Annotated in this window: 49 protein-coding genes (1 of these 49 cut by a window edge); 19 read left to right on the forward strand and 30 right to left on the reverse strand. The window is 68.1% G+C overall.

Features of this window, described 5'->3' with window-relative positions:
• The 3 genes from TSH64_RS16765 to TSH64_RS16775 all read right to left on the reverse strand — a co-directional run.
• Positions 1–402 (reverse strand): aldehyde dehydrogenase family protein (locus TSH64_RS16765; protein WP_146208124.1); only part of this gene is annotated, 402 nt, incomplete at its 3' end.
• Positions 403–443: 41 nt separating this feature from the next.
• Positions 444–1,370 (reverse strand): dihydrodipicolinate synthase family protein, encoded by a 927-nt coding sequence (locus tag TSH64_RS16770; protein WP_109446567.1) that lies wholly within the window; start codon positions 1,368–1,370, stop codon positions 444–446.
• Positions 1,371–1,426: 56 nt separating this feature from the next.
• Positions 1,427–2,311, reverse strand: a complete 885-nt coding sequence (locus tag TSH64_RS16775; protein WP_109446568.1) for an SMP-30/gluconolactonase/LRE family protein — start codon at positions 2,309–2,311, stop codon at positions 1,427–1,429.
• A 212-nt stretch (positions 2,312–2,523) separates the two neighbouring features.
• On the opposite strand from TSH64_RS16775, the gene TSH64_RS16780 reads away from it, so the two are divergent.
• From TSH64_RS16780 to TSH64_RS16810, 7 genes are all read left to right on the forward strand, one after another.
• Complete coding sequence (locus TSH64_RS16780) at positions 2,524–3,516, forward strand: LysR family transcriptional regulator (RefSeq protein WP_109446569.1); 993 nt, start codon at positions 2,524–2,526, stop codon at positions 3,514–3,516.
• Positions 3,517–3,681: 165 nt separating this feature from the next.
• A complete protein-coding gene (chvE, locus tag TSH64_RS16785; protein WP_109446570.1) occupies positions 3,682–4,773 on the forward strand; it encodes a multiple monosaccharide ABC transporter substrate-binding protein in 1,092 nt (363 codons plus the stop codon).
• Positions 4,774–4,856: 83 nt separating this feature from the next.
• The gene (gene mmsA / locus TSH64_RS16790; RefSeq protein ID WP_109446571.1) at positions 4,857–6,437 is read left to right on the forward strand and encodes a multiple monosaccharide ABC transporter ATP-binding protein; all 1,581 of its coding nucleotides are present in this window, start codon (positions 4,857–4,859) and stop codon (positions 6,435–6,437) included.
• The gene (mmsB, locus tag TSH64_RS16795) at positions 6,434–7,633 is read left to right on the forward strand and encodes a multiple monosaccharide ABC transporter permease (RefSeq protein WP_109048183.1); all 1,200 of its coding nucleotides are present in this window, start codon (positions 6,434–6,436) and stop codon (positions 7,631–7,633) included. The genes mmsA and mmsB overlap by 4 nt, the downstream gene beginning before the upstream one ends.
• 47 nt (positions 7,634–7,680) lie before the next feature.
• Complete coding sequence (locus tag TSH64_RS16800; RefSeq protein ID WP_109446572.1) at positions 7,681–8,619, forward strand: Gfo/Idh/MocA family oxidoreductase; 939 nt, start codon at positions 7,681–7,683, stop codon at positions 8,617–8,619.
• Positions 8,620–8,675: 56 nt separating this feature from the next.
• Positions 8,676–10,688 (forward strand): methyl-accepting chemotaxis protein, encoded by a 2,013-nt coding sequence (locus tag TSH64_RS16805; RefSeq protein ID WP_109446573.1) that lies wholly within the window; start codon positions 8,676–8,678, stop codon positions 10,686–10,688.
• 93 nt (positions 10,689–10,781) lie between these two features.
• Positions 10,782–12,620 carry an IlvD/Edd family dehydratase gene (locus TSH64_RS16810; RefSeq protein WP_109446575.1) on the forward strand — a complete coding sequence of 613 codons (1,839 nt, stop codon included), beginning with the start codon at positions 10,782–10,784 and terminating at the stop codon, positions 12,618–12,620.
• A 65-nt stretch (positions 12,621–12,685) separates the two neighbouring features.
• Here the strand turns inward: TSH64_RS16810 and TSH64_RS16815 are convergent, their stop codons facing one another.
• The gene (locus TSH64_RS16815; protein WP_282188150.1) at positions 12,686–13,030 is read right to left on the reverse strand and encodes a helix-turn-helix domain-containing protein; all 345 of its coding nucleotides are present in this window, start codon (positions 13,028–13,030) and stop codon (positions 12,686–12,688) included.
• A 199-nt stretch (positions 13,031–13,229) separates the two neighbouring features.
• Here TSH64_RS16815 and TSH64_RS16820 point away from each other — a divergent pair, with 199 nt between their 5' ends.
• From TSH64_RS16820 to TSH64_RS16830, 3 genes are all read left to right on the forward strand, one after another.
• On the forward strand, positions 13,230–14,153 hold the full coding sequence (locus TSH64_RS16820; protein WP_199237582.1) for an NmrA/HSCARG family protein: 924 nt from the start codon (positions 13,230–13,232) through the stop codon (positions 14,151–14,153).
• 90 nt (positions 14,154–14,243) lie between these two features.
• Positions 14,244–14,630, forward strand: coding sequence for an ester cyclase (locus TSH64_RS16825; protein ID WP_109446579.1), 387 nt, complete (start codon positions 14,244–14,246; stop codon positions 14,628–14,630).
• Between the two features lie 283 nt (positions 14,631–14,913).
• Positions 14,914–16,434 (forward strand): ribonuclease J, encoded by a 1,521-nt coding sequence (locus TSH64_RS16830; RefSeq protein WP_247872988.1) that lies wholly within the window; start codon positions 14,914–14,916, stop codon positions 16,432–16,434.
• Between the two features lie 89 nt (positions 16,435–16,523).
• Here the strand turns inward: TSH64_RS16830 and TSH64_RS16835 are convergent, their stop codons facing one another.
• The 3 genes from TSH64_RS16835 to TSH64_RS16845 all read right to left on the reverse strand — a co-directional run bounded on the left by TSH64_RS16835 (position 16,524) and on the right by TSH64_RS16845 (position 20,477).
• The gene (locus tag TSH64_RS16835) at positions 16,524–18,329 is read right to left on the reverse strand and encodes a carbon starvation protein A (protein ID WP_109446583.1); all 1,806 of its coding nucleotides are present in this window, start codon (positions 18,327–18,329) and stop codon (positions 16,524–16,526) included.
• Positions 18,330–18,487: 158 nt separating this feature from the next.
• A complete protein-coding gene (locus TSH64_RS16840; protein ID WP_109446585.1) occupies positions 18,488–19,249 on the reverse strand; it encodes an SDR family oxidoreductase in 762 nt (253 codons plus the stop codon).
• 31 nt (positions 19,250–19,280) lie between these two features.
• Positions 19,281–20,477, reverse strand: a complete 1,197-nt coding sequence (locus tag TSH64_RS16845) for an MFS transporter (RefSeq protein WP_199237583.1) — start codon at positions 20,475–20,477, stop codon at positions 19,281–19,283.
• Positions 20,478–20,625: 148 nt separating this feature from the next.
• Between TSH64_RS16845 and TSH64_RS16850 the strand changes: the two genes are divergently transcribed.
• Together TSH64_RS16850 and TSH64_RS16855 are read left to right on the forward strand one after the other, a co-directional pair.
• A complete protein-coding gene (locus TSH64_RS16850; protein ID WP_109446589.1) occupies positions 20,626–21,522 on the forward strand; it encodes a LysR substrate-binding domain-containing protein in 897 nt (298 codons plus the stop codon).
• 159 nt (positions 21,523–21,681) lie between these two features.
• Positions 21,682–21,876, forward strand: coding sequence for a hypothetical protein (locus TSH64_RS16855; RefSeq protein ID WP_109446591.1), 195 nt, complete (start codon positions 21,682–21,684; stop codon positions 21,874–21,876).
• Here TSH64_RS16855 and TSH64_RS16860 read toward each other — a convergent pair.
• The 9 genes from TSH64_RS16860 to TSH64_RS16895 form a co-directional block, all read right to left on the reverse strand.
• On the reverse strand, positions 21,824–22,783 hold the full coding sequence (locus TSH64_RS16860) for a YihY/virulence factor BrkB family protein (protein ID WP_109446593.1): 960 nt from the start codon (positions 22,781–22,783) through the stop codon (positions 21,824–21,826). The two genes, TSH64_RS16855 and TSH64_RS16860, sit on opposite strands and share 53 nt — an antisense overlap.
• Positions 22,784–23,030: 247 nt before the next feature.
• Positions 23,031–23,687 carry a hypothetical protein gene (locus tag TSH64_RS16865; protein WP_146208035.1) on the reverse strand — a complete coding sequence of 219 codons (657 nt, stop codon included), beginning with the start codon at positions 23,685–23,687 and terminating at the stop codon, positions 23,031–23,033.
• A gap of 199 nt (positions 23,688–23,886) precedes the next feature.
• Complete coding sequence (gene btsR / locus TSH64_RS16870; protein ID WP_247872989.1) at positions 23,887–24,630, reverse strand: two-component system response regulator BtsR; 744 nt, start codon at positions 24,628–24,630, stop codon at positions 23,887–23,889.
• Positions 24,627–26,333: a sensor histidine kinase gene (locus TSH64_RS16875; protein ID WP_109446597.1), complete on the reverse strand. Its 1,707-nt coding sequence runs from the start codon at positions 26,331–26,333 to the stop codon at positions 24,627–24,629. The genes btsR and TSH64_RS16875 overlap by 4 nt, the downstream gene beginning before the upstream one ends.
• A 121-nt stretch (positions 26,334–26,454) precedes the next feature.
• On the reverse strand, positions 26,455–27,180 hold the full coding sequence (locus tag TSH64_RS16880; protein WP_109446599.1) for an MlaA family lipoprotein: 726 nt from the start codon (positions 27,178–27,180) through the stop codon (positions 26,455–26,457).
• A gap of 110 nt (positions 27,181–27,290) precedes the next feature.
• A complete protein-coding gene (locus TSH64_RS16885; protein ID WP_109452748.1) occupies positions 27,291–28,094 on the reverse strand; it encodes a polysaccharide deacetylase family protein in 804 nt (267 codons plus the stop codon).
• Between the two features lie 191 nt (positions 28,095–28,285).
• On the reverse strand, positions 28,286–30,511 hold the full coding sequence (locus TSH64_RS16890) for a TonB-dependent siderophore receptor (RefSeq protein ID WP_146208036.1): 2,226 nt from the start codon (positions 30,509–30,511) through the stop codon (positions 28,286–28,288).
• Positions 30,512–30,582: 71 nt separating this feature from the next.
• The gene (locus tag TSH64_RS35655) at positions 30,583–30,732 is read right to left on the reverse strand and encodes a hypothetical protein (protein WP_158285379.1); all 150 of its coding nucleotides are present in this window, start codon (positions 30,730–30,732) and stop codon (positions 30,583–30,585) included.
• Positions 30,733–31,246: 514 nt separating this feature from the next.
• Positions 31,247–32,146 carry a LysR family transcriptional regulator gene (locus TSH64_RS16895; RefSeq protein ID WP_109446603.1) on the reverse strand — a complete coding sequence of 300 codons (900 nt, stop codon included), beginning with the start codon at positions 32,144–32,146 and terminating at the stop codon, positions 31,247–31,249.
• Between the two features lie 106 nt (positions 32,147–32,252).
• Between TSH64_RS16895 and TSH64_RS16900 the strand changes: the two genes are divergently transcribed.
• Positions 32,253–33,686, forward strand: coding sequence for an aldehyde dehydrogenase family protein (locus TSH64_RS16900; RefSeq protein WP_109446605.1), 1,434 nt, complete (start codon positions 32,253–32,255; stop codon positions 33,684–33,686).
• Here TSH64_RS16900 and TSH64_RS16905 read toward each other — a convergent pair.
• The 4 genes from TSH64_RS16905 to TSH64_RS16920 all read right to left on the reverse strand — a co-directional run bounded on the left by TSH64_RS16905 (position 33,683) and on the right by TSH64_RS16920 (position 38,393).
• A complete protein-coding gene (locus TSH64_RS16905) occupies positions 33,683–34,600 on the reverse strand; it encodes a ParB/RepB/Spo0J family partition protein (protein WP_109446607.1) in 918 nt (305 codons plus the stop codon). The genes TSH64_RS16900 and TSH64_RS16905 overlap by 4 nt on opposite strands.
• Positions 34,590–35,618 carry an AAA family ATPase gene (locus TSH64_RS16910; protein WP_109446609.1) on the reverse strand — a complete coding sequence of 343 codons (1,029 nt, stop codon included), beginning with the start codon at positions 35,616–35,618 and terminating at the stop codon, positions 34,590–34,592. Before TSH64_RS16910 ends, TSH64_RS16905 begins: the two co-directional genes overlap by 11 nt.
• Before the next feature lie 129 nt (positions 35,619–35,747).
• Complete coding sequence (locus TSH64_RS16915) at positions 35,748–37,058, reverse strand: hemolysin family protein (protein WP_109446611.1); 1,311 nt, start codon at positions 37,056–37,058, stop codon at positions 35,748–35,750.
• Positions 37,059–37,409: 351 nt separating this feature from the next.
• Positions 37,410–38,393: a cation diffusion facilitator family transporter gene (locus TSH64_RS16920; protein WP_109446613.1), complete on the reverse strand. Its 984-nt coding sequence runs from the start codon at positions 38,391–38,393 to the stop codon at positions 37,410–37,412.
• Positions 38,394–39,257: 864 nt separating this feature from the next.
• Between TSH64_RS16920 and TSH64_RS16925 the strand changes: the two genes are divergently transcribed.
• Positions 39,258–40,187 carry a replication protein RepA gene (locus TSH64_RS16925; RefSeq protein ID WP_098735578.1) on the forward strand — a complete coding sequence of 310 codons (930 nt, stop codon included), beginning with the start codon at positions 39,258–39,260 and terminating at the stop codon, positions 40,185–40,187.
• Between the two features lie 143 nt (positions 40,188–40,330).
• On the opposite strand, the gene TSH64_RS16930 is transcribed toward TSH64_RS16925, so the two are convergent.
• On the reverse strand, positions 40,331–41,521 hold the full coding sequence (locus TSH64_RS16930; RefSeq protein ID WP_109446616.1) for an HPP family protein: 1,191 nt from the start codon (positions 41,519–41,521) through the stop codon (positions 40,331–40,333).
• Positions 41,522–41,684: 163 nt separating this feature from the next.
• Here TSH64_RS16930 and soxR point away from each other — a divergent pair, with 163 nt between their 5' ends.
• Both soxR and TSH64_RS16940 read left to right on the forward strand, forming a co-directional pair.
• The gene (soxR, locus tag TSH64_RS16935; RefSeq protein WP_109446618.1) at positions 41,685–42,140 is read left to right on the forward strand and encodes a redox-sensitive transcriptional activator SoxR; all 456 of its coding nucleotides are present in this window, start codon (positions 41,685–41,687) and stop codon (positions 42,138–42,140) included.
• A gap of 151 nt (positions 42,141–42,291) precedes the next feature.
• Entirely contained in the window at positions 42,292–43,446 is a 1,155-nt protein-coding gene (locus TSH64_RS16940; protein WP_158285380.1) for a D-alanyl-D-alanine carboxypeptidase family protein, read from the forward strand.
• 43 nt (positions 43,447–43,489) lie between these two features.
• Here the strand turns inward: TSH64_RS16940 and TSH64_RS16945 are convergent, their stop codons facing one another.
• The 7 genes from TSH64_RS16945 to TSH64_RS16975 are packed head-to-tail and all read right to left on the reverse strand — an operon-like array spanning position 43,490 to position 49,307.
• The gene (locus TSH64_RS16945) at positions 43,490–44,227 is read right to left on the reverse strand and encodes a fumarylacetoacetate hydrolase family protein (protein WP_109446622.1); all 738 of its coding nucleotides are present in this window, start codon (positions 44,225–44,227) and stop codon (positions 43,490–43,492) included.
• Positions 44,224–45,297, reverse strand: coding sequence for a LacI family DNA-binding transcriptional regulator (locus TSH64_RS16950; protein WP_109446624.1), 1,074 nt, complete (start codon positions 45,295–45,297; stop codon positions 44,224–44,226). Before TSH64_RS16950 ends, TSH64_RS16945 begins: the two co-directional genes overlap by 4 nt.
• Before the next feature lie 12 nt (positions 45,298–45,309).
• A complete protein-coding gene (locus tag TSH64_RS16955; protein ID WP_109446626.1) occupies positions 45,310–46,248 on the reverse strand; it encodes a 2-hydroxyacid dehydrogenase in 939 nt (312 codons plus the stop codon).
• Positions 46,249–46,278: 30 nt separating this feature from the next.
• Positions 46,279–47,067 carry an amino acid ABC transporter ATP-binding protein gene (locus tag TSH64_RS16960; RefSeq protein ID WP_282188109.1) on the reverse strand — a complete coding sequence of 263 codons (789 nt, stop codon included), beginning with the start codon at positions 47,065–47,067 and terminating at the stop codon, positions 46,279–46,281.
• Between the two features lie 53 nt (positions 47,068–47,120).
• A complete protein-coding gene (locus TSH64_RS16965) occupies positions 47,121–47,930 on the reverse strand; it encodes a transporter substrate-binding domain-containing protein (protein ID WP_109446628.1) in 810 nt (269 codons plus the stop codon).
• 35 nt (positions 47,931–47,965) lie between these two features.
• Entirely contained in the window at positions 47,966–48,619 is a 654-nt protein-coding gene (locus TSH64_RS16970) for an amino acid ABC transporter permease (protein ID WP_109048219.1), read from the reverse strand.
• A gap of 13 nt (positions 48,620–48,632) precedes the next feature.
• Positions 48,633–49,307: an amino acid ABC transporter permease gene (locus TSH64_RS16975; RefSeq protein WP_109446630.1), complete on the reverse strand. Its 675-nt coding sequence runs from the start codon at positions 49,305–49,307 to the stop codon at positions 48,633–48,635.
• Positions 49,308–49,639: 332 nt separating this feature from the next.
• Between TSH64_RS16975 and TSH64_RS16980 the strand changes: the two genes are divergently transcribed.
• Entirely contained in the window at positions 49,640–51,112 is a 1,473-nt protein-coding gene (locus tag TSH64_RS16980; RefSeq protein WP_109446632.1) for an MFS transporter, read from the forward strand.
• A 28-nt stretch (positions 51,113–51,140) separates the two neighbouring features.
• Here the strand turns inward: TSH64_RS16980 and TSH64_RS16985 are convergent, their stop codons facing one another.
• The gene (locus tag TSH64_RS16985; RefSeq protein WP_247872990.1) at positions 51,141–51,857 is read right to left on the reverse strand and encodes a TetR/AcrR family transcriptional regulator; all 717 of its coding nucleotides are present in this window, start codon (positions 51,855–51,857) and stop codon (positions 51,141–51,143) included.
• Between the two features lie 303 nt (positions 51,858–52,160).
• On the opposite strand from TSH64_RS16985, the gene TSH64_RS16990 reads away from it, so the two are divergent.
• Together TSH64_RS16990 and TSH64_RS16995 are read left to right on the forward strand one after the other, a co-directional pair.
• On the forward strand, positions 52,161–53,366 hold the full coding sequence (locus TSH64_RS16990) for an efflux RND transporter periplasmic adaptor subunit (protein ID WP_109446634.1): 1,206 nt from the start codon (positions 52,161–52,163) through the stop codon (positions 53,364–53,366).
• A 17-nt stretch (positions 53,367–53,383) separates the two neighbouring features.
• Positions 53,384–56,536, forward strand: a complete 3,153-nt coding sequence (locus TSH64_RS16995; protein WP_109446636.1) for an efflux RND transporter permease subunit — start codon at positions 53,384–53,386, stop codon at positions 56,534–56,536.
• A 5-nt stretch (positions 56,537–56,541) separates the two neighbouring features.
• Here TSH64_RS16995 and TSH64_RS17000 read toward each other — a convergent pair whose 3' ends face one another.
• A protein-coding gene (locus tag TSH64_RS17000; protein WP_109446638.1) for a PAS domain-containing protein crosses the window boundary here: on the reverse strand, positions 56,542–57,267 show its 3' end. The gene runs 2,061 nt beyond the window's last position; only the last 726 of its 2,787 coding nucleotides appear in the window; its start codon lies off the right edge, out of view; it ends in the stop codon at positions 56,542–56,544.

Genomic DNA, 57,267 nt, shown 5'->3' on the forward strand with positions numbered 1-57,267 from the left:
GCGCGCCGGCATGGCGGGATCGATCCGGGCCTCGAGCCAGCTTCCTTCGCGCACGACCTGGGCGAACAGGCGGAGCTGGCCGACGGTGCGGCCGCGCTCGCCCTCCAGCCGGGCGCGCGGCAGGCCGGTCTCGGCCATGGCGCGGGTGATGAGGTCGTCGCCGATGTCGAGGATGTTCTGGGCAACCGCCTCGATGAAGGCGGCGCGCTGCTCCAGGCCGGTCTCGCGGAAGGCGTCGAAGGCGGCCCAGGCCAGCGCGCAGGCGCGCTCCACCTCGGCCGCACCGCCGCCGCTGAAGACGGGGTCCAGCGCCTCGCCGGTGGCGGGGTCGACGGCGCGGAACCCGCCCTGGCCGCCGCGGTGCGCCGTGGCGCCGATCAGCATCTCGCCGGTGATGGTCATCTTGGGGTCTCCTTGCCCGAAACTGCTTGCCCGGATGCCGCTCAGCGCGCCCAGCGCAGAACGAGCGGATCGAGACGCTTCGCGGCGTCCAGCAGGCCGTCGCGGCTCATCGGGTGCGGGTTGGCCGTCGGGTGGCGCATGGCGTCGGACGCGATGATGCCGCCCTCCTTCATCAGGATCTTGGCGGTGGCGATGCCGCACTGGCGGTTCTCGTGGTTGATCAGCGGCAGCCAGCGCCCATAGGCCGCCACCGCCGCCTCGCGGTCGCCCGCCAGATAGGGATCGACGATCTGGCGGATGCCGTCGGGATAGGCGCCGCCGGTCATCGCGCCGGTCGCCCCGGCGTCGAGGTCGGCCAGCAGGGTGATCGCCTCCTCGCCGTCCCACGGCCCTTCGATGGCGTCGCCGCCCAGCTCGATCAGGGTGCGCAGCTTGGCCGCCGCCTGCGGCACCTCGATCTTGAAGTAGGAGACGTTGGCAATCTCCCGCGCCATCCGCGCCAGCAGCGGGGCGGACAGCGGGGTGCCACTGACCGGCGCATCCTGGATCATGATCGGGATGTCGATGGCGTCCGACACGCGGCTGAAGAACTCGACGATGCCGGCTTCCGGCACGCGGATGGTGGCGCCGTGGTAGGGCGGCATCACCATCACCATCGCAGCCCCCAGATCCTGGGCGCGGCGGCTGCGCTCAGCGCAGGCGCGGGTGCTGAAATGGGTGGTGGTGACGATCACCGGAACCCGGCCGGCGACATGGGCGAGGATGGTCTCCATCAGCAGCGTGCGCTCGTCGTCGGTCAGCACGAACTGTTCGGAGAAGTTGGCGAGGATGCACAGGCCGGTGGAGCCGGCGTCGATCATGAAATCGACGCAGCGCTTCTGGCCGTCGAGGTCCAGTTCCCCCGCTTCGGTGAAGATGGTGGGGACGACGGGGAAGACGCCGCGATAGGGGCGGGCGCTGGACGGCATGGCGGGAAAATCCTTCCTCGAAATCGAATCGGCAGACAGCACTCGGCGGTCGGGACTCAGGGCGACGGAGGCCCGAACCGTCCGGGCGGCAGGCCGCGGACGCCGGGGTCGCACTCGAACAGCGCACCGGCCAGCGGCTCGTCCGGCCGGCCGTGCGCCGCGGTGGTGATGAACAGCCGGTCCAGATCCGGACCGGCGAAGACGCAGGAGGTGACGCGGGAGACCGGCAGGGCGATGGCGCGGTCGAGCGTGCCGTCGGGACGGAAGCGGCTGACGCGCCCGCCGTCCCAATGGCAGACCCACAGCCCGCCCTCGGCGTCGCAGGTCATGCCGTCGGGATAGCCGTCGGCCTCGGTGAAGCGGATGTGGACGCGCTTGCCCGACAGGCTGCCGTCGGCGCCGATGTCGAAAGCGTAGACCGTCCGCGCCGCGCTGTCGGTGTGGTAGATTGTCCGCCCGTCCGGCGCCAGCGCCGGCCCGTTGGCGACGGTGTAGCCCTCGTCGACCGGCGTGACCGCGCCATCGGGGTCGATGCGGTAGAAGCTGCCGGCCGGCGCCTCCTCCGCATCGTCCATGCTGCCGACCCAGAGCCGGCCGTCGCGGTCGGCCTTGCCGTCATTCAGGCGGTTGCCCGGCTTGTCCGGCTCGATCCGCGCGATCTCCTCGCCGACGACCGCCGCCTCGCCCGGCTCCAACCGCAGCCGGACCACCCGGCGCGAGCGCAAGCCCGCGACGAAGCCGTCGCCGTCGGCGCTCTCCACCAGCCAGCAGGCGGCGTCATCCAGATCCCATCCTGCCTGCGAGCCGTCCGACAGGCCGTGGCGCAGGATGCGGGATCCGCGGATATCGACGAAATAGACGGCATCCTGCCGCGGGGACCAGAGCGGACCTTCCCCAAGCACAGCCCGGGCCTGCCAGACGCAACGCGCTTCCTGCGCCATCCCGCTTAACTCCCCCTCGCTTCGCTCTTTCGCCCCGGAGTTGGCCCCCGGCAAATCGCCGTCACCGGTGAATTCTTAAATTTGTTGACGGCGCAAACGATAAGAGGCCTCTTGATAATCGTCCAATACGAAGATCGGCGCTTGCGATACCAAATGTCGTATCCCGACGTCTGCTATCAAGTCGCCGCCGCCCCATCGGAGGCCGCACCCCCGTGACCCCGCAACGTTTTCCGCCGAACTGGTTCCAGAAGGCGCGGCTGAAGCTGCGCCATCTCCAGCTGTTCGCGGCGCTCGACGAACACCGCAACCTGCACCGCGCCGCCGCCAGCCTGAACATGTCGCAGCCCGCCGCCTCCAAGCTGCTGGGCGACCTGGAGGAGACGCTGGGCATCGAGCTGTTCGACCGCCATGGCCGCGGGATCGAGCCGAACTGGTACGGCAGCCTCATGATCCGCCACGCCCGGATGATCCTCAGCGAGTTGCAGGAGACGGGCGAGGAGCTGAACGCCCTTCTCGCCGGCCACAGCGGCCGGGTGTCCATCGGCACCGTCATGGCCCCGGCGGTGGAACTGGTGGTGCCGGTCATCAGCAGCCTGACCCGCGACCATCCCAACCTGAAGGTCGCCGTGGCGGTGGAGACCAGCGACGTGCTGGCCGACCGGGTCCACCAGGGGGTGATGGATTTCGCCATCGGCCGCCTGCCCGGCCATTACGACCCGACCGCCTTCGAGTATCAGGAGATCAGCAGCGAGGAGCTGTGCTTCATCTGCCATGACAGCAACCCGCTGCTCCGGCTCGGCCGTCCGCTGACCGCTGCGGATCTGTCCGACGCCACCTGGATCCTCCAGCCGGTCGGCACCCTGCTGCGCGACCGGGTGGAGGCCCTGTTCCGCGCCGAGGGCGCCCGGCTGCCGCACCGGGTGATCGAAAGCGCCTCTCCGGTCATCTCGATGGCGATGGTGGCGGAAACCGAGTCGATCACCGTCTTCGCCCGCGCGCTGGCCCAGGTGTTCTCGCCCAGCGGCTGCTGCGCGATCATGCCCTTCCACAAGCGGTTCAGCGTCGAGCCCTACGGCATCTTCTGGCTGAAGGACCGGCCGCTGTCGCCGGGTGCGCGCACCGTGCTGTCGGCCGTCCGCGCCGCCTCGGAACTGAAGATGCGCCTTGTCGCCGCCAGCCCCGCCGCCACCACTGCGGCACGGTGACGAACGATACCGAAATGCATATCGATTTGCCGAATAATCATATTTGACAGTTATGGGAAAAGGGAGGATTGCTAGGGACACCAACCATCGCGTCCAACGCCATCCGCGCCACAGAACGCGGGGGCGGCGTATCGCGTGCCGTAGTAACGGGGAGGATTCCGGTCCATGTCGTCCGCCAAGCGCACTTCCTTCAGCTCCAAACTGGCCGGCCTCGCCGTCGGCCTGATCGTCGTCGCCGGTGCCGCCGCCGTCCCGGCCATGGCCCAGGACAAGCCGACCGTCGGCATCGCCATGCCGACCAAGTCGTCGGCGCGCTGGATCGACGACGGCAACAACATGGTCAAGTATTTCCAGGAAAAGGGATACAAGACCGACCTGCAATATGCAGAGGACGACATCCCCAACCAGCTCGCCCAGATCGAGAACATGGTCACCAAGAACGACAAGGTTCTGGTGATCGCCGCCATCGACGGGACGACGCTGACCGACGTGCTGCAGAAGGCCGCCGAGCGCGGCGTGAAGGTCATCGCCTACGACCGCCTGATCCGCGGCTCGGCCAACGTCGATTACTACGCCACCTTCGACAACTTCCAGGTCGGCGTCCTCCAGGCCTCCTACATCGAGAAGGCGCTCGGGCTGAAGGACGGCAAGGGTCCGTTCAACATCGAGCTGTTCGGCGGCTCGCCCGACGACAACAACGCCTACTTCTTCTACAACGGCGCCATGTCGGTGCTGCAGCCCTACATCGACAGCGGCAAGCTGAAGGTCGGCAGCGGCCAGGTCGGCATGGACAAGGTGTCGACCCTGCGCTGGGACGGCGCCGTCGCCCAGGCCCGCATGGACAATCTGCTGAGCGCCTATTACGGCAACAAGCGGGTCGACGCCGTGCTGTCGCCCTATGACGGGCTGAGCATCGGCATCATCTCGTCGCTGAAGGGTGTCGGCTACGGCTCCGCCTCGCAGCCGATGCCGGTCGTCACCGGGCAGGACGCCGAGGTGCAGTCGGTCAAGTCGATCCTGGCGGGCGAGCAGCGCTCCACCGTCTTCAAGGACACCCGCGAGCTGGCGAAGGTCACGGTCGGCATGGTCGACGACCTGCTGGCCGGCCGCACCCCGCAGGTCAACGACACCAAGACCTACGACAACGGCAAGAAGGTGGTTCCCTCCTATCTGCTGAAGCCGGTCAGCGTCGACGCCACCAACTGGAAGCAGGTCCTGGTCGACGGCGGCTACTACAAGGAATCGCAGATCAAGTGAGTGAGCGGCGCGGGAGGGGGTGCCGACCGGCGCCCTCCCCCGCGCTCCGCCCAACAGCGGATCGGGCGTTCAGAGGTTCATACATGGACAGCATTCTTGAGATGCGCGGCATCACCAAGACGTTTCCGGGTGTCAAGGCGCTCGACAACGTCAACCTCTCGGTCCGCGAGGGGGAGATCCACGCGCTGATCGGCGAAAACGGCGCCGGAAAATCGACGCTGATGAAGGTGCTGAGCGGCGTCTATCCGCACGGCACCTACGAGGGCGAAATCCGTTTCGGCGGCCAGCCCGTCGCCTTTCGCGGCATCGCCGACAGCGAGAAGCTGGGCATCATCATCATCCACCAGGAACTGGCGCTGGTTCCGCTGCTGTCGATCACCGAGAACCTGTTTCTCGGCAACGAGCAGGCGAAACGCGGCCGCATCGACTGGGTCGCCGCCACCGCCCGCGCGCGCGAACTGCTGCGCATGGTCGGGCTGACAGATTCGCCGGAGACGCTGATCACCGACATCGGCGTCGGCAAGCAGCAGCTGGTCGAGATCGCCAAGGCGTTGTCCAAGCAGGTCAAGCTGTTGATCCTCGACGAGCCGACCGCCAGCCTGAACGAGAGCGACAGCGACGCGCTGCTGGAACTTCTGCTGCGCTTCAAGGAGCAGGGCATCTCCTCCATCCTGATCTCGCACAAGCTGAACGAGATCGCCAAGGTCGCCGACCGCGTCACCATCCTGCGCGACGGCACCACGGTGGAGACGCTGGACTGCCACGACGCACCGATCAGCCAGGACCGCATCATCAAGGGCATGGTCGGCCGCGACCTCGCCGACCGCTATCCGCGCCGCACCAGCAATCCGGGCGGCATCCTGTTCGAGGTGAAGGACTGGAGCGCCGACCACCCCATCCATGCCGGCCGCCGCGTGGTCAAGGACATCGACCTGCATGTGCGCCGCGGCGAGGTGGTGGGCATCGCCGGCCTGATGGGCGCCGGCCGCACCGAATTCGCCATGAGCCTGTTCGGCCGCTCCTACGGCCGCAACATCCGGGGGCAGGCCTTCCTCGACGGGCACGAGATCGACGTTTCGACGATCAGCAAAGCGATGGGCAACGGGCTGGCCTATGCCACCGAGGACCGCAAGCATTACGGCCTCGTGCTCGACAACGACATCCGCCACAACGTGACGCTGGCCAATCTGGACGGTGTCGCCAAGCGCGGCGTCATCCACCATGAGCGCGAGATCGAGGTCGCCAACGACTTCCGCCGCCGCCTGCGCATCCGCTGTTCGGACGTGTTCCAGCAGACGGTCAATCTGTCCGGCGGCAACCAGCAGAAGGTCGTGCTCAGCAAATGGCTGTTCGCCGACCCCAAGGTGCTGATCCTGGACGAGCCGACCCGCGGAATCGACGTCGGCGCCAAATATGAAATCTACACCATCGTCAACCAGCTGGTGGCCGAGGGCCGCGGCGTCATCCTGATCTCGTCCGAACTGCCGGAGCTTCTGGGTGTCGCCGACCGCATCTATGTGATGAACGAAGGCGCCCTGGTCGCCGAGATGCCGGCGGCCGAGGCCAGCCAGGAAAAGATCATGCACGCCATCATGTCGTCCGCCTCGAAAGCCACGGCAGCCCGCGCCGCCGTCGCCGCTGCCGCCCGGGAGTCCCTGCAATGAGCGCCGAACTGAACCTGCCGGCAGCGCCGCCGCGCCAGGCCTCGATGGCCAAGTTCCTGAAGAGCCACATGCGCGATTACGGCATGCTGATCTCGCTGCTGGCGATCGTGGCGTTCTTCCAGTACATGACCAACGGTACGCTGCTGCAGCCGCTGAACCTGACCAACCTCGTCCTGCAGAACAGCTACATCGTCATCATGGCGCTGGGCATGCTGCTGGTGATCGTCGCCGGGCACATCGATTTGTCGGTGGGCTCCATCGTCGGCTTCATCGGCGCGCTGGCCGCCATCCTGATGGTGCAGTTCCACTGGCACTTCATCCCCACCGCCATCGTCAGCCTGTTGGCGGGGGCCGCCATCGGCGCCGCCCAGGGCTATTGGGTCGCCTATTTCCGCATCCCGTCCTTCATCGTGACGCTGGCCGGCATGCTGGTGTTCCGCGGCCTCAGCCTCGCGCTGCTGGCCGGACAGTCGGTCGGCCCCTTCCCGGTGGAGTTCCAGCGCCTCAGCTCCGGCTTCATCCCGGACATCTTCGGCACCGAGGGCTTCCACACCACCACGATGGTGCTGTGCCTCGCCACCCCGGCGATCCTGATCGCCTTCAGCGTCGCCGCCCGCCTGCGCCGCCACCGCTTCGCCATCGAACAGGAGCCGCTGGTCCTGTTCCTGCTGAAGAGCGCCGGGCTGTTCGCGGTGGTCGCCTATGTCGGCTGGCTGCTGTCGACCTACAAGGGCCTGCCCAACGTCCTGATCATCATGGCGCTGCTGATCGGCATCTATGCCTTCGTCACCCGCGACACCACCATCGGCCGGCGCATCTACGCGCTGGGCGGCAACGAGAAGGCCGCCAAGCTGTCGGGCATCGACACCCGCCGCCTGTCCTTCTACACCTTCGTCAACATGGGCGTGCTTGCCGCACTCGCCGGCCTGATCTTCGCCGCCCGCCTCAACACCGCGACGCCGAAGGCCGGCGTGTCCTTCGAGCTGGACGTGATCGCCGCCTGCTTCATCGGCGGCGCCTCGGCCTCGGGTGGCGTCGGCCGGGTGACGGGTGCGGTGATCGGCGCCTTCATCATGGGCGTGATGAACAACGGCATGTCGATCGTCGGCATCGGCATCGACTGGCAGCAGGTGATCAAGGGTCTGGTGCTGCTCGCCGCCGTCTGCTTCGACGTCTACAACAAGGGCAAGGCCTGACGGCGGTCTTGTGACCGCCCTCCCCTTCCCCGACCGGACATATCGCCATGACGCTCCCCACCCTCGGACTTGTCGGTCTGGGAAAGATCGCCCGCGACCAGCACATCCCCGCCATCGCCGCCACCGGCCTGTTCAAGCTCGCCGCCGTGGTCAGCCCGGACGGTGCGACCGCTGAGGGCGTGCCGAGCTTCCGCTCCCAGGCCGAGATGCTGGCGGCCCTGCCCGGCCTCGACGCGGTGGCGCTCTGCACCCCGCCGGCCGTCCGCCACGGCCTGACGGTCGAGGCGCTGCGCGCCGGCAAGCATGTGCTGATCGAGAAGCCGCCCGCCGCCACCCTGTCGGAGCTTCACGATCTGGCGGCGGAGGCGGAGACCGCGCGCCGCACCCTGTTCACCGCCTGGCATTCGCAGTTCAACCCGGCGGTCGAGGAAACCAAGCGCCGGCTCGCCCACACCGACATCCGCAGCGTCGCCATCACCTGGAAGGAGGATGTCCGGCGCTGGCATCCCGGCCAGGACTGGATCTTCGCGGCGGGCGGCTTCGGCGTGTTCGATCCCGGCATCAACGCCCTGTCGATCCTGACCGACATCCTGCCGGCCCCGGTCTTCGTCCGCGCCGCCGACCTGCATGTGCCGGCCAACCGCGACACCCCCATCGCCGCGACGCTGGAGATGGGTGCCGCCCCCGGCTCCCGCATCGGCCGCGTCACCGCCGACTTCGACTTCCTCCAGCAGGGCGAGCAGACCTGGTCCATCGTCATCCACACCGCCGATGGCCGCCTCGACCTCACCCATGGCGGCACCCGCCTGTTCGTGGATGGCGCGCCGGTGCTGGCCGAGCCCGACACCGAATACCAGCGCATCTACCGCCACTTCCACCGGCTGATGACGGACGGGGCGAGCGACGTCGACGGCCGTCCGCTGTCGCTGGTCGCCGACGCCTGCATGGTCGGCCGCTGGCACCGCACCGACACCTTCGACTGGTAGCAGCGCCCCGCAACAGGGCCCCAAAACTGGGCCCCGAAACTGGGAGATCCCCCCGCATGCCCATCGCCAGCAGAACCCGAATCGGCACCCGCATCGGCCACCGGATCACCGCCGGCAGCGCCGGCCTCCTGCTGTTCCTCGCCGCCGTGGCCGGGGTGGGCATCAACGCCCTCTCGCAAACCGAGACGGTGGTGAGGACCTACGGCGATCTGGCCAAGCGATCCAACGATCTCGGGCGCCTGCAGGCGCTGATGCTGGAAACGCGCCTCAAGGCCACCGGCTTCCTGCTGAGCGGCCGCGAGGAGGATGCGGACGGCGTGCGGTCCCTGCTGGACGAGGCCGCCCGCATCATCGGCGAGGGTGCCGGGACGATGGGCGATCCGGCGATGGCCAACACGGTCAACGCGATGGCCGAGCAGACCGGACGCTACCGGGTCGCCTTCTCCGAAGTGCAGGAGATGCAGGCGAAGCGGGACGCCGCCCTGGCCGAGGAGGCCAAGCTGGGCGCGCGGCTGCGCACCATGCTCGACACCATCCTGTCCAACGCCCGCAAGTCCGGGAACGCCGAGCTGGTGACCCTCGCCAGCCAGACGATGGAGCATGTGCTGTCCGCCCGCTTCGTCGCCATGCGCTTCCAGAAGGAAGGGTCGGCCGGCCTGGCCGTGGCGACGCGCAACGAACTGAAGAATGCCGTCCAGAAAAGCGAGGCGATGACGAAGACCGCCGACGCCCCTCCCCTCGCAGCCGCCCTGATCAAGACGCTTGCGGCCTACGGCACCGAATTCGACCGTCTGGTGTCGGCGACGGAAAGCCGTGACGGGCTGGTCGGGGACACCCTCGCATCGCTCGGCTCGTCCATCGGCACCCAGGCGCGGGCGTTGACCGACCAGGGCATCGCCACGGAACAGACGCTGCGCACCGGCACGATGGCGCAGCTCGAGGAACAGCGCCGGACGATGGCGATGGTTTCGGCCGCCGGGCTGATCCTCGGCCTTGCCGCCGCGCTGCTGATCGCCCGCAGCCTGTCGCGCCCGGTGGTCGCCATGACCGACGCCATGACCCGGCTGGCCGGCGGCGACCGCTCGGTGACGATCCCCGGCCTCGACCGCCGCGACGAGATCGGCGGCATGGCCAAGGCGGTGCAGGTCTTCCAGGCCGGGCTGATCGAGGCCGACCGCTTGGCCGCCGACAAGGCCGCCGAGCATGAGGCCCGCGTCCGCCGCGGCGAGCGCATCGACCGCCTGACCCGCGAGTTCGAGCGGATGGTGGACAGCACGCTGGGCCGCGTCGCCAGCGCCGCCACCCAGTTGCAGTCCACCGCCCGGACGATCCAGTCGACCACCGACGAGACCAGCCGCCTTGCCGGCGACGCCGTCCGCAGCTCCGGCGAGACCACCGGCAGCGTCGAGACGGTGGCCGCCGCCGCCGAGGAGCTGGCGGTTTCCATCGTCGCCATCAGCCAGCATGTCGCCCACAGCGCCGAGGTGACCGAGCAGGCGGTCGGCATCGCCCGCGTCACCGACGAGACGGTGCGCAGCCTGACCGGCGTCGCCCGCCAGATCGGCGACGTGGTGCAGCTGATCGGCTCCATCGCAGCGCAGACCAACCTGCTGGCGCTGAACGCCACCATCGAGGCGGCGCGGGCCGGTGACGCCGGCAAGGGCTTCGCCGTGGTGGCGAACGAAGTGAAGAGCCTCGCCGCCCAGACCGCGAAGGCGACCGAGGAGATCGAGGCACAGATCGCCGCCGTCCAGCGCGTCAGCAGCGAGGCGGCCGGCGCCATCACCGAGATCGCCAAGGTCATAGGCGAGGTCAACGAGGCCTCCGCCACCATCGCCTCCGCCATCGGCGAGCAGCGGGCGGCGACCAGCGAGATCAGCGGCAGCATCCAGCGCGCCGCGCGCGGCACCCAGGATGTCCGCGACACCATCGCCGGCGTGACCCACGCCTTCCAGGCCACCAGCGACGCCTCGCGTCAGGTCAAATCCGCCGCCGACGGCCTGTCCGGCGAGGCCGACGACCTGCGCGGCTGCGTGTCGCGCTTCCTGGCCGACATGCGCGCGGCCTGACCCGACCACGGCCTTGAGCAAGGCCGAAGAGACGCAACCACAACTCCGGCGCCGGGCCTCCGGTCCGCGCCCCAACCTGAAACCGGTGTCGATATGTCCGAGACGAAGCCCCCCTTCCCCGCCAGTGCCGACGGTTCAGCCCAGGATTCAGAGCGTCGCCTGCGGTCGCGCGCGTGGTTCGACAACCCCGCCAACCCCGACATGACCGCGCTGTACCTTGAGCGCTACCTGAATTTCGGCCTGACGCGCGAGGAGCTGCAATCCGGCGCCCCGATCATCGGCATCGCCCAGACCGGTTCCGACCTCAGCCCCTGCAACCGCCACCATCTGGTGCTGGCCGAACGGCTGCGCGAGGGCATCCGCACCGCCGGCGGCATCGCCATCGAGTTCCCGGTCCACCCGATCCAGGAGACCGGCAAGCGGCCGACCGCCTCCATCGACCGCAACCTCGCCTATCTCGGCCTCGTCGAGGTTCTGCACGGCTATCCGCTCGATGGCGTCGTGCTGACCATCGGCTGCGACAAGACCACGCCGGCCTGCCTGATGGCGGCGGCCACCGTCAACATCCCGGCCATCGCGCTGTCGGTCGGCCCGATGCTGAACGGCTGGTTCCGCGGCGAGCGCACCGGATCGGGCACCATCGTGTGGAAGGCCCGCCAGATGATGGCGGCCGGCGAGATCGACTATCAGGGCTTCATCGAGCTGGTGGCGTCGTCCGCTCCCTCGACCGGCTACTGCAACACCATGGGCACCGCCTCGACCATGAATTCGCTGGCGGAGGTGCTGGGCATGCAGCTTCCGGGCTCCGCCGCGATCCCCGCGCCCTACCGGGAGCGCCAGCAGGCCGCCTATGAGACCGGCAAGCGCATCGTCGAGATGGTGCGCCAGGACATCAAGCCGTCCGACATCCTGACCCGCGACGCCTTCCTCAACGCCATCGTCGTCAACTCCGCCATCGGCGGCTCGACCAACGCGCCGATCCACATCAACGCCATCGCCAAGCACATCGGCGTGCCGCTGACGGTGGACGACTGGCAAACCCACGGGCTGGGCGTGCCCCTGCTGGTCAACCTCCAGCCGGCCGGCGAGTATCTGGGCGAGGACTTCCACCGCGCCGGCGGCGTTCCGGCCGTGGTCGGCCAGCTGATGACCAAGGGGCTGATCCGCGAGGACGCGCCCAACGTCAACGGCCGCAGCATCGGCGAGAACTGCCGCAACACCGAGATCCTCGACACCCGCGTCATCCATCCCATCGACGACCCGCTGAAGATCAATGCCGGCTTCGTCGTGCTGCGCGGCAGCCTGTTCAACGCCGCCATCATGAAGACCAGCGTGATCTCCGACGAGTTCCGCGAGCGCTACCTGTCCAACCCGAAGGATCCGGAAGCCTTCGAGGGCAAAGTCGTCGTCTTCGACGGTCCGGAGGACTACCATCACCGCATCGACGACCCGTCGTTGGGCATCGACGCCTACACCATCCTGGTCATCCGCGGCGCCGGCCCCATCGGCTATCCCGGTGCGGCGGAGGTGGTGAACATGCGTCCGCCCGCCGACCTCATCAAGCAGGGCATCCATTCCCTGCCCTGCATCGGCGACGGCCGCCAGTCCGGCACCTCGGGCTCGCCGTCGATCCTGAACGCCTCGCCGGAGGCGGCGGCCGGCGGCAACCTCGGCCTTCTGCGCTCGGGCGACCGCGTGCGCATCGACCTGCGCCGCGGCAGCGCCGACATCCTGATCTCGGACGCGGAGCTTGCCGACCGCAAGGCCACGCTGGAGGCGGCCGGCGGCTACCCCGCCCCGCCGTCGCAGACCCCGTGGCAGGAAATCCAGCGCGGCATCGTCGACCAGCTGGACGAGGGCATGGTCCTGAAGCCGGCGGTCAAGTACCAGCGCGTGGCGCAGACGATGGGGATCCCGCGCGACAACCATTGAGGCCAGGCCTGTCGAGCCGCACGGCGCCCCCCGCATGGCAGCGGGCGGGCGCTGATGCGCTTCCATCACGTCCCGGACGCGGACCGCTCGGTCTCCGCCGCGTCGAACGCCTGACGGGAGCGCTCGATCTCCTGCCAGTTCTCCCTGATCCAACCGGTGAATCCTTCAAGCGCCGGCAGCATCGTCTTGCCCATCGCCGTCAGCTCATATTCGACCCGCGGCGGTACCTCCGCGAAATAGTGGCGCAGGACGAGGCCGTCCCGTTCCAAGTTCCGCAAGGTCAGGGTCAGCATGCGTTGCGAGATGTCCGGAATCCCGGTCCTGATCTCCGAAAACCGCAACGGTCTGGCGGGATCGAGCGCAAGGATGCTCATCACCAGGATCGTCCATTTGTCGCCAAGCCTTGCCAGGACGCTGTTCGGCGCGCAGGGCGTGAGGACCGGTCCTCGCCTGGTTTCCTTGTATGGCCGGCCATGGATCGTCTTTTCCAACAGTCACCTCTCTGTCACCGACTTACAAACCGGTCACCGACTTACAAAAATGTGCCGTCTTGTGCAGGTTTCCTAGCAGTGTCATTTCGTAACCCACAATGGTTACGAAGAGGAACTCATGATGGCCGACGAAGAGACGATACTGGTGTTCGGCGCCACCGGACAGCAGGGCGGAGCGGTTGCCAGAGCGCTTCGGGCCGAAGGCTGGCTGGTGAGAGCGCTGGTCCGCGACCCCGCCGGCGGAAAGGCCAAGGCCCTGGAAGCCGGCGGCATCGACCTTTACCCCGGCGACTTTTCCGATCAAGCCTCCATCGCCGCGGCGATGTCCGGCGTCCACGGGGTCTTCAGCGTGCAGCCCAGTTCCGGGCAGGGACCCGTCCACGGCATCACCGATGAGGAGGAGCTTCTCTACGGCAAGGCCATTGCCGACCTCTCCGTTGCCCATGGCGTCCGGCACCTCGTCTACACATCCGTCGCCGCCGCCGGCAAAGGTGTCACCGGCCTCGGCCATTTCGACATGAAGACCGAGATCGAAGAGCATGTCCGGAGCCTCGGCATCCGCAGCACCATCGTGCGTCCGGTGACGTTCATGGAAATACTGATGCTGCCGGGCATGGGGCTCGACCATGGAACCTACTCGTTCCTGATGCGTCCCGATCAGGCTATGCAGTTCATCGCGGTCGACGACATCGGCAGGATCGTCGCGGCGATCTTCTCGGATCCGGACCGCTTCGCCGGCCGTACCATCGAGATCGCCGGGGACGCGGTGACCGGCAGGGGATTGCAGGACGCTTTCAGCCGCGCCGCGGGCAGGACGATCACCTACAACCGCTTCCCCGACAGCCTCCTTGCGCAGAACCCGCTCCTCGGCCGGCTCGCCGAACTGGTCGACGACGGCCGATGCGCGGGCGCCGTCGACATCCCGGCTCTTCGCGAGGAGTTCGGGAAATTGCTGAGTCTGGAACAATGGCTTTCCGGTGCCGGCCGGCCGCTGTTCAAATCGGCCCTGGAGGCATCGGGAGGAACCGTGGCGCTGCGGTAGTCACCGCACGCGATACAGGGTGGCGGCCGGAACCGTTGTCCCCTCTGCCCTGTCCTATGACACTATTCGCACCAAGCCGGGAGCTGCCGGATGACCGAGGCCGATCTTTCCGCCCTTTACCGCCGCTACATCGCCTGCCTGAACGACCGGGATTGGCAAAGCCTGGGGACTTTCGTCCACGAAGAGGTCCAGCACAATGGACGGAAGTTCGGGCTGTCCGGCTATCGCGAGATGCTGAAGGCGGATTGCCGCGCAATCCCCGATCTGAAATTCAACATCGACCTTCTGGTCTCGCAGCCTCCCCATGTCGCAAGCCGTCTGATCTTCGACTGCACCCCGAAAGGCATTCTGTTCGATCTTCCCGTCAATGGCCGCAGGGTTCGGTTCAGCGAGAACGTCTTCTACGAATTTCGTGACGGCCGCATCCACACCGTATGGTCGGTCATCGACAAGGCGGCCATCGCATCCCAGCTCTAGCGGGATGCGGAGTTTTCCAGGGGCGGCGCCATCCGCCCGACCGGTGGTCCCCCCACGCATCCCAGCAATGCCCCACCATTTCGTGTGACCTTTCACGCATGCCCTTGACGTGCGCATCCCTTTGCCCACATAAGCCCTTACGAAACATTCGGTCCCAGTCGTCCGACGGCCGCCGCACGGCGCCTCCGGCAGGGACTCTTCATCCCGAGATCCGCATCGACGAGCGATGCACGCCCGTCCGGCAGCGTCGAATGCCGGCCTAAGTGAGACGTACGACAGAGGCATGACGTTTGATTCAAAGCGGCGCCGGATGGCGCCGAACAACCGCGCACGCAACCGCAACCCGCGTCCGCGTGATGATTTCGACAGCTCCCGCCCTCCGGCCAATCCGGTCCATGGCGGCGGCCCCACCGGCCCGGTTCCCGGCAAGGACGAGATCCTGTTCCTTCCGCTGGGCGGCTGTTCCCGCATCGGCATGAACATGGCGCTCTACGGCCATGCCGGCAAATGGCTGATCGTCGATGCCGGCGTCGCCTTCGTCGGCGACGAGATGCCGGGCATCGACAGCCTGATGGCCGATCCGGCCTTCATCGAAGAGCGGATGCAGGATGTCGTCGGGCTGGTGGTGACCCACGCGCACGAGGACCATATCGGCGCGATCCACCATCTGTGGCCGCGCCTGCGCTGCCCGATCTATGCCAGCCCCTTCGCCTCCCACATCATCCGGGACCGGCTGAAGGAAAAGGGCGCCCACCGCGCCGCCAAGGTGCAGACCTTCGAGATCGGCGACACGCTGACCATCGGTCCCTTCCGGATCGAGACCATCGCCGTCACCCACTCCATCCCCGAGCCGATGTCGCTGGCGATCCGCACGGCGGCCGGCACGGTCCTGCACACCGGCGACTGGAAGTTCGATCCCAACCCGCTGGTCGGCCGCAGCACCGATTTCGCCGCGCTGAAGCGGCTGGGCGACGAAGGGCTGCTCGCCATGATGTGCGACAGCACCAACGCCGACGTGCCCGGTTCGACCGGGTCGGAGGCCGACGCCCGCGCCGGCCTGATCGGCGCCTTCGCCAACCGCTCCGGCGCCATCGCGGTGACCGGCTTCGCCTCCAACGTCGCCCGCATGACCGCGGTGGCGGAAGCGGCGGCGGCGGTCGGGCGCAAGGTGGTGCTGGTCGGCCGCTCCATGCTGCGCATGGAAAAGGCGGCGCAGGCCTGCGGCTATCTCGACCATGTGCCGGACTTCATGGATGTCCGCGAGGCGTCCTGGACCCCGCGCGACAACCTCGTGTTCCTGTGCACCGGCAGCCAGGGCGAGGAACGGGCCGCACTCAGCCGTCTGGCCCGCAACGAGCACCGCGAGCTGTGGCTGGAAGAGGGCGACACCGTCATCTTCTCCGCCCGCGCCATCCCCGGCAACGAGGAGGCGCTGGCCGAAATCCACGAGCATCTGCGCGGCATGGGCGTCGAGATCGTCACCCCGGCCGATGCGCCGGTCCATGTCTCCGGCCACCCGAAGCGCGACGACCTCGCCCGCATGTATGGCTTGGTCCGTCCCCGCTTCGCCGTGCCGGTCCATGGCACCATCGAGCATATGGAAGCCCATGCCCGCCTCGCCCGGACCTGCGGCGTCGAGCGCGCGCTGGTTCCGGAGGACGGCGACATCCTGCGCATTGCCAAGGAAGGCACCCGCGTCATCGGCCGCATCGAGCCGAAGCGCCTCGCCAACACCGGGCGGGAGCTGATCGCCTGGATCCCGGCCGAGTTGCCGCCGGAAGAGACGCTCGTCGCGGCGGCCTGATCGCCGCGGAAGCGCCGGACGGACAAAAGCGAACGGGCCCTGTGGAACACTCCACAGGGCCCGTTCGCTTTTCTACGGCACCCGAACCGTCATTCGGCCGGGGTGGCGACCATCGGAACCTCGATGGCGCGGGCCTGGAGCAGTTCCTTCCACTTGCGGAAGGCGGCGATCAGGATGATGAAGCCCAGCGTCAGCATGATGATCGAGATGCCGGCGTTGAAGGGGTTGTACCCCTTGGCGGCCTTGTTCAGATAGACGTTGGCGATCATCCAGTAGCCGGCGACGTTCACCGTGACGAACAGGTAGGCCAGCGGGATCAGGCAGGTCAGCATGTAGATCCGCTTCTGGGCCAGCCGCAGGATGATGGTGGCGCCGATGATCAGGCCGACCGAGGCCATCAGCTGGTTCGACACGCCGAACAGGGCCCAGACCGAGTTGATGTCGCCCGACGTCAGCAGATACCCCCAGGCCACGCAGGCGATGACGCTGGCGATGATCGAACCGGGGACCCAGTCCAGCCGCTTCATCGGGGCATAGACGTCGCCCAGCAGGTCCTGGATCAGGTAACGGGCGACGCGGGTGCCGCTGTCCACGGCGGTCAGGATGAACACCGCCTCGAACATCACGACGAACTGGAAGAAGTAGGAGGCGAGGCTGTTGAACCACGGAACGCGGGTGAAGATTTCCGTCATGCCGACCGCGAGCGTCACCGCACCGCCGGTCCGGCCGTAGAGGTCGAGGCCGATGTCCTGGCTCAGCCGCGGCAGGTCGACCACGGTCATGCCCAGCGCCTTGAAGGCGGCCGGAGCGGAGTTGATGGCGAAGTAATCGGCCGGATGCAGGGCGGTGGCGGCGATCAGCGCCATGACGCCGACCAGGCATTCCGCCAGCATGCCGCCGAAGGCCACCGGACGGATGTCGCTCCACTTGTCGATCAGCTTGGGCGTGGTGCCCGACCCGATGAAGGCATGGAAGCCGGAGATGGCGCCGCAGGCGATGGTGATCGAGATGAAGGGCCAGACCGGGCCGTTCAGCACCGGGCCGCCGCCATGGATGAAGTCGGTCAGGGCGGGGAAGCGGATTTCCGGGTTGATGAAGACGACGCCGACGACCAGCGCGCCGAACACGCCGACCTTCATGAAGCTGGACAGGTAGCCGCGCGGGGTCAGCAGCAGCCAGACCGGCAGCGCCGTGGCGAAGAAGGCGTAGATGGGCAGGATGACGGCGACCGTTTCGGCATGCAGCGTCAGCCATTCGCCCAGCAGCGTGCCCTGGATGTAGGGGCCGGCGAAGACCGAGGCGGCGATGGCGGCGATGCCGACCTGGGTGGCGCCCTTGGACGAGCCGGTGACCTTCTCGTAGAGGCCGAGCGCGATGGCGATCGGGATCGTCATGAACACCGCGAAGGCGCCCCAGGCGTTGCGTTCCAGCGCATGGACGACGACCATCGACAGGCCGGCCATGGTGATGGTGATGATGAACAGCATCGCCAGACCGGTGCACCAGCCGGCCACCGGGCCGAGTTCGGCCTTGGCGACTTCGGACAGCGACTGTCCCTTGTGCTTCATCGAGGCGAACAGCACGACGGTGTCATGCACCGCACCGCCGACGACGCAGCCGATCAGCAGCCACAGGAAGCTCGGCAGGTAGCCGAACTGGGCGGCCAGCACCGGGCCGACCAGCGGGCCGGCGGCGGCGATGGCGGCGAAATGCTGGCCGGCATTCACCCATTTCTTGGTGGGCACATAGTTCTTGCCGTCCGCCAGGATGTGGGACGGGGTGACTTCCGAATCGTCGGCACGGAGAACCTTGCGCACGAAGAACACGCCGTAGAAGCGGTAGCAGAGCGCAAGAATGCAGAGTGTCGCGATCACAAATGTTAGGGCGTGATCCATGACGGCTCTCCTGAAAGGGATATGCCGCCGGTGTACGCCCGCCGCGGGGCCTCGTGGGGTGGAATGCCGCGAGCGGCAGCCGGGAGATGCCGAGCGGCAGCCGGCAGGGGGCGAGCGGCGGCGCCCGAATACCTCCCCGGCCGCCGCCCCGCCCACGCTCACTTGCCGCCGGTAACGTCCAGGAAGGTGCCGGTGATGAAGGAGGCCTCGGGGCCCGCCAGCCACAGGATCGCCCGCGCCACCTCCTCGGGCTGGCCGCCCCGCCCCATCGGGATCGAGTCCTTGACGCGGTCCACCCGGCCCGGCTCGCCGCCGCTGGCATGCATGTCGGTGTAGATGTGGCCGGGGCGGATGCAGTTGACGCGGATGCCGTCCCGCGCGACCTCCTTGGAGAAGCCGATGGTGAAGGTCTCCAGGGCACCCTTGGAGGCGGCATAGTCGACATACTCGTTCGGGCTGCCGAGCCGGGCCGATGCCGACGAGATGTTGACGATCGCGCCGCCCGGCCCGCCGTGGCGATGCGACATGCGCCTGGCCGCCTGCTGCGCGCAGAGGATCGGGCCGATGGCGTTGACCGCGAAGATGCGCTGCATCCGCTCGAAGCCGAGATCCTCGGTCCGGCATTGCCGCGCCAGCACCGCGGCGTTGTTGACCAGCACGTCGATGCGGCCGAACTCGCGGTCGATCGCCTCGAACAGGGCAGCGACCTGCGCCGGGTCGGCGCTGTCGGCGCGCACCGCCAGGGCCCGGCGCCCCAGGGCCTCGACATCCGCCGCCACGACATGGGCGGCAGCCTCGTCGGAGACGAAGCTGATTGCGACATCATAGCCCTGGGCGGCGGCGAGCCTTGCGGTCGCAGCCCCCATGCCGCGCCCGCCGCCCGTTATCAGGATCAGCGGCGCTTGAGAGACGGTGGTCATCGACAGGGATCTCCTTATGGCGGTGGGACGGTCAGGCGGAGCGCGGCAGGCCGGACCCGCCCTGCGGTTCCGCGGCGGACGCGTTCAGATGCGGCCTCAGCATCAGGACGAGCGGGACGATCAGGGCGGCGGTCGCCGCCGAGGCCAGCACGCCGGTCGTCTGGCTGCTGTGGTCGGCGATGGCGCCGTAGAGGATCGGGGCCAACCCGCCGGAGCCGATGACGCTGGTGTAGAAGACCGCGAAGGCCCGGCCGGTGTCGCCGTTGGACAGCTCCGGCACGGTGCCGTAGAGCACCGAGGAGGTGCCGTTGAGCACGATGCCGAGCAGCGGCAGCAGGATCAGCGTCGGCGTCAGCGAGGTGAGCAGCGTCGCCGCGATCAGCAGGGCGGTGGCGGCTTCGGTCGCCATGACGCAGCCGACCACCCCCAGCCGCTCCCCGAGCAGGCTGCAGGTCGCCTTCCCCAGCGCGCCGCCGATGAACAGCAGGGCCAGCGCCAGCCCGACCGTCGCCGAATCCCCGCCCTGGCCATGGATGAGGAAGGGCAGGAAGAGCAGATAGCCCATGCGGGTCGCGGTATCGAGCGCGCCGATCGCCGTCAGGATGCCGAAGCCGCCGCGGCCGCGCCCCGCCGCCTTCGTCTTGGCGGCCCTGGTGATGGGAACCGCCGGCAACAGCGGCAGCAGGGCGGCCGACAGGACGAGCCCGATGGCCGCCATCAGCCCCAGCACCGGCTGCCAGCCGAAAAACGGCAGCAGCACGGCGACCAGCGCCGGCAGCGCCGCTTTCCCGAGATCGCCCGAGAAATTGTAGATGCCGAGCGGATGGCGCGACGCGGCCCCATAGCTGACGGTGACGAGCATCGAGCCGCAGGGGTGCTGGATGCTCGATCCGATGCCGGCGACGACGAGGCCGACGCACAGGCCCGGCAGGCCGAGCGGCAACGCCATGATCAGCAGGCCCGTCGCCGCCAGAACGGTCGACAGGATCAGCGCCGCCCGCGGCGACAGGCCGCGCAGGGCCCGGTCGGCCGGGATCTGCAACCCTCCCATCGTCCCGGAATACAGGGCGCGGATGACGGCAAGCATCGCATAGGACAGGCCGAACTGCGCCTGCCACACCGGCAGGAAGACATAGAGGGCGTCGGTGTAGCCGTCATGCACCGCATGGGCAAGACACGCACCCGTCAGGCTTTTCTTCTTCTCCGTCCACCACTGTCTCGGATTCATCGTCATTGGCTTTCCCGGCGGCGCCACAGCCATTGCCCGGCTGGTCTGAATGGGCAGGCAGGGTATACCCGTGACGATTCATCGACTAGTATGGTTTGAATCACGGATAGTGTTCGTTTTCCTCACGGGTTTCCCCAAAGGACCGCTGATGCGCCGCCTTCCTCCGCTGAACGCCCTGCGCATCTTCGAGGTTGCGGCCCGGACCGGCAGCTATGCCGAGGCCGGGGCCGAACTCGGCCTCACCCATGGCGCGGTCAGCCGGCAGATCGCCACGCTGGAAAGCTGGCTCGGGCAGAGGCTGTTCACCAAGGAGGGGCGCCGCATGGTGGCGACGCCGATGGCGCGGATCTTCGCGTCCGAGGTCGGCTTGTCCTTCGACCGGCTGGCCGTCGCGGCGGACGCCTGCGGCCGGCCCGACGCGCGGCGCATCCTGCGGGTCAGCGCCCCGACCAGCTTCGCCATGCGCTGGCTGATCCCGCGGCTCGGCCGCTACCATGCCGGCCATCCGCAGGTCGAGGTGGCGGTCACCACGGTTTCGACGGTGCTGGAGGAACTGCGCGGCGGCGTCGACGTGGCGATCCGGCGCGGTGCGGCGCGGGAGCATGTGTGGCCCCAGCACCGCGTCGTTTCGGTGCTGGACGATGTCGACACACTGATCATGAGCCCGGCGCTGTTCGCGCGGCGGCCGATCCGCAAGCCCGCCGACATCGAGGGCCACACCCTGCTCGCCAGCGAAACCCGTCCGGGCGATTGGGCGGGCTGGCTCGACGCGGCGGGGCTCCAGCATCTGGCCGGGCATCCCCGCCAGATCTTCGACCACTTCTTCGTCACCCGTCAGGCGGTGGAGGACGGGCTCGGCATCGGGATCGGCCCGCTGCCGATGCTGGACATCGACATCGCCAATGGAAAGCTGATGACGCCGCTGCCCGACATCCGGGTTCCGAGGACGGGCTACGTGGCGCTGGTTCCACCCCAGGCCGATGCGGGAAAGCTGGTCGCCGGCTTCGTCGACTGGCTGGTCGGCGAGGCGCAGGGCGCCCAGTGACCGGCCGGGCGGCGGACGCGACCGGGAGCCGCTCAGGCCCCGGAATGCGCCGCTCGGACCGCCAGGGCGCCGCTCGCCGGAAAGCGGCCCGGCGCTTGCCGCAACGGCGCTATGGTGGGACGTCCCACATCGCCGCGCGGCTTCCGACAGAGATCTCCGATGACCGATACCTGCCCCCGCACCCCTTTGCGCAAGGCGCTTGCCAACCTGCGCCGCCTGTTCAACGACGACAGCTACGACCGCTACCGCGAGGCCCAGGCCCGCCTCGCCCCGGACGAGCCGCCGCTCGACCCGCGGTCCTTCAAGGCGCGGCAGATCCTGATGACTCTGGGACGGGGCTGCTGCGGCCGGTAGCCGGCTCGCCCAAACCGGGAGCGGGGCCGGGACCGGCTTCGGGCTTCAGTCCGGGAAGCCGCGCCCGGCTGCCGCTGCGTTCCGAATAGGCGCGGGTCAGTTCCGCCCCGAACAGGAAGATGACCGCCGAATAATAGACCCACAGCAGGATCAGCACGAAGGAGCCGGCCGCGCCATAGACCGAGACCACGCCGCTGGTGGCGATGTAGAAGCCGATCAGGAACTTCCCCACCGCGAACAGGAAGGCGTTCACCGCCGCCCCCAGCCAGACGTCGGCCCAGCGGATGTAGGTGTCGGGCAGGATGCGGTAGATCAGGGCGAACAGGCCGGTCAGCACCGTCCAGGACACCAGCACGTCGAACAGCCACAGCAGCGACGGCATCGCCGGCAGATAGGCCGAGGCCCAGCGGCCGGCCGCCGCCAGCCCGGCGCTGACCACCAGCGAGACGATCAGCAGGAAGCCGATGGCGGCGATCAGCGCCAGCGCCTTCAGCCGCACCCGCACCAGCCAGGTGATGGTCGATTCCTGGGGCGCGGCCACCCGCCAGATGCGGTTCAGCCCGGCCTGAAGCTCGACGAAGACGGTGGTGGCGCCGACCAGGATGGTGCCGATGCCGATGACGCTGGCGACGATGCCGGTCTCCTTGGCACCGGCCCGCGCGATCAGATCCTGCAGGGTTTCGCCGGCATCGTGCCCGACCAGCGCGGTCAGCTGATCGACCAGCGCGCCGCGCGCCGCCTCGTCGCCGAACACCAGCCCGGCCAGGGCGATCACCAGGATCGCCAGCGGCGCCAGCGAGAAGATGGTGTAGAAGGCGATGGAGGCCGCCATGCTCATCGCGTCGTCGTTCATCCAGCCATAGGCCGCATCGACGACTATCGCCCATCCCCGCCGCACCCTGCCCATCGCCCCCTCCTGTCCCATACCGTATCCCCCGCTAACACCGGCGGCGGCCATTCGGTCATGGTCGGAGGACAGGAGAGCGCCGGTGACGGACAGAAATCCACGGTCGGCCGGCTGCGAGGGATGGGCCGGGCCGGGGGGAAACCGACGCCAGGACAGTGCGGCGAAACTGATCCAGATTGGACTTTGCCCGCCGCTGACCGGCGCCTTCGGGGCGGCCCGCCATCCCGTCGGGCCAGGACGATGTCGTTCAGAAAATCGCGGCGTTCAGGTTCTTCTCGAAATTCTTCAGGAAAGCCGACACCTCTTCCGCGGCCTTCTTGTCCTGCCACGACGACAAAGACTTGATGTTCTTTGCAATGTCGGGCCGGATGTCCATCTCGGTCTTGCGGTTCAGCAATGTGTTCGCGATCCCCTGCTTGGCGGCAAAGCCGTCGAATTTCTTGGCCTCGTCGGCCAGCTTTTTGAGCAGCGGGATCATCTTCGAATCGTCGAGGATGATGGCGTGCAGGGCCTTGTTCTTGCCCTTGCTTTCCTTCCACATTTCCGCCCACTCTTTCCCGAGCAGCTTCGGATCCACCTCGTCCGATTCGTGGGTGATGCATCTGCAGAAGTCATCGAGGGTATCGAGCCCCTCTTCTTTTTCCTTCTTTGTGGCGATCAACCTGGCTTTCAGTTTCTTGCCCAAAGCCCCTGCCAGGGCCACGACCTGCGACTTCAGGGACTCGACGACCTTGCTCTGGTCGGACATCATCTTGGTGTAGGTCTTGTACTCGTCGAAAAGTCCATCGAGATCCTTCGACACGACAGCGAATTTATTGCTGAATTTGTGCTTCACCAAATGCTCGCGATGCTTTTTGGTGAGGCCATCCCATTCACGCAGGAGATCTGAAACTTTCTTTGCCATTTCCATCACCGCCGAAAAACAAGAAGGCTGACGGAAAAGGATATCTTCCTTTTTCCTGTCATTCTGAAGCGATGGTATCCGTATCAGGTTTTCAGACAAACAGCGGACCCATCCAAAATGGGGGTTCCGCAACTCCAGCCTTCCATATCGCCTTGCTTCACTCTTGGGATGCAATTGCCGATGCAAGCGGGCACCGGCTTCACCCCATCCCCAGCCTCTCCTTGAGCGCCCCCAGGAAGCGCCGGCTGACCGGGACCGTGTGCCCGCCGGTGGTCTGTATCTCCGCCAACCCGCCGTCGGCGAAGCGGATTTCCCGGATGCGGTCCGGGTTGACCAGATGCTGGCGGTGGCAGCGGAACAGCGGGCTCTTCTCCTGGATGGTGTGGAGCGTCAGCTCGGTGAAGCGCTCCTGCCCGTCCTCCCCCACCACATAGACGCCGGCGGGGCGGGAGACGACATACTCGACGTCGGCCAGCTTCATCAGGGTGATGCGGTTGACCCCGGTGCAGGGGATGTGGCGCAGCTCCGCCGCCCCCGGCAGCACCGCGACCTCCTGCGGGGCGCGCTGGCGGCGCAGCCGCTGCAACGTCTTCGCCAGCCGCGCCGGATCGGCCGGCTTCAGCAGATAGTCGAAGGCATGCTCCTCGAAGGCCTGGACGGCATATTCGTCGTGCGCGGTCAGGAAGACGATGCGCGGCATCCGCTCGGGATCGAGCATGCTCAGCATCTCCAGACCGCTGACCCGCGGCATCTGGATGTCGAGGAAGACCACGTCGGGCGCCTGCCGGTTGATGGCACCGATGGCCTCGATGGCGTTGGCGCATTCGCCGACGATGCGGATGTCGGCGGAGTCCTCCAGCAGGCGGCGCAGCTCCTCGCGCGCCAGCGGCTCGTCATCGACGATCAGGACGGTGATGGCAGCGGGCATTGCGGGAGCCGTCATGCGGGCACGGTTTCCTCAAGGGGCAGGCGCAGGGTGACGCGGGTGAAGGCATCCGGCTCGCAGGCGACCGACACGCCGTACGCTTCACCGTAGCGGTTGCGGACGCGGCGGTCGACGATGGTCATCCCCAGCCCGTCGCCGCCCGGCTTGGCCTCATAGAGCCCGGCATTGTCCTCCACCGCCAGCAACAGGTCGCCGCCGTCCCGCCGCGCCGCGATGCGCACCCGGCCGTCGCCGAGAAGCTGCGCCGTGCCGTGCTTGATCGCGTTCTCCACCAGCGGCTGGAGCGAGAAGGCCGGCAGCCGGGCGTGGCGCAGCTCGTCCGGCACCTCGATCTCCACCGCCAGCCGCCCGGTGAAGCGGGCCAGCTCGATCTGGAGATAGGCGCTGACATGTTCGACCTCGTCGGCCAGCGTCGCCATCTGGCTGGGGCGCTTCAGGTTCTTGCGGAAGAAGGTCGACAGGTTCTGCACCAGCTGCCGCGCCCGCTCAGGATCGTTGCGGATGACGGCGGAGATGGTGTTCAGCGCGTTGAACAGGAAATGCGGGTTCACCTGGGCATGCAGAAGCTTGATCTCCGACTGCGCCAGCAGCGCCTTCTGCTGCTCGTAGCGGCCGGCCAGGATCTGGTTGGACAGCAGGCGGGCGACACCCTCCCCCAGCGTGCGGTTGATGGTGGAGAAGATCTTGGTCTTCGGCTCGTACAGCTTGATGGTGCCGATCACCCCGCCATCCTCGCCGACCAGCGGGATGACCAGCGCCGCCCCCAGCCGGCAGGCCGGGCTGATCGAGCAGCGATAGGCCACCTCGTTGCCGTCGGCATAGATCACCTGGTTGCTGGCGATGGCCTGATGCGTCTGCGGTGAGCTGATCGGCGTGCCCGGCAGATGGTGGTCGTCACCCATGCCGATGAAGGCCAGCAGCTTTTCCCGGTCGGTGATGGCGACGGCGCCGACGCCGGTCTCCTCGAAGATGATGCGGGCGACGCGGGTGCTGTTCTCGCTGTTGAAGCCGCCGCGCAGCACGCCGTCGCAGCGCGCGGCGATCTTCAGCGCCTTGGCGGAAAAGGCGCTGGACTGCTTCTCGTCCAGTACGCGCCGCTCCAGCAGGATGCGCATGAACAGCGCGGCGCCCAGGGTGTTGGCGACGATCATCGGGGCCGCCACCACCTCCACCAGATGCATCGCCGCCTCGAACGGCCGGGCCACCGCCAGGATGATCAGCATCTGCACCACCTCCGCCACGAAGGTGACGGCACCGACGCGCAGCGGGTTGAACAGCGGTTCGATCCGGCCCTGGCGCACCATGTGGCGGTGGACCAGCCCGCCGATCAGCCCCTCCGCCATGGTGGAGATGGCGCAGGCCAGCGCCGACATGCCGCCCAGCGAATAGCGGTGCATCCCGCCGGTCAGCCCGACCGCGAGCCCCACGGAAGGCCCGCCGAAGATGCCGCCCAGCACGGCACCGATGGCGCGGGTGTTGGCGATGCTGTCGTCGATGTGCAGGCCGAAATAGGTGCCCATGATGCAGAAGATCGAGAAGATCACGTAGCAGGCCAGCTTGTGCGGCCAGCGCACCGTCACATGGGTCAAGGGCAGGAACAGCGGCGTGCGGCTCAGCAGATAGGCGATCACCAGATAGACGCACATCTGCTGGAGCAGCGAGAGGACCAGGGTGAAGGGCTCGATGGGTATGGGAGGCATGGCGGTTTTCCCGGCAGCGGCCTTCCGGGACCGGCGCTGCTCCGCGCCATCCTACACCGGTGGGGCGTTCCTGCCGATGGGACATCCTTGCATCCCTCGGGGCCGAGCCTCGTGCTGTCTCCTACAGCTCTGCCTTTATCGCCGGACGGACCTGGGCCGGATGGACCTGGCGCGGACGGGCCGGACCGCAACCCTGTTCGATGTACTGCCTGTATTCGTCGCGCTGGACGGCGTAGAGGTCTTCGCCCGCTGCCGGAATGGCCTTGGCGTGCCGCAGGGCGGACGCCGAGCCGCCCAGGTCGATCACCACGAAATCGACGGCGGCCAGCGTCGTCGAGATGAAGCTGAGCGCATAGACCTCCGCGGCGATGCCCGCCGTCAGGGCCACCGCCGCCACCGTGTTGGTCGGCCCGACGAACGGCAGCACGAGGTACGAGCCGGGCGCGAGGCCGGTCTTGCAGAGCGACGTGCCGAAATTCTCCTCCCGGCGCTCCAGCCCGAGCCGCGTGGCGACATCGAACAGGCCGCCGACGCCGAGCGTCGAGTTGATCCCGAAACGCGCCGCCGAGGCGGCGGCACCGCCCGCCTTGCCCTGCAAGCCGTTGTCGAGAACCATCTCGATCTCGGTCAGGTTCGCATAGGCGTTCGACAGGCCGGCCGAGACCGGGGCGGGCACCCACGGTCCGATGTGATCGACGGCCGGATCGATGACCCAGTCGACCAGCCCCTTGTTGACCGCGAACATGGCGCGGTTGAACGGCTCCAGGGGGTCCGCGGCGAAGGCGGCGACCGGGGCGCACCCCATCGCCAGGGCCATGACCAAGCCAACCGCAAGCCTCGCCGCCATGCCGCCCTCCCCTGCTCGCCCGCGCTCCCCGCCGGTCCAAGTCTAGCTGACGCCGGCGGCGGGCGGCAAATCAGGGCAAATCCAGATTGCCCTGCCCCTTCCCCTGCCCGTCAGTGCCGGCGCGGTGCCGGGTGCAGCAGGGCCAGTTCCGGGGTCACCGACTGCCGCATCGCCGCGTCCCACTCGCTCATGGTGACGAAGCGCAGGCCCCGCCTCTCCCCTTCCTCCAGGATCGCCGGCAGCGCCGCGACGGTGGCCGCCTTGGTGCTGTGCATCAGCACGACGGCGCCGGGCTCCAGCCGCTCGACGATGCGCTGGCGGATGATGTCGGAGCCGGTGTCCTTCCAGTCCTGGCTGTCGGCGGTCCACAGCACCGTCGCCATGCCGTGCCGGCGCGCCAGCGCGGCCAGCGCATCGTCCACGTCGCCATAGGGCGGCCGGAACCACGTCGCCGCCACCCCGACCGATGCCAGCGCCTTTTCCGCCTGCGCCAGGTTCCACTCGCGCTCGGCCGGCTTCAGGTCGGTGGTCATCGGGTGGGTCTGGGTGTGGCTGCCGACCTCGTTGCCGGAGGTGGCGACCATCCTGGCGATGTCGCGATGCTCCGGGATCTTGGCGCCGATGTAGAAGAAGGTGGCCTTCGCCCCATGCGCCCGCAGGATGTCGAGGATTTGCGGGTCGTGCCCGTCCGGCCCGTCGTCGATGGTCAGCGCCACCACCCTGGCAGACGGCAGTGTCGGATCGACCTGGGCGAGGTCGAGGTCCGATCCGGGGATCAGATGCCGGGTCACGAAGGGGGCCGCCCCATGGGTGGCGGCATAGCTGCGCTGGCCGGACATGGCCGAGGCAGGCAGGCACAGCAGGGCTGCCGCCAGCCCGAGCGGCAGGACGGCGCGGCGGAACAGGGTCATCATCGCGAGGGGCACTTGGGAAAAGGTCGGGGCCGGCCCCTTCCCTAGAAAGGGGTAGGGCCGGCGGAAGACCTGAGCTTTGCGCCCGCCCGCCGCGATGGACAAGCGATTTATTGCGGACCTGGGGAGACAGGGGCGGACACAGGGGGCGGGCACAGGGGGCGGATGTCCAACCGCCCCCCGCACAGCCGCCGTTACAGCTTGGCCCGCAGGGTCAGCAGGACGGTGCGCGGCTCGCCATAGATGTTGCCCGACTGCACGTTGTTGATGCGCTGGTAATAGGTGCGGTCGAACAGGTTCTTGACGTTCACCGCCGCCGTCACCTTCTCGGTCACGTCATAGGCGACGCGGGCGTCCACCGTCGCATAGCCGCCCTGGGTCAGGCGGGCATAGTTCAGCGACGGGAACTCGTTGTACGTCGAGGTCTGGGCGTTGATGCCGCCGCCGACGCTCAGCCGGTCGTCGATGCTCTCGGGCAGGCGGTAGTTGGTCCACAGCTTGACCTGGTGCATCGGTGCGATGGCGGTGAAGGCGCTGCCGGAGTTGGCGCTGCTGTCCAGGCTCTTGGCGCGGGTGAAGGTGTAGCCGGCATAGGCGTCCCAGCCCGGCAGGATCTCGCCCGAGACGTCCAGCTCGAAGCCGCGGCTCTGCGCCTTGCCGCTGGAGATGTAGATCGACTGGTTGGGATAGCGCGGGTCGGACTGCGGCCGGTTCTCCTCCTCAATGTGGAAGACCGAGGCGGTGGCGTGCAGGCGGCCGCCGAAGTAGTCGGCCTTGACGCCGGCCTCGTACTGCCGGCCCTTCAGCGGCTCCAGCACCTTGCCGGACGCATCGACGAAGGACTGCGGCTGGTACATCTGCGTGACGCTGGTGTAGAGCGCGTAGGTGGAATTGACGTCGTAGACGAGGCCGGCATAGGGCGTGACCTTGCCGCGGACGGACGCGCTGCTCTCGGCGGTGCCGGCCAGCCGGTCGGCATCGACCTTGGTCTGCCACCAGTTCATCCGCCCGCCGACGATCAGCTTCAGCGGATCGGCCAGCTTCAGGCGCAGGACGCCATAGGTGCCCCAGCTGTCGGTGGTGGTCTTGGTGTCCCGCTGCCAGTTGCGCCAGGCCGGTTCGGGGGCCGAGGCGTTGGGGGCGAAGATGTTCTGCGTCACCGACCAGCTGCCGACCGGGTTGGCCGCGCGGTGGCGGAAGGTCCAGCGCTCGTAATTGGCGCCGACCACCGCCTCGTGGGTCTGGCCGAACAGCCCGAAATTGCCGCTGGCCGACAGGTCGGCGCCGACCTGGTCCTGGTCGTAACGGACCTTCTGGGCGTAGAGCGTCGTCCGGTTCACCCCCGGCGTGACCGGGGAGTAGGCGTAGGCCATCTTCCGGTCCATCTCGTTGTCGATGTAATGGGTGGCGAGCTTCACCGCCCAGCCATTGTCGAACTTGTGCTCCAGATCAGCGAAACCGCCCTTGGTGGTGAAGATGTCGCGGTTCCATTCCTCGCCCAGCGAGGTCGAGCGGTCGACGTCGAGCAGCCGGAACTGCGGCTGTCCGTTCACCACCGTGGCATAGCCCGGCAGGTTCCAGGCGCCCTTGTAGCTCATGCGCTGGTACCAGGCGCCGGCCGTGAGCGTGGTGTCGGGCGTCAGGTCGGCGGCGATGCTGCCATAGGCGACCGCCCGGTCCTGCGCCGTCCAGTCCTGGAAGCCGTTGCGGTCCTGATAGGCGCCGACGAAGCGTCCGCGCAGGCTGCCGGACTGGTTCAGCGGCCCGGTGATGTCGCCCTCGCCGCGATAGTTGGCGTAGGAGCCGGCGGTCAGTTCGCCATAGCCCTCCAGCGTCTTCTTCGGCGTCTTGCGGACCAGGTTGATGGCGCCGCCGGGGCCGCCCATGCCGTTCAGCAGCCCGGCCGGTCCCTTCAGCACCTCCACCCGCTCATACATCGCCAGATCGGGCGAGGCGAAGATGCGGCTGTCCAGCGTGGTCGGCACGCCGTCGAACTGCAGGTTCGTCATCTCGAAGCCGCGCGAATAGAACTGCAGGCGGTTGCCGTCGATCGGCTCCACCGTGACGCCCGGCGTCTGCTTCATCGCGTCTTCGAGCGTGATGAGCTTCTGTTCCTCGATGCGCTCGCGCGGCACCGTGATCACGGTCTGCGGCACCTCGCGCGGGGCGAGCGGCAGCTTGGAGCCGATTGTGGTCGGCGGGTTGGCGTCGCGCTGGCGGTCGGCGCCGACGTCGATGGTCGGCAGGGTCATCGCCCCGGACGACATCGCCCGCGACGGGGCCGTGTCGCCCGTGTTCGTCGTCGCTTGCGCCAAGGCCAGGGCCGGCAGCAGCAGGGCTGCCGCCGCAACCGACGCCAGCAGGCGGACGCGCCCCCTGTTCCGTCTCCCAAGGCGTCCGGGCTGCCTGTTAATCGTCATTCCGATGATCCCCCATTCGTCACTGTGCTGATGTCAATTCACGGTTTTGTTGGCCACGGCCGGCCCCCCGGTCAGGGCCGTGGCGATGCGCCGGCGGTTGGAAGTGCGCGCTCGATCCGCGCTCTTCCTGCCAGCACCAGCGTGAGGTCGGGCCAGATCGAATGGTGCTTCTCCGTCGTCATCACGACGTCGAAGCCCGTGTCGGGGCTATCCCAACTCATGCCGAACCTCCTTCTGCCGAAGATGCGGAAGGGATGGTGTTATCGGGGTAGGAGCAGCTGGAAGAATGCGTCCTGCGTTCTTGCATAATGATATTAATTCTTATTCGCAATATGGTTTGTGGTAAGCCAGCGCTCGGCCACGCGGAACGGCGGTGCCGCCCCTACCCGCGCGATCCGTGGCACCTCTGCCAACCCCACCGCGTGCTCGCCACTGCACCGGTATCCGTCGCCATCGCTGCCCACCCAGAGGCGGGAGGCAATGGAGTGCCCCAATATGCAAACGATTCTCACTCGCAGTAAAGATGTTTTCTGCCGCCCTCCCCTTCGACAGCGTGGTGATCTTCCGAAAATTACCCGGTGGACGAGACTGGATGAGCTGGCCACCGGCTCAGGTCACGGCGCCGCGTGACAGGCCGGTGCTGCGCCTGGACTATGCCGGCGGGCTTTCTCCGCCGCGGCGATGTGGGACGTCCCACAACAAGCGCGCAGAGCGTGGGACGTCCCACATCGCCCCCTACCGCCCGCCCCCAAGCTCCCGCACCAGATCCACCAGCGCCCGCAGCCCCGGCGGCAGATGGCGCCGGCCTGAGTAGTAAAGACACAGTCCGGGAAACGGCTGCGTCCACTCCTCCAGCACGCGCAGCAGGCGCCCGGCGGCGATGTCGTCGGCGACATGCCATTCCGCCAGATAGCCGAGCCCCAGCCCAGCACGCACCGCGTCGAGCATCAGGTCGGCATCATCCAGGATCAGCGGCCCGGTGCCGTCGATGGCGACCGTCTCGCCATGCCGCTCGAACTCCCAGCGGTAGAGGGCGCCGCTCGGCAGGCGGCTGCGGATGCAGCGGTGGCCGGCAAGGTCGGCCGGCGCCTCCGGCAGGCTGCGGCCGGCGAAATAGCCCGGCGTGCCGACGACCGCGAAGCGGAGGTCGGGGCCGAGCGGGATGGCGATCATGTCCTGCGGCACCTGCTCCGCCAGCCGCACGCCGGCATCGAAGCCCTCCAGCACGATGTCGACCAGCTTCCCTTCGGTGACGATGTCGACCGTCATTTCGGGATAACGGCGCACATACTCCAGAATGACCGGCTTCATGATCATCCGCGCAGCACCGGCCGAGCTGTTGATGCGCAGCGTTCCGGCGGGGGCCAGCCGATGGTCGGACAGCCGGTCGATGGCGGCGCGGATGTCGCGCAGGGCAGGGGCGGTGTCGGCGACGAACTGCTCGCCCGCCTGGGTCAGCGCCACGCTGCGCGTCGTGCGGTGGAACAGCCGCACCCCCAGCCGCTCCTCCAGCGCCGCGATGGCATGGCTGAGCGCCGAGCGCGACATCCCCAGCTCGGCCGCCGCGGCGCGGAAGCCGCGATGCCGGGCGACGGCCTGCACCGCTTCCAGCTCCATCAGTCCGGTCACGCTCATTGTCCCGATCCGTTCACCGATGCATGCGGGATTGTCCACCTTATCACCCGGCGGCCCCTGTGCCACCTGAATGGCCGACACCCACCGACCGCTCCGGGAGAGCCCGATGCACGAGATCGACAGCATCTATATCGACGGCCGCTTCGTCACCCCGCATGGGACGGAGCAGTTCGACCTGCACAATCCGGCGACCGGCGCCTTCACCGGCCGCGTCCGCCTTGCCGACGAGGAGGATGCGCATGCCGCAATCGCCGCCGCCAAGCGCGCCTTCCCGGCCTTCTCCCGGACGGCCAAGGCGGAGCGGATCGCCCTGCTCCACCGGATGGGCGATGCCTTGGCCGCCCGGCGCGACGACCTGCTCGATTCGGTGATCGAGGAGTATGGCGCCCCGGCCTCGCGTGCCGGCTTCATGGTCGATCACCCGGTGAACGCCTTTCGCGAGACCGCCGAACTGCTCGCCGATTACCCCTTCGTCCGCCGGATGGGCACGGCCGAGGTCAGCATGGAGCCGCTCGGCGTCGCCGGGCTGATCACGCCGTGGAACAGCAACGCCGGCTTCATCTGCGGCAAGCTCGCCACCGCCATCGCCGCCGGCTGCACCGCGGTGATCAAGCCCAGCGAGATGAGCGCCCGCCAGACGCGGATCGTCACCGAGGCGCTGCATGCCGCCGGCTTGCCGCCCGGCCTGTTCAACATCGTGACCGGGCGCGGCGAGCGGGTGGGGGCGGCGATCTCCAGCCATGCGGACGTCGCCAAGATCTCCTTCACCGGCTCCACCGCCACCGGCAAGGCGATCCTGCGCGCGGCGGCCGACAGTCTGAAGCGCGTCACGCTGGAGCTGGGCGGCAAGTCGCCGACGATCATCCTCGACGATGCCGACCTGTCGCGGGCGATCCCACTGGCGGTCGGCGCCGCCTTCATGAACAGCGGCCAGGCCTGCATCGCCGGCACCCGCCTGCTGGCTCCGCGCAGCCGGCTCGCCGAGATCGAGGCGCTGACCAAGGCGGCGGTCGAGGCGGTGCGTACCGGCGACCCACGCGATCCGGCGATCATTGTCGGTCCGATGGTCAGCCGGACCCAGTGGGAACGGGTGCAACGCTACATCCGCATCGGGGTGGAGGAGGGCGCCGTCCTGCTGGCCGGCGGGGAAGGGCGGCCGGAGGGCCAACCGGAATTTTCCGGCGGCTGGTTCGTGCGGCCGACCCTGTTCACCGGCGTCCGCAACGACATGACCATCGCGCGCGAGGAGATCTTCGGCCCCGTCCTCTCCATCATCGCTTACGAGGACGAGGAGGAGGCGGTCGCCATCGCCAACGACACACTCTACGGCCTTCAGGCCTATGTGCTGGCGGGCGACACCGCCCGCGCCCGCCGGGTGGCGAACCGCATCGTCGCCGGCCGGGTGCTGATCAACAGCCTGGCCCACGACCCGAAGGCGCCGTTCGGCGGCTTCAAGCAGTCCGGCATCGGCCGCGAATATGGCAGCTTCGGCCTCGACGCCTTCCTGGAGCCCAAGTCGCTGCTGGGGGAGGGCGTTTAGGCGCCCTCGTCCAGGATGGCGTCGATCTCGGCCCGCAGCCGCACCAGCCGGTCGCGGTTGTCGGGGTCGAGATGGCGGCGCTGTTCGCGCACCACCGCCACGTCGCGCAGGATGCGCTTCACGCTGGCCTGCAAGGCCCGCACCGCCTCCTTCGCATCCGGCTCCTCGGCCGGTGCGTCATCGGCAACACCGCCGGCAACACCGCCTTGGGCATGGTCGCGCTTGGCCTGCCGCACCGCCTTGACGCTGGCGCCCTCCTTGGCCCGCTTCCACAGCCCGGCCTGCAACCCGGCGGGAGCGGCGGCGATCTCGATCATCACGGAGCGGGAGACATGGGCGAACCCGGTCGCATACTCCTCCCGGATCTCATCCGGCAGCCCCATGATCGACAACAGCTTGGTCACGTCGGTGCGGTCGCGCCCGACGACAGCCGCCAGCTCGTCATGGGTATAGCCATGCTTGTCGATCAGCCGGGCCAGCGCCGCCGCATATTCCACCGCGTTCAGATCGACGCGCTGGACATTGTCGATCAGCCCGATCTCGTCCGGATCGCCGGAGGTCAGGATGGCGAAGACCGTCTTGCGGCCCAGCATCTCGTGGGCACGCACCCGCCGCTCGCCGCCGATCAGCAGATATTCGCCCTGGGGCAGGGGACGCACCAGGACCGGGTTCTGCAGCCCGTGCCGCTCGATGGAGGAGGCGAGGCTGCGCAGCTCCGCCTCGTCGAAATGGCGGCGCGGCTGGTCGGGGTTGCGGTGGACGCGGGCGAGGTCCAGTTCCACCACATGCGGGAAGCCGGCCGAGGTGCCGAACAGCCGGTCGCTGCCCACCGTCAGCCCGCCGGCCATGCCAGTCGCGGGCTCGGCCGCAGTGCCCAGCAGCTCGCGGGTCTTGCGTTCGAACTTACGCGACATGGGTCGTCTCCCGGTTCTGGGCATAGGCGCGGATCTGGCGCGCCACCTCGCGGAAGGTCTCGGCCCCCGGCGCCTTGGGATCGCCGGCCAGCGTGATCATGCCGGCCGCCGCCGCCTTGCCATAGACGGTGGCGCGCGGGATGGGATCGAAGACCGGCACCTGGCCGGCGTAGGATTCGTGCAGTTCCTGCAACGTCGCGCGGTCCTGGGTCAGCCGGTCGTTGTACATGGTCGGGATGATGCCGGCGATGCGCAGGGCCGGGTTCACCCGGCGGCGGATGCGGCCGATGGTGTCGACCAGCCGCTTGACGCCCAGCAGGGCCAGCGCCTCCGTCTGCACCGGCACCACCACCAGCTCCGCCGCCGACAGGGCGTTGGCGGTCACCAGACCCAGGTTGGGCGCGCAGTCCATCACCACGAAATCATAGGAGTGGCGCACCTCGTCCAGCTTCTCGCGCAGGATCAGCCCGCCGGTGGAATCGGCCGCCAGCTCCACGTCGGCATCGGCCAGCGACAGCCCGGCCGGCGCCAGATCCAGCCCGCTCTCCGCCGTCGGCATGATGACCGAGCTCAGCGGCTCTTCCGAGCGCAGCACATAATAGAGTGTCTTGCGCTGCTGCTCCAAGGCGACGATGGCGGCGTTGCCGATGCCGACATGGACGGTGGCGTTGCTCTGGGAATCGCAGTCGATCAGCAGAACCCGCGCCCCGCCCTCGGTCAGGGCATAGGCGAGGTTGACGGCGGTGGCGGTCTTGCCGACGCCGCCCTTCTGGTTGGCCACCGCCAGATACGTGGCGGAGCGCGGCCGTTCGTCCGCCTTGTGGCGGGTCAGGAAATCGACGAGCTGCTGCGGGATGCGTTCCGCCCCGCTTTCCCAGCGGCTGATCCGCGCCTTGGTATAGCTGCGGCCGAGCTGCCCGTTCAGCCAGTCGGCGAACTGCGTCTGGTTCTCGCCGCGGCGCTCGCGCAACTGGCGCATCTCGTCGCCCCCGCCACCCATGGACAGCACTCCCGTCATTCCGCTTTGGACTCCGCCCCCCATCGGCGGCCGGGCGGAGTCTGAGCAAGTTGCCGGAACTTTGTCAATGGAGCCCGTGCGGAGTTGCAACAACAAATGCGCCCCTGCCCCCTCGGCCGGCGGCGGACCTCACTCCTCCGCGTCGGCCGGCTGCTCGATTTTGGGCATCACCAGCACCTTGTCGATGCGGCGGCCGTCCATGTCGACCACCTCGAAGCGGACGCCGTTCCAGTCGAACCACTCGCCGGCCTGCGGCACATGGCCCAGCCGGTGCAGCACCAGACCCGCCAGCGTGTGGAAGTCGCCGGCATCGCGCAGGCCGCGCACGCCGACGGTGTCCTCGAACTCGTCCACCGGCATCCAGCCCTCGACCAGCCACGAGCCGTCCTCGCGCCGGATCGCCGCAGTCTCCACCGCCTCGCCGGCCTCCGGCAGGTCGCCGGCGATGATCTCCAGGATGTCGGTCAGCGTGACCAGCCCCTCGATGCTGCCATACTCGTCGACGACCATCGCCAGATGGTGGCCGGAGTTCTTCATCAGGTCGAGCAGCTTCAGGATCGGCGTGCCGTCATGCACCACCAGCGGCTTGGCGGCCCCGGCCTCCAGGTCGAAGGGGCGGCCCTCGACGACCATGCCCAGCAGGTCGCGGGTGTGGACGACGCCGACCAGCTCGTCGAGCGCGCCGCGGCACACCGGATAGCGGGAATGGCCGAAGCTGCGGATCGCCTCCAGCACTTCGGCCTGCGGCTTGCCGAGGTCGAGCCAGGCGACGTCCGGCCGGGGGACCATGATGCTGCGCACCGTGCGGTCGGCCAGCCGCAGCACGCCGTCGATCATCTCCTTCTCGGCCGGGGCGAAGACGCCGGTCTCGGTGCCTTCGGAGATCATCGAGCGGATCTCCTCCTCGGTGACCGTCTCCTCGCGCGCGCCATGCAGGCCGAGCAGCCGCAGCAGCAGGTCGGTGGAGGCGCCGAGCAGCCAGACGAAGGGGCCGGCGATGCGGGAGAGCATGCGCATCGGCGGGGCGATCAGGGAGGCGACCCGCTCCGGGTTCTTCAGGGCGATGCGCTTCGGGATCAGTTCGCCCAGCACGATGGACAGATAGGTGATGACCACCAGCACGCCGCCGACGCCGAGGATCTCGCCCTTGCCGGCCAGGGCGGGGAAGCCGTCCAGCCACTGGCCCAGCCGGTCGCCCAGCGTGGCGCCGCCATAGGCGCCGGCGACGACGCCGACGAGCGTGATGCCGATCTGGACGGTGCTGAGGAAGCGGCTCGGCTCCTCGATCAGCCGCAGCGCCGTCCGCGCTCCGCGGTCGCCCTGGTCGGCCAGATGCTGGAGCCGGGCCTTGCGCGAGGAGACGACGGCAAGCTCGGACATGGCGAACACCCCGTTGAGGAGCGTCAACGCAACGATGATGGCGATCTCAAACGAGAGCATCGAAGGATTCCTTGGAAAAATGGGCATGAGTCGTCGCGCGGACGGTGCCCGGGGCACCCCGCGTTCGACAGAACAGGTGACGATAAGGAAAACCGGTAGCGTAATGCGCGTCAGGCATCGGTCGGGCCATGCACCGAACGGGGCAGCACGGGAACGACCGGATCGCTCATGCAATAAGATATGGGTGCGCCGCGGGCGACCGGAGATCCGATCCCCCGCGGCCATCTGGGGCCGCTTGGCGAAGTGTTCATCGGGTCCCCGCCTGCCGGGCAGGGCTGCTCCATCCTGATTGCGCTCTGCCCGGCATGTGGTGTCGGTCCGGCCTTTTGCAAGGTTGGCCGTTTGCAAGCTTCAGCCGTCTGCAAGGTTTGGCCGGTCGCCGGCCGCCCGCACTTCGGTGAAGACGCGGCGGATCTCCGGGAAGCGCTCCTTCACCCGGCGCTCGATGCGGGCCAGCGTCCGCTCCACCTGACCGGCGCTGACCTCGTCCCGCACATCCAGGCTGAGATTGACGATCACCACCTTGGGGCCGAGATGGATGGTCAGCACCTCGTTCACATGGTCGACCGCCTCCTCCGCCCGCACCAGGGCACGCACCCCCTGCACCAGGTCGGGACGGGCGGCCTCGCCGATCAGCAGGCTCTTGGTCTCATAGGCGAGGAAGGCGGCGGTGGCGGCCAGCACCAGCCCGATCAGGATCGACCCGACGCCGTCATAGACCGGCTGGTCCAGCAGCAGATCCGCCGACAGGCAGGCGGCGGCGATGATCAGCCCGACCAGGGCGGCACTGTCCTCGAACAGGACGATGAAGACGGTCGGGTCCTTGCTGGCATGGACGGTCTCGAACACGCCGGCCTCGCCGCGGTCGGCGTTGAAGGCGCGCAGCGCCACCACCCAGCTGATCGCCTCCATCACGAAGGCGACGCCCAGCACGACGAAGTTGATCCAGGCGGACTCCACCGGCTGCGGATGGAGGATCTTCTCCACCCCTTCATAGATGGAGACCACCGCACCGCCGGCGAAGATCACCAGCGCCACGACGAAGGTCCAGAAATATAGCTCGCGCGCGTAACCGAAGGGGTGGCGCTCGTCGGGCGGCTTCTTCGACCGCTTCAGCCCGACCAGCATCAGCGCCTCGTTCCCGGTATCGACCAGCGAATGGACCGCCTCGCTCAGCATCGACGCGCTGCCGGTGATCAGCGCCGCGACGAACTTGGTGACGGTGATCGCCAAGTTGGCCGCGATGGCGGCAAGGACGACCTTCCCCGATTCCCCGTCTTCCCGGCCCCCCGCCGATGCCGCACCGGCAGTAACGCCCCCGGATGTTTCGGTCATTGCATCCCGCATTCTAGTCGCCCCCTCCGGCCATTCAGGCCCCAGGGCAAGGAAACTCCGCCACGGTCGGCCTGTTCCCTGGCGGCCCGATTCCTGAACCTTGGTGACGCTTCGAGGGCACACGACCGGTCCGGGTTTGAACTTTGGTGACGCCGACAGCCGGACCGACTCGGCGTGACTCCTGAACTTTGGTGACGCTGGGGGCGTGCAGGGTTTGAACTTTGGTGACGCTCCGGGGCCCGACTCGGCGTGGAGTCGACTCGACCGGGCGTTTGAACTTTGGTGACGCCCGGACTGTGGAACCCGGTGACGGGTGGTGAAGCGAACGTCGGCCCGGCCCGTCCACGAGCCCTGCAAAGGGAGGTCTCTATTCAAATCAACCACTTGACGGGATGTTTGCCTGGATCTCCGCCTTCACGGGGATGACGGCGGGCGCATGACCTTCCATTGGCAACGGGTCGGACAGGCTGCGCGCAGGCCGTCACGCTGCCCAAGCTACCCCCTGGAATCCTTGAACTTTGGTGACGCTCCGCAGGGGGCGAAGGCCGACTCCGACCTCGAATCGACAAGGTCGGCGTCACCAAGGTTCAAGCAAACAGCCAGTTCCGTGCCACGAGTCGTCCACAGGCACCCGGTTTCTCCCCATGAACTCTGGTGACGCCTGCCTTGAACTGTGGTGACGCGACTCGGACTTATCCCCTGAACTTTGGTGACGAATCTAATAGTTGATTCCAAATAGGTTCCAAATAGCCTGCGTCACCAAGGTTCAAATTGCCTTCGGCGCGATCCGGGGTGTTGTATCTGGCAGGTTCGGTCATCGGCCCGTCACAGGACGGTCATGCCGGCCAAAAGCTGGAGGTCGTCATGGGCAGCATTCATCGTTTGATCGAGACACACGGACGCGACGGCGCGCTGGCCCTCGTTTCGGACGAGGAACGGCCGCTGATCGACATCGCCGCGGCGGTCCAGGCCGCGGAAAACGGCAAGCTCGGCATCACCTATGCCGGATTCTGCCAGACCGCGCTGCCGCACCGCCAGCTTCCCGACGACCAGCATTGGGAACGCCCCGGCCACAAGGTAAAGCTGGTCATCCAGCCCGGCGTGATCGAGGATCGCAACGGCGTCACCCGCCGAATCGGCGTTCCCTACGGCAGCCGGGCCCGCATGATTCTGCTCTATCTCCAGACCCGTGCGATTCAGACCGGGAATCCGGAGGTCGAACTTGGCGGCTCCATGCATGACTGGCTGAAGCGGATGGACATCCCGATCTGCGGCAAGGCCTATCGCGACGTGGAAGACCAGGCGGCGCGCCTGTCCGCCTGCCACCTGACCTTCTTCACCGACGCCGACGGCGGCCGCCGGCAGAGCAAGGAATCGATCGTCGCCGACGCCATCCAGCTGCGCCGGCCCGACGACCGCCAGGGGACCCTGTTCACCGAGACCGTGCGGCTCAGCGACAGCTTCTTCAAGGCCTTGCGTGAGCACCCGGTGCCGGTGGCGGAAGAGGCGCTGAAGGCGATCAGCGGCAAGTCGATGGCGCTCGACGTCTATATCTGGCTGGCCTACCGCCTGCATTCGCTGGACAAGCCGACGCCGATCACCTGGGCGGCGCTGCATGGCCAGTTCGGCGCCGGCTATGCCCTGGTCCGCCAGTTCAAGACCAAGTTCATCCCGAATCTGAAATACGCCATGGCCGCCTATCCGGACGCCCGTGTCGAGGAATCGGGCGAGGGGCTGATCCTCCACCCGTCGCGTCCGCCGATCAACGAGCGGGTGGTGGCGCGCATCGCCTGACGCCATTCCGATTCTTGAACTTTGGTGACGCGGACCGCTCCGATTCTTGAACTCTGGTGACGCTGCACGCCCTTCGGACTAGTCCTTTCGGAGTCCCGTCACCAGAGTTCAAGAATCGCCGTTGACCTGCCACAGCCGAGCCGCTACGCCCGGCCCGCCGTCACGTCGCGCAGGTAACCGCGCGGCAGGGCATCGTTCAGCCCGTCGACCCCGGTCTGCACCGCGCGGGCGAGTGCTGTCCGGGCCAGCACCACCAGCAGGTCGGTCTGGGTGATCATTCCCAGCACCCGCCGGTTTCCATCGACGATCACCACATCGTGGGTGCGGCCGTCGGACAGGCGACCCAGCAGGCCGAAGACCGGGGTGTCGGGCAGCTCGGTCACAGCAGGCGCCATCACGCTGGCGACCCGCGATCCGTGGTGCAGGGCGTCGCCGTGCGACAGCTGCTCATGCCCGACGATGCCCACCACGGCATTCTGCGCATCGACCACCGGCAGGGTGCGGAAACCATGCTCCAGCAGCCGGGCGCGGGCCAGCTGGGGATGGGTGTCCGGCGTGACGGTGACGAGGTCGCGGGACATGATCTCGCGGCAGGTGATGTCGGCATGCAGCCGCTCCAGCGCGTGCAGCTCGGCATTGACCAGCAGGGCGCCGAGGTCGTCGCGGCTGACGTCCAGCGTCTCGGCCAGCGTGCGCAGCGCGCCGTCGACATCGCCCTGGGTCAGGCCGGGACGCAGCTGCGGCGGCGGATCGTTGGTGCGGTGGGTGTTGACCGTCTTGTGCGGGTAGCGATGGCCGGACAGCCGGTGGAACATCAGCCCGGCGGTCAGCAGCAGGATGGAGTTCACCGCGACGGGGAAGAAGGCGAACTTGATGCCCATCTCGGTCACCGCCGGCCCGCCCAGCACCGCGGTCAGGGCGGCGGCACCGCCGGGCGGATGCAGGCAGCGGGTCAGCGACATGGTGGCGATGGCCAGCGCCACCGCCGCGGCCCCGGCCAGCATCGGGTCGGGGATGACGGCGGCGACCAGCACCCCGACGACGGCCGACAGCGTGTTGCCGCCGACGATCGACCAGGGCTGGGCCAGCGGGCTGGCCGGCACGGCGAACAGCAGGACCGCCGACGCCCCCATCGGCGCCACCAGCACCGGCGCGCTCGACATGTAGGCCAGCATGTTGCGGCAGAGCAGTCCCGTCGCGGCGATGCCCAGCAGCGCGCCGCAGCAGGCGATCAGGCGGTCGCGCAGCGTGGCGCCGGGCAGGATCGGCCGGAACACCACCGCACCCAATCCCACCAAGCGCTCGCGCAGGGCGGCAAGCTTTCCCCTGGTCATTCGGTTCCCATTCCCCCGATCCAGAATTCTGATTACCCAATCGGCACTTTGCCCATTCAGGCGGCAAAGTCGGGGCAGGCTAAAACCTCAACAGAACTTGAGGTCAAGCGGAAAAGCCGGCAGACTGGCGGGACGGAGGGTTGCAGGAGAGGGGAGGGCCGGAATGCTGTCGCCGGAGGAGTATGACAAGGACCTGACGGTGGGGGAGGTGGCGCGCCGGTCCGGCGTGGCGGTCTCGACCATCCATTTCTACGAGGCGCAGGGGCTGATCCGGAGCTGGCGCAATCCCGGCAACCAGCGCCGCTTCTCCCGCGACGTGCTGCGGCGGGTGGCGGTGGTCAAGGTGGCGCAGCGGCTCGGCATCTCGCTTGCCTCCGTCGCCGACGCGCTGAACGCCCTGCCGGATGACCGCACCCCGACCACCGCCGACTGGCGCCGCATGTCGGAGCGCTGGCGGGAGGAACTGGATGACCGCATCGCCAAGCTGACCAGACTGCGCGACAATCTGGACGGCTGCATCGGCTGCGGCTGCCTGTCGATCCGCGACTGCCCCCTGCGCAACCCGTGGGACGAGCTCGGCGACGGCGGGGCCGGCCCGCGGCTGCTGGATCCTGCCTGATCCGATCCGGTCTGACTGCCCGGCCCGATCCGGTGACGGTCCCACATTAAAACTGGGTCACATGCGAAAATAAGGGGTGAAGCCGGCGCGGCGATGGTCCATGGAAACGGGCTTCGCAAGACCCATCCGTCGCCTCAGGGGATCCACAAGGGTGATCGTCGTCAATCCGCGGCCGCTGCTCCGCACTCTGGCCGGCTGCCTGTCGCTCGCCGCCGCCGTCCTGCTGTCCGCCCCGGCGCTCGCGCTGTCCCAGCCGGACACGGCGGCCAAGCAGGCTTATCTGGTCGATCTCTCCAGCGGGGAGGTGCTGCTGGACAAGAACGGGACGGTGCGCATGGCGCCGTCCTCGATGACCAAGATGATGACGGCCTACCTGACCTACGACGCGCTGGTCCATGGCCGGACGACGCTCGACACCAGTGTCCCGGTCAGCCAGGCCGCCTGGAAGATGGGCGGCTCGCGCATGTTCCTGAAGCTGGGCAGCACGGTGCGGGTGGAGGATCTGCTGCGCGGCCTGCTGATCGACAGCGGCAACGATGCTGCCGTGGCGTTGGCGGAAGGGCTGGCCGGCAGCGAATCCGCCTTCGCCTCGATGATGAACGCCAAGGCGCGCGAGCTGGGGATGGCCGACAGCCATTTCATGAACGCCAGCGGCTGGCCGGATCCGGGCCACTACACCACCGCCCGCGATCTGGCGACCCTCGCCACCCACCTGATCCGCGACTTTCCGCAGTTCTACCATTATGAGTCGGAGCGGAACTTCACCTGGAACGGCATCCGCCAGGGCAACCGCAACCCGCTGCTCTACCATCCCGTCAGCGTCGACGGCATCAAGACCGGCCACACCGAGGTCGGCGGCTATGGCCTGACCGCGTCGGGGGAGCGCAACGGGCGCCGTCTGGTGCTGGTGGTCAATGGCTTGCCCAGCCCGCAGGCCCGCAACGACGAGCCGACCCGGCTGCTCGACTGGGCGTGGAACAGCTTCAGGCTCTACCCCCTGCTGCGCAAGGGCGAGCTGGTGGAGCAGGCGCCGGTGTGGATGGGCGAGGAGGACAGCGTTCCGGTGACGGTCGCCGACGACGTGGCCGTGACCATGGCGCCGGCCGACCGCAACGGCCTGCATGTCGTCGCCACCCTGGCCGAACCGCTGCCGAGCCCGGTCCATCGCGGCGACGTGGTCGGCCGGCTGCGCATCGACTATGACGGCGCCGTCCGCCGGCAGGTCGATCTGGTCGCCGGCGCCGACGTCCCGGCCTCCAGCGGCCTGACCGCGCTCGGCCAGCGGCTGGGGCATCTGCTGCCGTAGTGTACGTCGCGGGCCGGCGAGTTCCGGCCCGCGACCTCTTCGCTCAGTCGACCTTCAGCGTGATGGTGCCCATGGTGCCGTAGCGGGCGACCGACTTGCTGCCCGGCTCGACGAAGATGGTGCCGGTGCAGGAACCGGTTGTCACCACCTCGCCCTCATGCAGGCCGCCGAAGCTGCGGGCGCCGACATTGGCCATCCACACCAGCAGGCGGACCGGATCGCCGGCGCTGTTGCCGCCGACGACATCGACCTTGGTCTCGCCGTCGATCTCCAGCGTCACCGTTTCCTTGACCGGGTCGAGCGCACGCCAGTCGGCGATGGCCGGGCCGACGATCAGGGCGCCGTGGTTGAACTGGTCGGCCATGTGGCTCAGCCGGTCCTGGCTGCCGAAACCGGCGAAGCGGGTGTCGACGATCTCCCAGGCGGGATGGACCGAGGCGACGGCGGCCAGAACCTCTTCCCGGCTGTAGGGCTGCTCGCGCACCGGCAGGTCGCGGGCGAAGCGGTAGGCGATCTCCGCCTCCACGCCGATGACCTGGAAGATCTTGGCCGGCAGGTAATCGGTGTTCTCGAAGACGGTGGCGGCGTTGATCGGCGCGCGGAACGGCTCGGCGTCGGGCGTGGCGGCGCCGACCTTCCAGGCGGTGACGGGGCCCAGGCGGCGGGCGACGGCGTCCTGGATCTCGTAGGCCTCCGCTTCGGTGGCGGGGCGGTTGTCCAGCCCGGTCAGCCACTGGTGGGTCTCGCGCGCCTCGATCAGGGCCTCGACGGTATCGGTCATGACAAATCTCTGTGATGGAGGGAAGAGGAGGGGGAGCCGCAGGATTGGCGGACGACCAGCCGGCCCGGCAGGATGATCCGCTCGGGCGGGCCCAGCGGGTCGGCGATCCGGCGCAGCAGCAGCCGGGCGGCCTCCTGCCCGATCTGCCTTGCCGAGGTGGCGACGGTGGTCAGCGCCGGCCGGCTGAGCGCCGCTTCCGGCACATCGTCGAAACCGGTGACGGCCAGATCGCGCCCGGCCCTCAGGCCGCGCGCCTCCAGCCCCAGCATCAGCCCGAGCGCCACCACGTCGTTGTAGCAGAGCGCCGCCGTGGGTGTCTGCGGACTATTCAGCAGATCCTTGGCAATCCCGGCACCCGACCGCCGGGTCAGCGGGCAGCGCAGCACCAGATCGTCGGCCAGCCCGTGCCGCCGCATCGCCGCGGTGAAGCCGGCATGGCGCCCGGCGTAGGCGGAATGGTCCAAGGTGCCGCCGACGAAGGCGATCCGCCGATGGCCCAGCGCGACGAGATGGTCGACGACCGTCTCGATGCCCGCCTGATAATCGACGCCGGCATAATCCCGCACGCGGTCGGCAGCCAGGCTGTCCGGGACGAAGCGCAGGGCCTGCACGCAGGGCAGCCGCCAGCCGTCCAGCCGGTCGAGCAGCCCGCTGTCCGTCCCGGCGGCCGGGCAGAGGATCACCCCGTCGACATTGTGCTCCCGCATCCGCTGGAGGAAGCGGTCCTGGCGCTCCGGCTGCTCGGCGGTGTTGGCGATGAAGGCGACGAAGCCTTCGGTGTCCAGCACGTCGTCGACCCCCGCCGTCAACTCGGCATAGAAGGGGTTGTTCAGTTCGCAGACCAGCAGACCGACCGTCTGGGTGCGGGTGGCGCGCAGGTTGGCGGCGCCGCGGTTGTAGATGTAGCCGAGCGCCGCCATGGCGGCCTGGACCCGCTCCCGCGTTTCCGCCGCCACCAGCGGGCTGCCGCGCAGCACCAGCGACACGGTCGAGCGCGACACCCCGGCATGGCCGGCGACCTCCGTCAGGGTGACGCTTCCAGGTTTCTGGCTATCGCGCGGCTTGGCCAAGACGGGAGTGCCTCACACCACGGCGGTCGGCGGCGGCCGGCCGGCGAAGAAGGCCTCCAGATTGTCGAGCACCAGCTGCCCCATCGCCATCCGCGTCTCCACCGTGGCGCTGGCCTGATGCGGCTGGAGCACGACGTTGCCGAGGCCGTAGAAGCCTTCCGGCACGTTCGGCTCGTCGGCGAAGACGTCCAGCGCGGCGCCGCCGATCCGGCCCTCGGTCAAGGCCGCCAGCAGCTCGGGCTCGTCCACCACGCTGCCGCGGGCGACATTGACCAGCAGCCCGTCGGGTCCGAGCGCATCCAGCACGGCGCGGCCGACCATGTTGCGGGCATCCGGCCCGGCCGAGGCCGCCACCATCAGGATGTCGCTCTCGCGCGCCAGATCGACCGGCGAGGAGACGAAGCGGTAGGACACGCCGTCGCGCGGCTTGCGGTTGGTGTAGGCGATGGTCATGCCGAAGGCTTCGGCCCGCTTGGCGATGGCCTCGCCGATGCGGCCCAGACCCAGCACGCCCAGCCGCTTGCCGCTGACCTTGCGGGCGAGCGGCAGCTTGCCCGTCGGCCATTGCCCGGCGCGGACGAAGCGGTCGCCCACCATCATCCGGCGCGACCCGGCGATCATCAGCCCGATGGCGAGATCGGCCACATCGTCGGTCAGCACGTCCGGCGTGTTGCTGACGCGCACGCCGCGGCCGCGGCAATGCTCCAGATCGACCGCATCGGTGCCGACGCCGTTGATTGCGACGATCCCCAGATGGGGCAGGGCGTCGACCACCGCGTTCTTCACGCCGGTGCCGCCGCCGGTGACGACGGCGCGCACCCGGCCGGCGACCTCGGCGATCAGCCGGTCGCGATCCGGGGCGGCGGACAGGCGGTGGACGGTGTAGGCCGCGTCCAGAGCCTGCTCGATGGCGGGCATCATGGGTTCGACCAGCAGGATTTCGGGCTTCATCGCAACTCGTCCTTGGTGGAACAGAATGTCTTAATGGGCCAGGATCTGGCCGAGGAAGCTCCGCGTCCGCTCCGATTTCGGGGCGGTGAAGAACTCCTCCGGCGTGTTCTGCTCGACGATCTCGCCGCGGTCCATGAAGATGACGCGGTGGGCGACCGATTTGGCGAAGCCCATCTCGTGCGTCACACACAGCATGGTCATGCCGTCCTCGGCCAGACCGATCATGGTGTCCAGCACCTCCTTGACCATCTCCGGGTCGAGAGCGGAGGTCGGCTCGTCGAACAGCATCACCTTCGGGTTCATGCAGAGCGACCGCGCGATGGCGACGCGCTGCTGCTGGCCGCCCGACAGCTGGCCGGGGTATTTGTCGGCCTGTTCGGGGATGCGCACCCGCTCCAGATAGCGCATGGCGGTGGCCTTCGCCTCGGCCTTGGTCGTGCCGCGCACCTTCAACGGCGCCAGCATGCAGTTCTCCAGCACGGTCAGATGCGGGAACAGGTTGAAGCTCTGGAACACCATGCCGACCTCGCGCCGGACCAGGTCCAGCTGGCGGTGGTGCGGGCCGAGTTCGACGCCGTTGACGGTGATGCGGCCCTTCTGGTGGCGTTCCAGCTGGTTGATGCAGCGGATCAGGGTCGATTTGCCCGATCCGGACGGGCCGCAGATGACAATGCGCTCGCCCCGGTGGACCTCCAGGTCGATGTCCTTCAGCACCTGGAACTGATCGTACCATTTCTGGACGCCTTCCATGCGGATGACGACATCCGCGCTCATCGCAGGTGCTATGCCGTTGCGCGTCGGTTCGGTCGCCAGTGCCATGGTCCTGTCCTCCACCGGGGTTTGCGCTACACTCGTCTTAGGACTTGCTGGCCTCAGGATTTGCTGGCGGTGACCGCCGACGGCAGGTCGGTTCCCAGCCACTTCTGGTGGATGGCGTTCAGCTCGCCGTTCTTCTTCACGGTGTCGAGGAAGCCGTTGACCCAGCCCATCAGCTTGTCCTGGCCCTGGCGCAGGGCCACGCCCTGGACCTGGCTCTTGAGGACGAACTTCATCTCGTAATTGGCCTGGGGCGCCATCGTCTTGATCTGCTGGGCCACCACGTTGCTGACGCCCAGCGCATCGACCTGACCGGACAGCAGGGCCTGCACGGCGCTGGCGTCGTCGTCGAAGCGCATGATGCGGGCATCCTTCGGCGCCACCGCGGTCAGCGACTGGTCTTGCGTGCTGGCGCGGGCGACGCCGACGCTCTTGCCCGACAGATCCTCGGCCTTCGCGACCGGCGACTTCTGCGTGGCGAGCAGCCCGATCTCGATGGCGGCATAGGGCTCGGAGAAGGCGACCTGCTTGGCGCGCTCCGGCGTGATGCCGAGCGAGGCGACGAGAACGTCGACCTTGCCGGTCAGCAGGTAGGGGATGCGGTTCGGCCCGGTCACCGGCACGATGTCCACCGGCACACCCATATGCTTGGCCATCAGCTTGGCGACGTCGGCGTCATAGCCGTCCGGCTTGCCGTCGGAGCTGGTGATGCCGAAGGGCGGGAAATCGACCAGCATGCCGATGGTCAGCTTGCCCTTGCCCTTGATGTCCTCGACGCTCTGGGCGTGAGCGGTGGCGGTCAGGCCAATTGCGGCGGTCATCAGGGCGCCGGCGACGACCAGGCGGCGGGTGACGGTGAAGGCCATGGGTGTTTCCTCCGAGTGCGGGTGTTTTTTGAGGTTTAGCGAGATGGGGCGGCGTAACGGGCTTCCAGCCGCTGGCTCAGCAGCGACAGCGGCCAGCACAGCGCGAAATAGATCGCGGCGACGATGCCGAAGACCAGGAAGGGCTGGAAGGTGGCGTTGTTGACGATCTGGCCGGCGCGGGTCAGCTCGACGAAGCCGATGATGGCGGCCAGCGAGGTGCCCTTGATCACCTGAACCAGATAGCCCACGGTCGGCGGCACCGCGACCTTCACCGCCTGCGGCAGGATCACGTAGCGCATCAGGCCGGGATAGCGCAGGCCGAGCGACGAGGCCGCCTCCCACTGGCCGCGCGGCACCGACTGGATGCAGCCGCGCCAGATCTCGCCCAGGAAGGCGCTGGTGTTCAGAGTCAGACCGACCGCCGCGGCGACCCACGGGCTCATGTCGATGCCGATCACGGTGGCGCCGAAGAACACCAGGAACAGCTGCATCAGCAGCGGCGTGCCCTGGAACAGCTGGATGTAGCCGGTGGCGAGCAGGCGCAACGGCTTCACGTCCGACGTGCGGCCGAGCGCCACGAACAGCCCGACGATGCCGCCGCCGATGAAGGCGATGACCGACAGCATCAGCGTCCATTGCACGGCGCTGAGCAGGAACAGGAATTCGTTGTACCCGAAGGCGCGGATCATGGGATGGCCTCCTTCAGCGCCGATCGATGGAATAGGCGAAGGCCAGCCGGTAGATGCCGGCGAACAGGGCCGAGAACATCAGCGCCAGCACCAGATAGACCCCGGTCACGACGATGTAGATCTCGAAGCTGCGGAAGGTCTGCGACTGGATGTTGTTGGCGACCGAGGTCAGCTCGTCGGCGGAGATGGCGGACACCACGCTGGAACTCAGCATCAGCAGGATGAACTGGCTGGTCAGCGCCGGATAGACCGTGCGCAGGGCCGGCTTCAGCACGATGTGGCGGAAGACCTGCAACGGCCTGAGGCCCAGCGCCAGCCCGGCCTCGATCTGGCCCTTGTGGATGGATTCGATGCCGGCGCGGATGATCTCGGTGGCGTAGGCGCCGACATTGACGACCATGGCGATCAGCGCCGCCATGTCCGGCGACAGCCGGAGCCCGACGGTCGGCAATCCGAAGAAGATCAGGAAGATCTGCACCAGGAAGGGCGTGTTGCGGATGACCTCGATGTAGGCGTTGATCGCCCAGCGCACCGGCTTCGGCCCGGAGGTCTTGCCGAGCGCGCAGAGGATGGCGACCACCATGCCGATGGCCATGGCGCCGAACGACAGCCTGACGGTCAGCCATGCCCCGTCGAGCAGATAGTCCCAGGACGCGAACACCGCGTCGAATTGAAAATCATAGGTCACGGGCGTTCCTCCGCACCCGCGTCGCGCCGCCCTCCGGGAATTGCTTTCGGAAGGCTCGGCGTCGCACGGATTGCCTTTGTCCGCTCAGGTCTTGTCGTCCGGGATCATGCCCGGACCGCAGGACGCATCGCTGCGTTCCAACTGCCGACACACGCTAATTGGATCGATCCAAAAGCGCAATGGGAAATGAGGAGAGTCATGACAATTCGCATGGCAGATATTTGATGGCGCCTTGCGGGTTCGGAAACCTTCCGGCGGCACGCCGTGTTTTCACAGGCACGCAACCTGCCGCCAGCCCTGGGGAGCCAACCCGACATGACCGCTGCCCCGACATGAACCCTGCAAACAGCGCCGCCGCGGTGAGCAGCCTGGTGCCGGCCAGGATGGACCGGCTGCCCTGGGCGCGCTTCCACTGGATGGTGGTGATCGGGCTGGGGGTCAGCTGGATCCTGGACGGCATCGAAATCCAGCTGATCTCGGCCTCCGGCTATAAGGAGAGCCTCGGCATGTCGAGCGCCGAGGTCGGGCTGGCCGGCACCATCTATCTGATGGGGCAGGTGGTCGGCGCGCTGGTCTTCGGCCGGCTGACCGACCGTTGGGGGCGCAAGCGGCTGTTCATCACCACGCTGGCGCTCTACCTGATCGCGTCCGGCATCGCCGGCTTCGCCTGGACGCCCTGGTTCCTCTATGTCTGGCGCTTCATCGCCGGGATGGGCATCGGCGGCGAATATGCCGCCGTCAACTCCGCCATCGACGAGCTGATCCCCGCGCGCTTCCGCGGCCGGGTCGACATCGCCGTCAACGGCACCTATTGGGCGGGTGCGATGATCGGTGCTGTCGGCAGCGTCTTCCTGCTCGACCATGCGCTGGTCCCGGAAAATCTCGGCTGGCGCATCGCCTTCTTCATCGGCCCGCTGCTGGGCCTGATCATCATCTATCTGCGCCGGCACATCCCGGAAAGCCCGCGCTGGATGGTCACCCATGGCAGGGAGGCGGAGGCCGAGCGCATCGTCGACGACATCGAGGCCAGCGTGCTGGGGCAGGGCAAGACGCTGGCGCCGGTCGATCCGAAGCGGGCCATGCACATCGTCCCGGAAGACTCGGTGTCCTACGCGCAGCTGGTCGACGTCTTCTTCCGGCAGTACCCGACGCGCACCGTCCTGGGCGTGACGATGATGGTGACCCAGTCCTTTCTCTACAACGCGATCTTCTTCACCTACGCGCTGGTCCTGCAGAATTTCTACCATCTCGACCCGTCGCAGACGGCGCTCTATTTCTTCCCCTTCGCCGCCGGCAACCTGATCGGGCCGCTGCTGCTGGGGCCGCTGTTCGATACGGTGGGGCGGCGCCGGATGATCTTCGGCACCTATCTGCTGGCGGGAACGGTGCTGCTGGTCTCCGCTTTCCTGTTCCGCCAGGGGGTGCTGACCGCGAACACGCACACGATCTTCTGGTGCGTGTCCTTCTTCTTCGCCTCGGCCGGCGCCTCGTCGGCCTATCTGACGGTCAGCGAGATCTTCCCGCTGGAGGTCCGGGCGCAGGCGATCTCCTATTTCTTCGCCATCGCCCAGGTGGTGGGCTCCACCGGTCCGCTGCTGTTCGGCTGGCTGGTGGGGGAGGGGACGGAGCGCGACCCGCTGTTCTGGGGCTATGTGCTGGGATCGGTGGTGATGATGGTCGGCGGGGTGGTGGCGCTGGTCTATGGCGTCGATGCCGAAGGCAAGGGGCTGGAGGACATCGCCGAACCGCTGACCAAGGCCGGCCGCGACCGCGGGGTGGGGGATACCGCGGCGGAGACGATTTGAAAGGCGGCGATTTGAGGTTTCCCTCCCCTCAGGCCGCCTTGGTCACCCTCGCGCATGCCCCGTTCAGGAAAAGGCGCACCGCCTGCCGGACATAGCGGTCGAGGTCGGGGATGGCCGGCGCGCTCTGGGGCAGGATCAGGCGGCGGACCAGCAGGTTGCCGGTGACCATGCCCAGGAAGGCCTGTGCTGCGGCGGCCGGGTCGTCGATGCTGAGATCGCCGCTGTCCGACAGCCGTTGCAAGTAATCGGCCAGCCGGGCGATGGCGTTCTCCGGCCCGATGCGGAAGAAGGCTTCGGTGATGTCGGGCACGCGGTCGCCCTCCGCGATCAGGATGCGGACGGTGGCGGTCGTCTCCTCGTTCAGCAGCGCTTTCACCAAGTGCAGCGCGAAGGCGGTCAGCCCGGCTTCCGGCGTCACCCGCTCGTCGGCCTGGGCGGGGGCGAGGCCGGAGAGGATCATGGCGTTGTCCTCCTCCATGATCGCGCGGAACAGCCCCTCCTTGTCGCCGAAATGCTCGTAGAGCGTGGCGCGCGACCCGCCGGCGACAGAGATGATGTCGCTCAGCGTCGTCTTCTCGAACCCCTTCTCGACAAACAGGCGCCGCGCCGCCGTCAGGATCGCCTGCCGGCGCGCCATGCCGCGCGGCCCGCAGGTGGCCGGCCCGCAAGGCGGCCCAGCCATCTGCACGGCGGATTGCCGCTGGCCGGAGCTGGGGCTGATCCGGGCCTTATGGCTGTTGGTCATCTCGCTTTTCCTTCCGGCCTGTCGGTTCCAGCCGGCCCGAGTCCGAACACGCTCTCGAACAGGACCGCAGGGTCTTGCCGTATGGCTGTCGAGGATGACTTTCCATGTTCCAGCCCCATATCGGGCATTTGCGGAACCCCCTTGCGCGGTGCAGCATTCTGAATGTATCGTCTGGTACACTGTACTGTATGAGACAGTACTAAGCAACGGGGATGTGCCGGACCGCCTGACCCCGCAGCGTATAGCAGAGCGTGCAGCAGGGAGACGGGTCCGCCGACGTGCGGCGCCGAGACGAGGAAACAGATGTCCAGTTCCAAGCCATTCATGACGTTGGCCGCGGCGGCCTGCCTGATCGCGGTGCTCGCCGGCTGCAACCAGCAGAAGCAGGCCTCCGGCCAGCCCCAGGGTGCCGGCGGCCCCCCCGAGGTTTCGGTCGCCACCATCGAGCCGCAGCGCCTGCCGGTGACCACCGAGCTTCCGGGCCGCACCGCCCCCTACCGGGTGGCGGAAATCCGCCCGCAGGTCAGCGGCATCGTGCTGAAGCGCCTGTTCCGCGAGGGCAGCGAGGTCAAGGCGGGCGATCAGCTCTACCAGATCGACCCCGCCACCTACGAGGCGTCGCTGGCGAGCGCCCAGGCCGACGTGCAGAAGGCGGAGGCCAATCTCCAGGCCGCCCGCAACAAGGCGTCGCGCTATGGCGATCTGGTCAAGAACAGCGTGGTCAGCAAGCAGGACTTCGACGACGTCCAGGCCTCGCTGAAGCAGAACGAGGCGCAGGTCGCCTCCGCCAAGGCCGCCTACAACCTTGCCAGCATCAACCTGAACTACACCAAGGTCTTCGCCCCGATCTCCGGCCGCATCGGCAAGTCGGCGGTGACGGAAGGCGCGCTGGTCACCTCCAACCAGGCGACGGCGCTCGCCACCATCCAGCAGTTCGACCCGATCTATGTCGACGTGACGCAGACCGCCTCGCAGCTGATGAAGCTGCGCGAGGACATGGAAACCGGCCGCATCCGCCCGGCCGAACCCGGCAAGATCCCGGTGACGCTGTTCCTGAACAGCAACGCCAGCGGCGACGACACCGCCTATCCGGCGAAGGGCGAGCTGCAATTCGCCGACGTGACGGTGGATTCCGGCACCAGCTCGGTCCAGCTGCGCGCGGTCTTCCCCAACCCGAACAAGCAGCTGCTGCCCGGTCTGTTCGTCCGCGCCCGCGTCGAGCAGGGGGTGGCGGAGAACGCCATCACCGTGCCGCAGGCCGCGGTGGCCCGGTCGCCGGACGGCTCCGCCCGCGTCTGGGTGGTGGGCGCCGACAACAAGGCGAACCCGCGCACCATCAAGACCGAACGCCCGGTCGGCAATGTCTGGCTGGTGTCGGACGGGCTGGCCCCCGGCGAGCGCGTGGTGGTGGAAGGGCTGCAAAAGCTGAAGCCGGGTGCTGAGGTGAAGCCGGTGCCCGCCCAGAACGCGCTGGCCGCATTGCCTGAAAAGGCCGCCTCGGCCCGCTGATCCCAGGAACCGTCCCCATGTCGAAATTCTTCATCGACCGCCCGGTCTTCGCCTGGGTCATCGCCATCGTCATCATGATGGCGGGTGCGCTGGCGATCCTGCGGCTGCCCGTCGAGCAATATCCGAAGATCGCACCGCCGACGGTGTCGATCACCGCCAGCTATCCCGGCGCCTCGGCCAAGACGCTGGAGGACACGGTCACCCAGGTCATCGAACAGAAGATGACCGGGCTCGACCATTTCCGCTACATGTCCTCCAACAGCGACTCCTCCGGCAACGTCACCATCACCCTGACCTTCGAGCCGGAGGCCAACCCCGACATCGCCCAGGTCCAGGTCCAGAACAAGCTGCAGCTGGCGACGCCGCTGCTGCCGCAGGAGGTCCAGCAGCGCGGCATCCAGGTGTCGAAGGCCGGCAACGACTTCCTGCTGGTGGTCGGCTTCGTCTCCAGCGACGGGCGCCTCAGCCAGGGCGACATCGCCGACTACGTCACCTCCAACCTTCAGGACACGCTGAGCCGCGTCGAAGGTGTCGGCGACATCACCGTCTTCGGGCCGCAGCATGCCATGCGCATCTGGCTCGACCCCGACGCGCTGAACAACTTCGCGCTGACCACCACCGACGTCTCCAACGCGATCAAGACCCAGAACGCCCAGGTCTCCGCCGGCCAGCTCGGCGGCGCCCCGGCGGTCCAGGGCCAGCAGATCAACGCCACCATCAGCGCCCAGTCGCGGCTCCAGACGCCGGAGCAGTTCGGCGCCATCCTGCTGCGGGTGAACCCCGACGGGTCGCAGGTGCGGCTGCGCGACGTGGCGCGGATCGAGATCGGCTCCGAGACCTACGAGATCAACGCCGCCTACAACGGCAAGCCGGCGGCCGGCGTCGGAATCAAGCTGGCGACCGGCGCCAACGCGCTCAACACCGCCGCCGCGGTCAAGGCGCGGGTGGCGGAACTCCAGCCCTTCTTCCCGGCGGGCATCGAGGTCATCTACCCCTACGACACGACGCCCTTCGTCCAGCTGTCGATCCACGAGGTGATCAAGACGCTGTTCGAGGCCATCGTCCTCGTCTTCGTCGTGATGTACCTGTTCCTGCAGAACTTCCGCGCGACGCTGATCCCGACCATCGCGGTGCCGGTGGTGCTGCTCGGCACCTTCGGCGTGATGTCGGCCTTCGGCTTCTCCATCAACGTGCTGACCATGTTCGGCATGGTGCTGGCGATCGGCCTGCTGGTCGACGACGCCATCGTCGTGGTGGAGAATGTCGAGCGCGTGATGGGCGAGGAGGGGCTCCCCCCGCGCGAGGCGACGCGCAAGTCGATGGACCAGATCACCGGCGCGCTGGTCGGCATCGCGCTGGTGCTGTCGGCGGTGTTCGTGCCGATGGCCTTCTTCGGCGGCTCGGCCGGCGCCATCTACCGCCAGTTCTCGCTGACCATCGTCTCGGCGATGGCGCTGTCGGTGCTGGTCGCGCTGGTGCTGACCCCGGCGCTCTGCGCCACCCTGCTGAAGCCGGTCGCCAATCATGGAGAGGGACACGGCCACGCCCGCGGCGGCTTCTTCGGCCTGTTCAACCGCGGCTTCGACGCCGGCAGCCGGGTCTATGTCCGCGGCGTGCGCGGCGCGGTGAACCGGCTGGGCCGCTACTTCATCGCCTATGCGCTGATCCTGGGCGGGCTGGGCTATCTGTTCGTGCAGATGCCGTCCTCCTTCCTGCCGACGGAGGATCGCGGCCAGCTGTTCGTGCTGTGGTCGGCGCCGCCGAACGCCAGCTCCCAGCGCACGGCCGAGACCGCCAAGGCCGTCACCGCCTACATGCTGGAAAAGGAGAAGGACAGCGTCGAGGGTCTGTTCACCATCGTCGGCTTCAACTTCTCCGGCCGCGGCCAGAATGCCGGCATGGCCTTCGTCCGGCTGAAGGACTGGAGCGAGCGCACCCAGGCGTCGCAGAAGCCGCAGGCCATCGCCGGCCGGGTGATGGGGGCGATGTCGAAGCTGAAGGACGCGGTGCTCTTCTCCTTCCTGCCGCCGTCGGTTCCCGGCCTCGGCAACGCCACCGGCTTCGACCTTCAGCTGGTCGACCGCGGCGGGCTGGGCCATGACCGGCTGATGCAGGCGCGCAACCAGCTGCTGGGGGCTGCGGCGCAGAATCCGAAGCTGGTCGGCGTCCGTCCCAACGGGCTGGAGGACACCCCGCAGTTCAAGCTGGACATCGACCGCGAGAAGGCGAGCGCGCTCGGCCTGTCGCTCAGCGACATCAACACGACGCTGTCGGCGGCCTGGGGCTCGTCCTACGTCAACGACTTCATCGACCAGGGCCGGGTGAAGAAGGTCTATCTCCAGGCCGACGCGCCCTACCGCATGCAGCCCAGCGACATCGACCGCTGGTATGTGCGCAACGCCAGCGGCCAGATGGTCCCCTTCTCCGCCTTCACCACGGCGCAGTGGATCTACGGCTCGCCGAAGCTGGAGCGCTACAACGGCTCCTCGTCGCTGAACATCCAGGGATCGGCCGCACCGGGCATCAGCTCGGGCGAGGCGATGACCGAGATGGAGACGCTGATGCAGAAACTGCCGCCGGGCATCGGCTACGAGTGGACCGGCCTGTCCTACGAGGAGCGGCTCAGCGGCTCGCAGGCGCCGGCGCTCTACGCCCTGTCGATGATCATCGTCTTCCTCTGCCTGGCCGCCCTCTATGAGAGCTGGTCGGTGCCGGTGTCGGTCATCCTGGTTGTGCCGCTGGGCGTCATCGGCGCCGTCATCGCGGCGACGCTGCGCGGCCTGCCGAGCGACGTCTATTTCCAGGTCGGCCTGCTGACCACCATCGGCCTGTCGGCGAAGAACGCCATCCTGATCGTGGAGTTCGCCAAGGCGCTCTACGACCAGGGGATGGAGTTGAAGGAAGCCGCGGCGGAGGCCTGCCGTCAGCGCCTGCGCCCCATCATCATGACCTCGATGGCCTTCATCCTCGGCGTGCTGCCGCTGGCGATCAGCACCGGCGCCGGGTCGGAAAGCCAGAACGCCATCGGCGTCGGCGTGATGGGCGGCATGATCTCCGCCACCGTGCTGGCGGTGCTGTTCGTGCCGGTCTTCTTCGTCGCCGTCTACCGCCTGTTCGTCCGCAGGCGGCCGGGCCATGGCGCCATGCCGCAGCCGGCGGCGGGGGACTGAGGCGGCTAGATCCCCCTCTCTTCCCTGAGTTCCCCCCTCTCCCCCCGGGGAGAGGGGATCTCCATCTCGACCCGCTTCGCTTCCGTCAGCAGCGTGTCCAGCACATCGACCAGATGGTCGATGCGGTAGGGTTTCGGCAGCACCATCACCCCGGTTGCCCGCGCGACCTCCTCGCTGTAGCCGGTCGCCAGAACGACGGGCAGATCGGGCCGGAGCCTCTGCGCGCTCCGCGCCAGATCGACGCCGCTCAGGATGCCGGGCATCACCACGTCGCTGAACAGCAGGTCGAAGCCGCCGGCCTCCAGCAGGGGCAGCGCCTCGTCGGCGGTGGCGGCACGGGTGATGGTGAAGCCGGCATCCTCCAGCGCCGTCGCCACGGTCAGCGCGACGATGGGGTCGTCCTCCACCACCAGCACATGGCCGCCGACCCGGCTGGCGCCGGCCTCCGCCGCCGCCGGTTCCGCCGCCGTCGCCGGGGCGGTGCCGGACCGGCGGATCAGCAGGCCGATGGTGGTGCCGCGCCCTTCCTCGCTCTCGATCCAGACGGTGCCGCCGGAGTGGCGGGCGAAGCCGTAGACCTGCGACAGCCCCAGCCCGCTGCCCTTGCCGATCTCCTTGGTGGTGAAGAAGGGGTCGAAGGCGCGGGCCTGCACCTCGGCCGGCATGCCGGTGCCGGTGTCGCTCACCGTCAGCCGCACGAATTCCCCCGACAGCCCGGTCGGCGCCTGCGG

This window comes from Azospirillum sp. TSH64 (assembly GCF_003116035.1).
Lineage (GTDB): Bacteria > Pseudomonadota > Alphaproteobacteria > Azospirillales > Azospirillaceae > Azospirillum.

What these genes read in the sequence shown, in the direction of transcription:
- TSH64_RS16770 (WP_109446567.1), bottom strand. Translation starts at nt 1,370, where the DNA reads ATGCCGTCCAGCGCCCGCCCCTATCGCGGCGTCTTCCCCGTCGTCCCC.
- TSH64_RS16775 (WP_109446568.1), bottom strand. Translation starts at nt 2,311, where the DNA reads ATGGCGCAGGAAGCGCGTTGCGTCTGGCAGGCCCGGGCTGTGCTTGGG.
- chvE (WP_109446570.1), top strand. Translation starts at nt 3,682, where the DNA reads ATGTCGTCCGCCAAGCGCACTTCCTTCAGCTCCAAACTGGCCGGCCTC.
- mmsA (WP_109446571.1), top strand. Translation starts at nt 4,857, where the DNA reads ATGGACAGCATTCTTGAGATGCGCGGCATCACCAAGACGTTTCCGGGT.
- mmsB (WP_109048183.1), top strand. Translation starts at nt 6,434, where the DNA reads ATGAGCGCCGAACTGAACCTGCCGGCAGCGCCGCCGCGCCAGGCCTCG.
- TSH64_RS16800 (WP_109446572.1), top strand. Translation starts at nt 7,681, where the DNA reads ATGACGCTCCCCACCCTCGGACTTGTCGGTCTGGGAAAGATCGCCCGC.
- TSH64_RS16805 (WP_109446573.1), top strand. Translation starts at nt 8,676, where the DNA reads ATGCCCATCGCCAGCAGAACCCGAATCGGCACCCGCATCGGCCACCGG.
- TSH64_RS16810 (WP_109446575.1), top strand. Translation starts at nt 10,782, where the DNA reads ATGTCCGAGACGAAGCCCCCCTTCCCCGCCAGTGCCGACGGTTCAGCC.
- TSH64_RS16820 (WP_199237582.1), top strand. Translation starts at nt 13,230, where the DNA reads ATGATGGCCGACGAAGAGACGATACTGGTGTTCGGCGCCACCGGACAG.
- TSH64_RS16825 (WP_109446579.1), top strand. Translation starts at nt 14,244, where the DNA reads ATGACCGAGGCCGATCTTTCCGCCCTTTACCGCCGCTACATCGCCTGC.
- TSH64_RS16830 (WP_247872988.1), top strand. Translation starts at nt 14,914, where the DNA reads ATGACGTTTGATTCAAAGCGGCGCCGGATGGCGCCGAACAACCGCGCA.
- TSH64_RS16835 (WP_109446583.1), bottom strand. Translation starts at nt 18,329, where the DNA reads ATGGATCACGCCCTAACATTTGTGATCGCGACACTCTGCATTCTTGCG.
- TSH64_RS16840 (WP_109446585.1), bottom strand. Translation starts at nt 19,249, where the DNA reads ATGACCACCGTCTCTCAAGCGCCGCTGATCCTGATAACGGGCGGCGGG.
- TSH64_RS16845 (WP_199237583.1), bottom strand. Translation starts at nt 20,477, where the DNA reads ATGAATCCGAGACAGTGGTGGACGGAGAAGAAGAAAAGCCTGACGGGT.
- TSH64_RS16850 (WP_109446589.1), top strand. Translation starts at nt 20,626, where the DNA reads ATGCGCCGCCTTCCTCCGCTGAACGCCCTGCGCATCTTCGAGGTTGCG.
- TSH64_RS16855 (WP_109446591.1), top strand. Translation starts at nt 21,682, where the DNA reads ATGACCGATACCTGCCCCCGCACCCCTTTGCGCAAGGCGCTTGCCAAC.
- TSH64_RS16860 (WP_109446593.1), bottom strand. Translation starts at nt 22,783, where the DNA reads ATGGGCAGGGTGCGGCGGGGATGGGCGATAGTCGTCGATGCGGCCTAT.
- TSH64_RS16865 (WP_146208035.1), bottom strand. Translation starts at nt 23,687, where the DNA reads ATGGCAAAGAAAGTTTCAGATCTCCTGCGTGAATGGGATGGCCTCACC.
- btsR (WP_247872989.1), bottom strand. Translation starts at nt 24,630, where the DNA reads ATGACGGCTCCCGCAATGCCCGCTGCCATCACCGTCCTGATCGTCGAT.
- TSH64_RS16875 (WP_109446597.1), bottom strand. Translation starts at nt 26,333, where the DNA reads ATGCCTCCCATACCCATCGAGCCCTTCACCCTGGTCCTCTCGCTGCTC.
- TSH64_RS16880 (WP_109446599.1), bottom strand. Translation starts at nt 27,180, where the DNA reads ATGGCGGCGAGGCTTGCGGTTGGCTTGGTCATGGCCCTGGCGATGGGG.
- TSH64_RS16885 (WP_109452748.1), bottom strand. Translation starts at nt 28,094, where the DNA reads ATGATGACCCTGTTCCGCCGCGCCGTCCTGCCGCTCGGGCTGGCGGCA.
- TSH64_RS16890 (WP_146208036.1), bottom strand. Translation starts at nt 30,511, where the DNA reads ATGACGATTAACAGGCAGCCCGGACGCCTTGGGAGACGGAACAGGGGG.
- TSH64_RS35655 (WP_158285379.1), bottom strand. Translation starts at nt 30,732, where the DNA reads ATGAGTTGGGATAGCCCCGACACGGGCTTCGACGTCGTGATGACGACG.
- TSH64_RS16895 (WP_109446603.1), bottom strand. Translation starts at nt 32,146, where the DNA reads ATGAGCGTGACCGGACTGATGGAGCTGGAAGCGGTGCAGGCCGTCGCC.
- TSH64_RS16900 (WP_109446605.1), top strand. Translation starts at nt 32,253, where the DNA reads ATGCACGAGATCGACAGCATCTATATCGACGGCCGCTTCGTCACCCCG.
- TSH64_RS16905 (WP_109446607.1), bottom strand. Translation starts at nt 34,600, where the DNA reads ATGTCGCGTAAGTTCGAACGCAAGACCCGCGAGCTGCTGGGCACTGCG.
- TSH64_RS16910 (WP_109446609.1), bottom strand. Translation starts at nt 35,618, where the DNA reads ATGACGGGAGTGCTGTCCATGGGTGGCGGGGGCGACGAGATGCGCCAG.
- TSH64_RS16915 (WP_109446611.1), bottom strand. Translation starts at nt 37,058, where the DNA reads ATGCTCTCGTTTGAGATCGCCATCATCGTTGCGTTGACGCTCCTCAAC.
- TSH64_RS16920 (WP_109446613.1), bottom strand. Translation starts at nt 38,393, where the DNA reads ATGACCGAAACATCCGGGGGCGTTACTGCCGGTGCGGCATCGGCGGGG.
- TSH64_RS16925 (WP_098735578.1), top strand. Translation starts at nt 39,258, where the DNA reads ATGGGCAGCATTCATCGTTTGATCGAGACACACGGACGCGACGGCGCG.
- TSH64_RS16930 (WP_109446616.1), bottom strand. Translation starts at nt 41,521, where the DNA reads ATGACCAGGGGAAAGCTTGCCGCCCTGCGCGAGCGCTTGGTGGGATTG.
- soxR (WP_109446618.1), top strand. Translation starts at nt 41,685, where the DNA reads ATGCTGTCGCCGGAGGAGTATGACAAGGACCTGACGGTGGGGGAGGTG.
- TSH64_RS16945 (WP_109446622.1), bottom strand. Translation starts at nt 44,227, where the DNA reads ATGACCGATACCGTCGAGGCCCTGATCGAGGCGCGCGAGACCCACCAG.
- TSH64_RS16955 (WP_109446626.1), bottom strand. Translation starts at nt 46,248, where the DNA reads ATGAAGCCCGAAATCCTGCTGGTCGAACCCATGATGCCCGCCATCGAG.
- TSH64_RS16960 (WP_282188109.1), bottom strand. Translation starts at nt 47,067, where the DNA reads ATGGCACTGGCGACCGAACCGACGCGCAACGGCATAGCACCTGCGATG.
- TSH64_RS16965 (WP_109446628.1), bottom strand. Translation starts at nt 47,930, where the DNA reads ATGGCCTTCACCGTCACCCGCCGCCTGGTCGTCGCCGGCGCCCTGATG.
- TSH64_RS16970 (WP_109048219.1), bottom strand. Translation starts at nt 48,619, where the DNA reads ATGATCCGCGCCTTCGGGTACAACGAATTCCTGTTCCTGCTCAGCGCC.
- TSH64_RS16980 (WP_109446632.1), top strand. Translation starts at nt 49,640, where the DNA reads ATGAACCCTGCAAACAGCGCCGCCGCGGTGAGCAGCCTGGTGCCGGCC.
- TSH64_RS16985 (WP_247872990.1), bottom strand. Translation starts at nt 51,857, where the DNA reads ATGACCAACAGCCATAAGGCCCGGATCAGCCCCAGCTCCGGCCAGCGG.
- TSH64_RS16990 (WP_109446634.1), top strand. Translation starts at nt 52,161, where the DNA reads ATGTCCAGTTCCAAGCCATTCATGACGTTGGCCGCGGCGGCCTGCCTG.
- TSH64_RS16995 (WP_109446636.1), top strand. Translation starts at nt 53,384, where the DNA reads ATGTCGAAATTCTTCATCGACCGCCCGGTCTTCGCCTGGGTCATCGCC.